At 54.8% G+C, this 57,671-nt stretch carries 49 protein-coding genes (2 of these 49 cut by a window edge); 28 read left to right on the top strand and 21 right to left on the bottom strand.

Annotated elements, in window-relative coordinates:
- From petA to DBR44_RS03965, 5 genes are all read right to left on the bottom strand, one after another.
- On the bottom strand, window positions 1–523 hold the 5' portion of the coding sequence (gene petA / locus DBR44_RS03985; protein ID WP_124642297.1) for a ubiquinol-cytochrome c reductase iron-sulfur subunit. 62 nt of this gene lie to the left of the window's left edge; only the first 523 of its 585 coding nucleotides appear in the window; its start codon is at window positions 521–523; its stop codon lies beyond the left edge, outside the window.
- Between the two features lie 120 nt (window positions 524–643).
- Window positions 644–1,393 (bottom strand): Nif3-like dinuclear metal center hexameric protein, encoded by a 750-nt coding sequence (locus tag DBR44_RS03980; protein ID WP_199730964.1) that lies wholly within the window; start codon window positions 1,391–1,393, stop codon window positions 644–646.
- Window positions 1,394–1,518: 125 nt separating this feature from the next.
- On the bottom strand, window positions 1,519–3,162 hold the full coding sequence (groL, locus tag DBR44_RS03975) for a chaperonin GroEL (RefSeq protein WP_124642295.1): 1,644 nt from the start codon (window positions 3,160–3,162) through the stop codon (window positions 1,519–1,521).
- Between the two features lie 52 nt (window positions 3,163–3,214).
- Window positions 3,215–3,502 carry a co-chaperone GroES gene (gene groES / locus DBR44_RS03970; RefSeq protein ID WP_124642293.1) on the bottom strand — a complete coding sequence of 96 codons (288 nt, stop codon included), beginning with the start codon at window positions 3,500–3,502 and terminating at the stop codon, window positions 3,215–3,217.
- Between the two features lie 177 nt (window positions 3,503–3,679).
- On the bottom strand, window positions 3,680–4,786 hold the full coding sequence (locus DBR44_RS03965) for a glycosyltransferase (RefSeq protein WP_124642291.1): 1,107 nt from the start codon (window positions 4,784–4,786) through the stop codon (window positions 3,680–3,682).
- Between the two features lie 206 nt (window positions 4,787–4,992).
- Here DBR44_RS03965 and rfbB point away from each other — a divergent pair, with 206 nt between their 5' ends.
- The 22 genes from rfbB (at window position 4,993) to wecC (ending at window position 27,749) form a co-directional block, all read left to right on the top strand.
- On the top strand, window positions 4,993–6,057 hold the full coding sequence (gene rfbB, locus DBR44_RS03960; RefSeq protein ID WP_124642289.1) for a dTDP-glucose 4,6-dehydratase: 1,065 nt from the start codon (window positions 4,993–4,995) through the stop codon (window positions 6,055–6,057).
- Window positions 6,054–6,947: a dTDP-4-dehydrorhamnose reductase gene (gene rfbD / locus DBR44_RS03955; RefSeq protein WP_124642288.1), complete on the top strand. Its 894-nt coding sequence runs from the start codon at window positions 6,054–6,056 to the stop codon at window positions 6,945–6,947. Before rfbB ends, rfbD begins: the two co-directional genes overlap by 4 nt.
- A gap of 16 nt (window positions 6,948–6,963) precedes the next feature.
- Window positions 6,964–7,833, top strand: a complete 870-nt coding sequence (rfbA, locus tag DBR44_RS03950; protein ID WP_124642286.1) for a glucose-1-phosphate thymidylyltransferase RfbA — start codon at window positions 6,964–6,966, stop codon at window positions 7,831–7,833.
- A gap of 31 nt (window positions 7,834–7,864) precedes the next feature.
- Window positions 7,865–8,395 (top strand): dTDP-4-dehydrorhamnose 3,5-epimerase, encoded by a 531-nt coding sequence (rfbC, locus tag DBR44_RS03945; protein ID WP_124642284.1) that lies wholly within the window; start codon window positions 7,865–7,867, stop codon window positions 8,393–8,395.
- A gap of 87 nt (window positions 8,396–8,482) precedes the next feature.
- Window positions 8,483–9,463 (top strand): NAD-dependent 4,6-dehydratase LegB, encoded by a 981-nt coding sequence (locus tag DBR44_RS03940; protein ID WP_124642282.1) that lies wholly within the window; start codon window positions 8,483–8,485, stop codon window positions 9,461–9,463.
- 4 nt (window positions 9,464–9,467) lie between these two features.
- Window positions 9,468–10,625 (top strand): LegC family aminotransferase, encoded by a 1,158-nt coding sequence (locus tag DBR44_RS03935; protein ID WP_124642280.1) that lies wholly within the window; start codon window positions 9,468–9,470, stop codon window positions 10,623–10,625.
- Window positions 10,540–11,775 (top strand): UDP-N-acetylglucosamine 2-epimerase, encoded by a 1,236-nt coding sequence (gene neuC / locus DBR44_RS03930; RefSeq protein ID WP_233578351.1) that lies wholly within the window; start codon window positions 10,540–10,542, stop codon window positions 11,773–11,775. Before DBR44_RS03935 ends, neuC begins: the two co-directional genes overlap by 86 nt.
- The gene (locus tag DBR44_RS03925; protein WP_124642278.1) at window positions 11,765–12,835 is read left to right on the top strand and encodes a DegT/DnrJ/EryC1/StrS aminotransferase family protein; all 1,071 of its coding nucleotides are present in this window, start codon (window positions 11,765–11,767) and stop codon (window positions 12,833–12,835) included. The genes neuC and DBR44_RS03925 overlap by 11 nt, the downstream gene beginning before the upstream one ends.
- On the top strand, window positions 12,828–13,913 hold the full coding sequence (neuB, locus tag DBR44_RS03920; protein ID WP_124642276.1) for an N-acetylneuraminate synthase: 1,086 nt from the start codon (window positions 12,828–12,830) through the stop codon (window positions 13,911–13,913). Before DBR44_RS03925 ends, neuB begins: the two co-directional genes overlap by 8 nt.
- A gap of 4 nt (window positions 13,914–13,917) precedes the next feature.
- The gene (locus DBR44_RS03915) at window positions 13,918–14,964 is read left to right on the top strand and encodes a nucleotidyltransferase family protein (protein ID WP_124642274.1); all 1,047 of its coding nucleotides are present in this window, start codon (window positions 13,918–13,920) and stop codon (window positions 14,962–14,964) included.
- A 26-nt stretch (window positions 14,965–14,990) separates the two neighbouring features.
- Window positions 14,991–15,965, top strand: coding sequence for a GNAT family N-acetyltransferase (locus DBR44_RS03910; RefSeq protein ID WP_233578350.1), 975 nt, complete (start codon window positions 14,991–14,993; stop codon window positions 15,963–15,965).
- Window positions 15,966–15,967: 2 nt separating this feature from the next.
- The gene (locus DBR44_RS03905) at window positions 15,968–16,657 is read left to right on the top strand and encodes a cytidylyltransferase domain-containing protein (RefSeq protein WP_124642270.1); all 690 of its coding nucleotides are present in this window, start codon (window positions 15,968–15,970) and stop codon (window positions 16,655–16,657) included.
- On the top strand, window positions 16,587–17,759 hold the full coding sequence (locus tag DBR44_RS03900) for an O-antigen ligase (RefSeq protein WP_124642268.1): 1,173 nt from the start codon (window positions 16,587–16,589) through the stop codon (window positions 17,757–17,759). Before DBR44_RS03905 ends, DBR44_RS03900 begins: the two co-directional genes overlap by 71 nt.
- On the top strand, window positions 17,756–18,943 hold the full coding sequence (locus tag DBR44_RS03895) for a hypothetical protein (protein WP_124642266.1): 1,188 nt from the start codon (window positions 17,756–17,758) through the stop codon (window positions 18,941–18,943). Before DBR44_RS03900 ends, DBR44_RS03895 begins: the two co-directional genes overlap by 4 nt.
- Window positions 18,940–20,187, top strand: a complete 1,248-nt coding sequence (locus tag DBR44_RS03890; protein ID WP_124642264.1) for a lipopolysaccharide biosynthesis protein — start codon at window positions 18,940–18,942, stop codon at window positions 20,185–20,187. Before DBR44_RS03895 ends, DBR44_RS03890 begins: the two co-directional genes overlap by 4 nt.
- The gene (locus DBR44_RS03885; protein ID WP_124642262.1) at window positions 20,184–21,530 is read left to right on the top strand and encodes a hypothetical protein; all 1,347 of its coding nucleotides are present in this window, start codon (window positions 20,184–20,186) and stop codon (window positions 21,528–21,530) included. The genes DBR44_RS03890 and DBR44_RS03885 overlap by 4 nt, the downstream gene beginning before the upstream one ends.
- Entirely contained in the window at window positions 21,520–22,188 is a 669-nt protein-coding gene (locus tag DBR44_RS03880; RefSeq protein WP_124642260.1) for a CatB-related O-acetyltransferase, read from the top strand. Before DBR44_RS03885 ends, DBR44_RS03880 begins: the two co-directional genes overlap by 11 nt.
- On the top strand, window positions 22,185–23,171 hold the full coding sequence (locus DBR44_RS03875) for a GNAT family N-acetyltransferase (RefSeq protein ID WP_124642258.1): 987 nt from the start codon (window positions 22,185–22,187) through the stop codon (window positions 23,169–23,171). Before DBR44_RS03880 ends, DBR44_RS03875 begins: the two co-directional genes overlap by 4 nt.
- Window positions 23,164–24,144 (top strand): hypothetical protein, encoded by a 981-nt coding sequence (locus tag DBR44_RS03870; RefSeq protein WP_124642256.1) that lies wholly within the window; start codon window positions 23,164–23,166, stop codon window positions 24,142–24,144. The genes DBR44_RS03875 and DBR44_RS03870 overlap by 8 nt, the downstream gene beginning before the upstream one ends.
- 14 nt (window positions 24,145–24,158) lie before the next feature.
- On the top strand, window positions 24,159–25,394 hold the full coding sequence (locus DBR44_RS03865) for a glycosyltransferase family 4 protein (RefSeq protein ID WP_124642254.1): 1,236 nt from the start codon (window positions 24,159–24,161) through the stop codon (window positions 25,392–25,394).
- Window positions 25,387–26,532 (top strand): non-hydrolyzing UDP-N-acetylglucosamine 2-epimerase, encoded by a 1,146-nt coding sequence (wecB, locus tag DBR44_RS03860; protein ID WP_124642252.1) that lies wholly within the window; start codon window positions 25,387–25,389, stop codon window positions 26,530–26,532. The genes DBR44_RS03865 and wecB overlap by 8 nt, the downstream gene beginning before the upstream one ends.
- A gap of 2 nt (window positions 26,533–26,534) precedes the next feature.
- Window positions 26,535–27,749, top strand: coding sequence for a UDP-N-acetyl-D-mannosamine dehydrogenase (gene wecC / locus DBR44_RS03855; protein ID WP_124642250.1), 1,215 nt, complete (start codon window positions 26,535–26,537; stop codon window positions 27,747–27,749).
- Between the two features lie 170 nt (window positions 27,750–27,919).
- Here wecC and DBR44_RS03850 read toward each other — a convergent pair whose 3' ends face one another.
- The 3 genes from DBR44_RS03850 to gltB form a co-directional block, all read right to left on the bottom strand.
- Window positions 27,920–29,338, bottom strand: a complete 1,419-nt coding sequence (locus DBR44_RS03850; protein WP_124642248.1) for an FAD-dependent oxidoreductase — start codon at window positions 29,336–29,338, stop codon at window positions 27,920–27,922.
- Window positions 29,339–29,403: 65 nt separating this feature from the next.
- Entirely contained in the window at window positions 29,404–29,766 is a 363-nt protein-coding gene (locus tag DBR44_RS03845) for a four helix bundle protein (protein ID WP_124642246.1), read from the bottom strand.
- Window positions 29,767–29,806: 40 nt separating this feature from the next.
- Window positions 29,807–34,255, bottom strand: a complete 4,449-nt coding sequence (gene gltB / locus DBR44_RS03840) for a glutamate synthase large subunit (RefSeq protein ID WP_124642244.1) — start codon at window positions 34,253–34,255, stop codon at window positions 29,807–29,809.
- A gap of 296 nt (window positions 34,256–34,551) precedes the next feature.
- Between gltB and DBR44_RS03835 the strand changes: the two genes are divergently transcribed.
- Together DBR44_RS03835 and DBR44_RS03830 are read left to right on the top strand one after the other, a co-directional pair.
- Window positions 34,552–36,069, top strand: coding sequence for a phosphatidylserine/phosphatidylglycerophosphate/cardiolipin synthase family protein (locus tag DBR44_RS03835; RefSeq protein ID WP_124642242.1), 1,518 nt, complete (start codon window positions 34,552–34,554; stop codon window positions 36,067–36,069).
- Between the two features lie 511 nt (window positions 36,070–36,580).
- Window positions 36,581–38,836 carry an arginine/lysine/ornithine decarboxylase gene (locus DBR44_RS03830; RefSeq protein WP_124642240.1) on the top strand — a complete coding sequence of 752 codons (2,256 nt, stop codon included), beginning with the start codon at window positions 36,581–36,583 and terminating at the stop codon, window positions 38,834–38,836.
- A 145-nt stretch (window positions 38,837–38,981) separates the two neighbouring features.
- Here DBR44_RS03830 and DBR44_RS03825 read toward each other — a convergent pair whose 3' ends face one another.
- Window positions 38,982–39,896 (bottom strand): sensor domain-containing diguanylate cyclase, encoded by a 915-nt coding sequence (locus DBR44_RS03825; protein WP_199730963.1) that lies wholly within the window; start codon window positions 39,894–39,896, stop codon window positions 38,982–38,984.
- Window positions 39,897–40,170: 274 nt separating this feature from the next.
- Here DBR44_RS03825 and DBR44_RS03820 point away from each other — a divergent pair, with 274 nt between their 5' ends.
- The gene (locus DBR44_RS03820; protein ID WP_124642238.1) at window positions 40,171–41,754 is read left to right on the top strand and encodes a GMC family oxidoreductase; all 1,584 of its coding nucleotides are present in this window, start codon (window positions 40,171–40,173) and stop codon (window positions 41,752–41,754) included.
- A 47-nt stretch (window positions 41,755–41,801) separates the two neighbouring features.
- On the opposite strand, the gene DBR44_RS03815 is transcribed toward DBR44_RS03820, so the two are convergent.
- From DBR44_RS03815 to DBR44_RS03795, 5 genes are all read right to left on the bottom strand, one after another.
- Window positions 41,802–42,704: a transporter gene (locus DBR44_RS03815; protein WP_124642236.1), complete on the bottom strand. Its 903-nt coding sequence runs from the start codon at window positions 42,702–42,704 to the stop codon at window positions 41,802–41,804.
- A gap of 68 nt (window positions 42,705–42,772) precedes the next feature.
- A complete protein-coding gene (locus DBR44_RS03810) occupies window positions 42,773–44,017 on the bottom strand; it encodes an MFS transporter (RefSeq protein ID WP_124642234.1) in 1,245 nt (414 codons plus the stop codon).
- 224 nt (window positions 44,018–44,241) lie between these two features.
- Entirely contained in the window at window positions 44,242–45,222 is a 981-nt protein-coding gene (locus tag DBR44_RS03805) for a helix-turn-helix domain-containing protein (protein ID WP_124642232.1), read from the bottom strand.
- 250 nt (window positions 45,223–45,472) lie between these two features.
- Window positions 45,473–46,252 carry a ferredoxin--NADP reductase gene (locus tag DBR44_RS03800; protein WP_124642230.1) on the bottom strand — a complete coding sequence of 260 codons (780 nt, stop codon included), beginning with the start codon at window positions 46,250–46,252 and terminating at the stop codon, window positions 45,473–45,475.
- Between the two features lie 102 nt (window positions 46,253–46,354).
- On the bottom strand, window positions 46,355–47,500 hold the full coding sequence (locus tag DBR44_RS03795) for a PLP-dependent aspartate aminotransferase family protein (RefSeq protein WP_124642228.1): 1,146 nt from the start codon (window positions 47,498–47,500) through the stop codon (window positions 46,355–46,357).
- Window positions 47,501–47,720: 220 nt separating this feature from the next.
- Here DBR44_RS03795 and DBR44_RS03790 point away from each other — a divergent pair, with 220 nt between their 5' ends.
- Both DBR44_RS03790 and DBR44_RS03785 read left to right on the top strand, forming a co-directional pair.
- Window positions 47,721–49,475: a long-chain fatty acid--CoA ligase gene (locus tag DBR44_RS03790; protein ID WP_124642226.1), complete on the top strand. Its 1,755-nt coding sequence runs from the start codon at window positions 47,721–47,723 to the stop codon at window positions 49,473–49,475.
- Window positions 49,476–49,531: 56 nt separating this feature from the next.
- Complete coding sequence (locus tag DBR44_RS03785; protein WP_124642225.1) at window positions 49,532–49,927, top strand: VOC family protein; 396 nt, start codon at window positions 49,532–49,534, stop codon at window positions 49,925–49,927.
- Window positions 49,928–49,949: 22 nt separating this feature from the next.
- On the opposite strand, the gene DBR44_RS03780 is transcribed toward DBR44_RS03785, so the two are convergent.
- The 3 genes from DBR44_RS03780 to DBR44_RS03770 form a co-directional block, all read right to left on the bottom strand.
- Window positions 49,950–50,609, bottom strand: coding sequence for an amino acid ABC transporter permease (locus DBR44_RS03780; protein ID WP_124642223.1), 660 nt, complete (start codon window positions 50,607–50,609; stop codon window positions 49,950–49,952).
- A 113-nt stretch (window positions 50,610–50,722) separates the two neighbouring features.
- Entirely contained in the window at window positions 50,723–51,505 is a 783-nt protein-coding gene (locus DBR44_RS03775; protein ID WP_124642221.1) for a transporter substrate-binding domain-containing protein, read from the bottom strand.
- A gap of 106 nt (window positions 51,506–51,611) precedes the next feature.
- The gene (locus DBR44_RS03770) at window positions 51,612–52,382 is read right to left on the bottom strand and encodes a sulfite exporter TauE/SafE family protein (protein WP_124642219.1); all 771 of its coding nucleotides are present in this window, start codon (window positions 52,380–52,382) and stop codon (window positions 51,612–51,614) included.
- A gap of 313 nt (window positions 52,383–52,695) precedes the next feature.
- On the opposite strand from DBR44_RS03770, the gene DBR44_RS03765 reads away from it, so the two are divergent.
- Window positions 52,696–54,381 carry a DUF945 family protein gene (locus DBR44_RS03765; RefSeq protein WP_124642217.1) on the top strand — a complete coding sequence of 562 codons (1,686 nt, stop codon included), beginning with the start codon at window positions 52,696–52,698 and terminating at the stop codon, window positions 54,379–54,381.
- A gap of 148 nt (window positions 54,382–54,529) precedes the next feature.
- Here DBR44_RS03765 and DBR44_RS03760 read toward each other — a convergent pair whose 3' ends face one another.
- From DBR44_RS03760 to DBR44_RS03745, 4 genes are all read right to left on the bottom strand, one after another.
- On the bottom strand, window positions 54,530–55,522 hold the full coding sequence (locus DBR44_RS03760; protein WP_124642215.1) for a hypothetical protein: 993 nt from the start codon (window positions 55,520–55,522) through the stop codon (window positions 54,530–54,532).
- Window positions 55,523–55,795: 273 nt separating this feature from the next.
- Window positions 55,796–56,887: a redox-regulated ATPase YchF gene (gene ychF / locus DBR44_RS03755; RefSeq protein ID WP_124642213.1), complete on the bottom strand. Its 1,092-nt coding sequence runs from the start codon at window positions 56,885–56,887 to the stop codon at window positions 55,796–55,798.
- Window positions 56,888–56,946: 59 nt separating this feature from the next.
- The gene (pth, locus tag DBR44_RS03750; protein WP_199730975.1) at window positions 56,947–57,531 is read right to left on the bottom strand and encodes an aminoacyl-tRNA hydrolase; all 585 of its coding nucleotides are present in this window, start codon (window positions 57,529–57,531) and stop codon (window positions 56,947–56,949) included.
- Window positions 57,532–57,605: 74 nt separating this feature from the next.
- Window positions 57,606–57,671 carry the end of a 50S ribosomal protein L25/general stress protein Ctc gene (locus DBR44_RS03745; RefSeq protein ID WP_124642209.1) on the bottom strand. Its footprint extends 495 nt past the window's final position, so only the last 66 of its 561 coding nucleotides appear in the window; the start codon falls outside the window, past its right edge; its stop codon occupies window positions 57,606–57,608.

The raw sequence follows: 57,671 nt of genomic DNA, 5'->3' as shown, positions 1-57,671 counted from the left end.
GGTTCTTTGGAGCCGGAACACCCTTGAATACGCGGGCAGCCAGGTCGAACTTGGAACCATGACACGGGCAGTAGAAGCCACCCAGCCATTCCGGGCCAAGATCGGCAGGTGCCAGATCAGGACGGAAGGTCGGCGAACAGCCCAGATGGGTACAGATACCCACGGCCACCAGCAGCTCAGGCTTGATGGAGCGGCCTTCGTTCTGGCAGTACTTGGGTTGTTGCTCTACTTCGGACTTGGGGTCCGCCAGCTTGGGGTCGTTCTTGGGCAGGTCAGCAATCTGCTGCTTGGTACGGGACAACAGCCATACCGGTTTGCCGCGCCACTCGACGTTGATCTTCTGGCCCGGCTCCAGCTTGCTGATATCCACCTCAACCGGTGCACCAGCCGCCTTTGCCCGTTCAGACGGGAAGAAACTCATCAGAAACGGCGTTGCCACCCCGGCAACGGCCACACCCCCAACAGCGCTGGTTGCTACCGTCAGAAACCGACGGCGCCCCGTATCGACTTGTTGTTCACTCATTACAGTCATCCTCAAACGTGGAAACCGAGCTCAAACTTCAAACCAGACGATTTTACCTGATTACCAGTAGGGACATGAAGCGCCTATGCAAATAAATTGAGCCCGGTTGGGTAGATTTGTCTAAACCGGATTGAAAAGATCGACAAATTCAACAGTTATGCCGGGTAAATGAGAAACCTTCTCGCCCAGTGCCTGTACGCCGTAGCGCTCTGTTACATGATGTCCGGCCGCAATGAAAGCCACACCATACTCCTCGGCCAAATGGAAACATTGCTCCGAGACCTCGCCCGTGACAAAGGCATCAACCCCGAGCCGGATGGCCTCTTGAAAGAAAGACTGCGCCCCACCGGTACACCAGGCCAGCCGGCGTACTGGCCGCTCGGCCGGCCCCAGCAGCATCGCTTGCCGGCCCAGGCTGACGGAAATTTCCTCAGCCAGTTGCGCTGCAGTCGCGGCAGCCGGCCACCGGCCATGCCATAACAAGCCCTGCTCACCGGTCTGTCCCTCGGCCTGCCAACCCAGCCGTCTGGCCAGGGTGGCGTTATTGCCCAATTCCAGATGCCCGTCCAGCGGCAAGTGATAAGCAATCAGGCTGATGTCATGCTGCAACAGTTTGGCCACTCGCGCACGCTTCATGCCAATCAGCCGGGCGTCTTCACCCTTCCAGAAATAACCATGATGCACCAGAATGGCATCCGCCCGGCGGGCAATCGCCACATCAATCAGTGCTTGTGAGGCGGTCACACCCGTGATGATGTGCCGCACCTCTGCCCTGCCCTCGATTTGCAAACCATTGGGCGCGTAGTCCTGGTAGCGCCATGGCTCCAGCCATTCATCCATGCTGGCAAGCAGCTGCTGTAATTGCATCATGCATCCTTGCGAAATAGGCTGCTGCCTATTGTGCCAGAGAAGTCGGTCGCCCCCACCGTCGCACAGAAAAACAAAAAACCCCGCACACGTGCGGGGTTTTTAGATTCAGCGAGGGCTGAAGCAGCTTACATCATGCCGCCCATGCCACCCATGCCACCCATATCCGGCATGCCGCCAGCAGCCGGCTTGTCTTCCGGCAGTTCTGCGATCATGCAATCGGTAGTCAGCATCAGGCCGGCAACAGAAGCAGCGTGTTGCAGAGCAGAGCGGGTTACCTTGGCCGGATCCAGCACGCCCATTTCCAGCATGTCGCCGTATTCGCCGGTGGCTGCGTTGTAACCGAAGTTACCCTTGCCTTCCAGCACCTTGTTCACCACAACAGACGGCTCGTCGCCAGCGTTCTTGACGATCTGACGCAGCGGGGCTTCGATGGCCTTCAGTACGATCTTCACACCAGCATCCTGATCGACGTTGTCGGTCTTCAGGCTGTCCAGAGTGGAACGGGCACGCAGCAGAGCTACGCCACCACCAGCCACAACGCCTTCTTCTACAGCGGCGCGGGTAGCGTGCAGTGCGTCTTCAACGCGAGCCTTCTTCTCTTTCATTTCCACTTCGGTAGCGGCACCAACCTTGATCACGGCAACACCGCCGGCCAGTTTGGCCACGCGCTCTTGCAGTTTTTCGCGGTCGTAATCAGAAGAAGCTTCTTCGATCTGGCGACGGATCTCACCAACGCGAGCCTGGATGGCCTCAGCCTGACCAGCGCCGTCGATGATGATGGTGTTTTCCTTGCCCACTTCGATACGCTTGGCTTGGCCCAGCATGTCCAGAGTGGCCTTTTCCAGAGTCAGACCCAGTTCTTCGGCAATCACGGTACCGCCGGTCAGGATGGCGATATCCTGCAGCATGGCCTTGCGACGGTCGCCAAAGCCCGGAGCCTTGACTGCAACCACCTTCAGGATGCCACGAATGGTGTTGACCACCAGGGTAGCCAGCGCTTCGCCTTCAACATCTTCAGCGATGATCAGCAGCGGACGGCCGGACTTGGCTACTTGTTCCAGTACCGGCAGCAGGTCGCGGATATTGGAAACCTTCTTGTCGAACAGCAGAACAAACGGATTGTCCAGAGCGGCAATCTGCTTTTCCTGGTTGTTGATGAAGTACGGGGACAGGTAGCCGCGGTCGAACTGCATGCCTTCCACCACATCGAGCTCGTTATTCAGGCTCTTGCCGTCCTCAACGGTGATCACGCCTTCCTTGCCCACTTTTTCCATGGCGGTAGCGATGATTTCACCGATATCGGAATCGGAGTTGGCGGAGATGGAGCCAACCTGAGCGATTTCCTTGGTGGTGGCACACGGCTTGGCGATCTTGGCGATTTCACCAACCAGGGAGATCACCGCCTTGTCGATACCACGCTTCAGATCCATCGGATTCATGCCGGCAGCAACGTACTTCATGCCTTCCTGAACAATAGCCTGAGCCAGTACGGTCGCAGTGGTGGTACCGTCGCCGGCCACGTCGGAAGTCTTGGAAGCCACTTCCTTCACCATCTGTGCGCCCATGTTTTCGAACTTGTCTTTCAGTTCGATTTCCTTGGCAACGGAAACGCCGTCCTTGGTGATGGTCGGCGCGCCAAAGGAGCGGTCCAGCACCACGTTGCGGCCTTTCGGGCCCAGGGTCACCTTGACAGCGTCAGCCAGAATATTGACGCCAATTACCATCTTGGCACGAGCGGAATCACCAAACTTTACGTCTTTTGCAGCCATTCTCAAATCTCCAGAATTCTATAGGGTCGTTTGAAGTCGGTATGGGTCGGAATTACTCGACGATGCCCATTACATCTTCCTCGCGCATCACGAGGACTTCATCACCGTCAACCTTGACGGACTGACCGGAGTACTTGCCGAAAATCACTTTATCGCCAACTTTCAGCTCCAGCGGACGGCGCTCGCCATTGTCCAGAACCTTGCCGTTACCGACAGCCAGCACCTCACCCATGTCGGGCTTTTCAGCGGCGGCACCCGGCAAAACGATGCCGGAAGCAGTCTTTTCTTCAGCCTCAAGGCGCTTGATAACAACACGATCGTGCAGCGGACGAATTGCCATTGATCTCTCCTAAATACAAAGTGGCTGTTGAATGCAATGTGTACTGCCAGGATGGCAGCGCGGGGCAGGCTTTAGCACTCACCCCTGACGAGTGCTAATAATAGGGACGGGGTCGGGATGTTTCAAGAGGGGGGCCGGCAAAAACTTGCCAGCCCCCTGCTAACATCAGCTGAAAGTTCAGCGAGAGGAGTCGTCGCGCCGCAACACCATCCAGCGCGGGGTCTTGAAGCGAACGATCATGCGGTACAGACGAAGATAGACCAGCACAAACAGCAAGGTCAGCAGCATCAGTATCCAGGTGCGATTCCAGAACAGCATGGCCGGCACCACCGAAAAAGAAGCCAGCACCCACAAATATGGTGAGGTCATGCTGTTGCGCTGGGTCAGATGACGGGCCTCTTTCGAGCCGACCATCCACAGCACCATGCGCTTATATATCATTTGATGCAGATGCAAGGCATCTGGATAGCCCACCGCCCGCCCCTGCAAAAACTTACGCCGATAAATGGAAAAAATGGTTTCAAAAACAGGATAGATTACACATAACAAGGGAAACCACGGTGACACGGCTGGATTACGCGCCACCAGCAGTACAGAAAGTTCAGCGATCATGAAGCCAATCAGATAAGCACCGCCATCCCCGGCAAAAATCAACCCACGTGGAAAATTCCAGAATAAAAAGCCCAGAATGGCTCCTACCATGGCAAAACACACGCTCATCAACACAATGTCTTGCACCTTGAAGCAGACATAGGCGATGGCGAGAAAAATGAACACTGCCACCACACCCGATAGCCCGTTATAGCCGTCGATGATGTTAACAGCATGAGCCACTCCACCCACCGCCACCATGGTGAGCAGCAATGACAACCACCAGTAATGGGTCAGCAAGCTATCCACCAGCGGAATATCCAACCTTAGCAAGCCGGCACCTAGCAGAAAATAACCCAACGCAGCCGCGATGAAAGTTGCCAAAAGGCGTGGCAATGGTCCTATTTTCTTAGTCAGATCTTCGATAAATCCTGCTGTAAAAGCAGGAAAAGCAGACAGCAACAGCAACAAGACCCAAGCCGTTGTATTCAAAAAACCTGACAACGCGCACCCGGCCACCAATCCAAGCATGATGGGCAAGCCACCGATGCGCGGCACAGGGGTAGCATGAAATTTCTGCACGCCACTGACATCGTGATCCGTCGAAAAATGCGCGTGCAAGTGGTTATAACGAATCAGAAGCAGTCCCATCACAAATGAGACTACCAATGCAAGCAAGAGAATCTGCAACATATTGAGTAATGGCCTGCGTGGGCATTGAAATTTAAAATTGTCCGCTCACATCCCAACTCTGAAATGAGAACAGAAAGGCTGCCTGATTTTGCCTTATAATATTCGACACTCCCCAACCCAGCTAATTAAATCGGTTGGTTGGTAGGCATACACTTTAACATGCCAGCAATCAGAGCAGAAATTACTCACCTATTTGGAATCGTCCAATGATTTTGGTTACTGGCGGTGCCGGCTTCATCGGAGCCAACTTTGTTCTCGACTGGCTCGGCCACCACACAGAACCAGTCATCAACCTTGACAAGCTGACTTACGCCGGCAACCTACAAAACCTATCCAGCCTGGAAAACGACCCACGTCACCTGTTCCTCCATGGCGATATCGGCGATAGGGAACTAGTCAGCCGTCTGCTGCAAGAGCATAAGGTCCGCGCCGTTATCAACTTCGCGGCGGAAAGCCATGTCGATCGTTCCATCCACGGCCCAGGTGACTTCATCCAGACCAATGTCGTGGGCACCTTCAACCTGCTGGAGGCAGTACGGGCTTACTGGGGCGCACTGGAAGGCGAAGCCAAGGCAGCTTTCCGCTTCCTGCACGTATCCACTGACGAGGTGTACGGTACGCTGTCAGATAGCGATGCCCCGTTCAGCGAAACCAACCGCTACGAACCCAACAGCCCCTACTCCGCCAGCAAGGCTGCATCGGACCACCTGGTACGCGCCTGGCACCACACTTACGGCCTGCCAGTACTCACCACCAACTGCAGCAACAACTACGGCCCTTATCACTTCCCGGAAAAACTGATTCCGCTAGTCATCCTGAATGCCCTAGCCGGCAAACCGCTGCCGATTTATGGTGACGGCCAGCAGATCCGCGACTGGCTGTATGTCAAAGACCACTGCGGCGCCATCCGCACCGTACTAGCCCATGGCCGCCTGGGTGAAACCTATAATGTTGGCGGCTGGAATGAAAAAGCCAATCTGGATGTAGTCAACAGCATCTGCAGCATTCTGGATGAACTGCGGCCCAAAACAGATGGCCGTGGCTACGCCGCGCAAATCACCTACGTCCAGGATCGTCCCGGCCATGATCGTCGCTACGCTATCGACGCGCGTAAGCTGGAACAGGAGCTGGGCTGGAAACCGGCGGAAACGTTTGAAAGCGGCATCCGCAAAACCGTACAGTGGTATCTGGACAACCAAGACTGGGTCGGCAATGTCACCAGCGGCAACTATCGCCAATGGCTGGAACAACATTACGGGAACAAGGCATGAGCCGCATCCTGATTACCGGCAGCAACGGCCAAGTCGGCTTCGAGCTACAACGCTCTCTGGCCATGCTGGGCGAGTGCATCTGCCTGAACCGCCAGCAGCTGGATCTGGCTAATACCGCACAGATTGCCAGCGTGCTGGATCACTACCAGCCGAACATCATCGTCAACCCGGCTGCCTATACCGCTGTGGACAAAGCCGAAAGCGAGACTGATCTGGCGCACCGCATCAATACCGCGGCCCCGGCGGCCATGGCAGAGTGGGCAGCGCAACACCATGCCCTGCTGCTGCACTATTCCACCGACTATGTATTTGATGGCAACAAGGTCGATAGCTATAAGGAAGACGATGCGACCAACCCACAGTCGGTCTATGGCTTGAGCAAATGGCAGGGCGAACAGGCCATCCGCGCCAGTGCAGCAAACCACATCATCCTGCGCACCAGCTGGGTGGTCGGTGCGCATGGCAATAACTTCCTTAAGACCATCATGCGCCTGGCTCACGAGCGGGACAGCCTGAATGTGGTGGCCGATCAGATTGGTGCCCCCACCCCTGCTGCCCTGATCGCCGACGTCAGCGCCCACATCATCAAACAGTGGCAAGGCCAACAAGACAGCACCTTACTCGGCACCTACCACCTCAGCAGCAATGGCAACACCAGTTGGCATGGCTATGCCCAATACCTGCTGACACTGGCAGAGCGTTATGGCCTGACACTACAACTTCAGCCAGAAAACCTGCATGACATTTCGTCTTCAGCCTACCCCACGCCCGCAAAGCGCCCCAGCAACTCCAGGCTGAATTGCAGTAAAATCGAACAAAATTTTGGCTTAGCAATGCCAACATGGCAGAGCGGCGTGGAACACGTGTTCCAGCAAATCTTCAATTCTTGATGCAGGACACATGCAGATGAAACGTAAAGGCATCATTCTGGCCGGGGGGAGTGGCACACGGCTGTACCCCGCCACGCTGGCAGTCAGCAAGCAACTGCTCCCCATCTACGACAAGCCAATGATCTACTACCCTCTCAGCACACTGATGCTAGCCGGTATTCGCGACATCCTGATCATATCCACACCACAAGACACCCCGCGCTTCGAGCAGTTGCTGGGCGATGGTAGCCAGTGGGGCATCAGCCTGCAGTACGCAGTACAACCCAGTCCGGATGGCCTCGCACAGGCCTTCATTATTGGCGAAGCATTCTTGGCTGGTGCGCCATCAGCTTTAGTACTGGGCGACAATATCTTCCACGGCCATGACTTCCCCAAACTGCTGAAAGCAGCCAACGCCAAAGAGCAAGGTGCCAGCGTGTTTGCCTACCATGTGCAAGACCCGGAGCGCTACGGCGTGGTGGAATTCGACCCCCAGGGCAAAGCTTTGTCCATTGAAGAAAAACCGGTCGTACCGAAATCCAACTATGCCGTCACCGGCCTGTACTTCTACGACAATCAGGTTGTCGACATTGCCAAGTCCATCCGTCCCTCGCCGCGCGGCGAGCTGGAAATCACCGATGTCAACAATCGCTACTTACAGCAAGGCCAACTTGATGTACAGACGATGGGGCGTGGCTACGCTTGGCTGGACACTGGCACCCATGAATCCATGCTAGAAGCCAGCCAGTTTATTGCTACCGTAGAAAACCGCCAGGGCCTGAAAGTAGCCTGCCTGGAAGAGATTGCCTATACCCAAAAATGGATCAACGCCGAACAACTGAATACCTTGGCGCAGCCATTGAAAAAGAATGGTTACGGTCAATATATTCTCAGTCTTATCAAATAAAAAGACTCACAACTATTACCGGGCCAGCGAAATGAAAATTGTTGACACCGAAATTCCTGACATAAAAATAATCGAACCGACCATATTCGGCGACGAACGCGGCTTTTTCTACGAAAGCTACAATCAAGACGTATTCAACGCATTGACAGGGCAAGAAATCGACTTCGTACAGGACAATCACAGCCGCTCCGGCAAAGACGTTTTGCGGGGACTGCACTTTCAGCATGCCCCCTATGCACAGGCCAAACTAGTGAGATGTTCAGTTGGCGAGATTTTTGATGTTGCCGTAGACATCCGCCCGGCATCACCGACACGTGGAAAATGGTTAGGCGTATACCTGTCTGCAGAAAACAAGAAACAACTATGGATACCCGAAGGTTTTGCTCATGGATTCCTAGTTGTCAGTAGTTTTGCTGAAGTCCAGTACAAAACCAACAATTACTACCACCCGCCAAGCGAAGGGAGCCTGATGTGGAATGACCCGACACTGGTCATTGACTGGCCATTGGCAGGCCATCCTATCCTGTCGGAGAAAGATAGCAAAGCCCCCCCGTTCAAGTAGGCAATACCCGTAGCATTTACGGCCTCAGCTTGATTGAAGCTTGCACGTAACCCTTTCATATTTTTAATATATTTTTTAATGAATAAAATGCAAACAGTTCTCGTCACCGGCGCAGATGGTTTTATTGGCTCCCACCTAACTGAGCTTCTTGTTCGCGAAGGCTACAAGGTAAAAGCCCTTTCACAGTACAACTCTTTCAATTACTGGGGTTGGCTGGAAGATATTGACTGCCTATCTGAAATAGAAGTTCTGAATGGAGATATTCGAGATCCACATTACTGCAAGCACATCACTAAAAATGTAGATATCGTTTTCCACCTAGCCGCTCTGATTGCCATTCCGTATTCCTATCTGGCCCCTGACAGCTACGTTGATACCAACGTAAAAGGAACTCTGAATATTTGCCAGGCTGCACTCGAAAATGGCGTTGGCCGCATCATTCACACTTCGACAAGCGAAGTGTATGGCACAGCTCTCTATGTGCCGATTGATGAAAAACATCCGTTGCAACCCCAGTCACCATATAGCGCTTCCAAAATTGGCGCAGATGCCATGGCCATGAGCTTTTTCAATGCATTTGACTTGCCGCTGACCATCGCCCGCCCGTTCAACACATACGGCCCTCGCCAATCAGCCCGCGCCGTGATTCCGACCATCATTGGCCAGATTGCCAATGGCAAAAAGCAAATCAAACTTGGCGATGTTACGCCGACTCGTGATTTCAATTATGTTGCCGACACCTGCGCAGGCTTTCTTGCTCTGGCACGCTGTGACAAGGCTATTGGTGAAACCATCAATATTGGCTCCAACTTTGAAATATCGGTTGGCGACACCTTGAATCTCATCAAGGAAATCATGAACAATGATGTGGAATTCCTGACTGACGAACTACGCCTGCGCCCGGAAAAGTCCGAAGTGTTCCGCCTGTGGTGTGACAATACCAAAATCCAGCAACTGACTGGATTCAAGCCCGAACACGATATCCGCTCTGGCCTGACGAAAACGATTGAGTGGTTTACCAATCCACAAAATCTCTCCAAGTACAAATCTGACATTTACAACGTGTGATGCCATGAGCTTTGAAAACCTGATTGGCTTTATCCGCGAACAATTCCAGACAAACGAGTTCATTCCACTGCATGCGCCGGTTTTCAAAGGCAATGAGAAACGCTATGTAGCAGAAACCATTGACTCTACGTTTGTCTCCAGTGTCGGCCCCTTTGTTGACCGTTTTGAAAATGACATGGCCAGCTATACGGGCAGTCCGAGAGCTGTTGCTACCGTAAATGGAACGGCGGCACTGCATATCGCGCTGAAGCTGGCAGGCGTGGCAGAAGGCCATCTGGTACTGACACAGCCGCTCAGCTTCATTGCCACCTGCAATGCCATCAGCTATTGCCACGCCACACCGGTTTTCATCGATGTCAGCCTGGTCAACCTGGGGCTGTGTCCGGTGGCGCTGGAAGCGTGGCTGACCGAACACGCCAGGATCGACGACGACGGAGTCTGCCGTTCCAAAGCGGAAAACAAAATCATCAGTGCCTGCGTCCCGATGCACACCTTTGGCCATCCTGCTGACATTGATGGACTGCTTGACGTATGCCAGCGCTGGCATATTGCACTCGTTGAAGATGCCGCCGAGTCACTTGGCAGCTTCTACAAAGGAAAACATACCGGCACATACGGGCTGGTCGGTGCCATAAGCTTCAATGGCAACAAGATCATGACTACCGGCGGCGGCGGCATGATTCTGACCAATCAGGCACTGGGTCAGAAAGCAAAGCACCTGACCACAACGGCCAAAGTCCCCCATCCGTATGAATATGTGCACGATGAGGTTGGCTACAATTACCGCTTGCCCAATATCAATGCTGCTCTGGGTTGTGCCCAACTGGAACAGATTGAGACGTTTATTGCGGCAAAACGTCAATTGGCAGATCGGTATGATGCCGTCCTATCGGGCAGCAACCTGCGCTTTGTGAAAGAAGGCGAGCATTGCCGTGCCAATTACTGGCTTAATGCCGTGATTTGCGAAAACCGTCAGGAGCGCGATGCCTTGCTGAAAACCAGCAATGAACAAGGGGTGATGACGCGCCCGGTATGGGAGCTGATGAGTAATCTGCCCCTGTACCAGCATTGCCTGCATGGCCAGCTTGAAAATGCGCAATGGCTGGCTGATCGCATTGTCAACCTTCCCAGCAGCGTCCCGGAATCCTTTCATGAGCAATAGAAAGATCTGCATTGTTACTGGCAGCCGGGCCGAATACGGATTGTTACGGTGGCTGGCAACTGACTTGCGGGCAGACCCCGACGTCCACTTGCAGTTTCTGGTCACCGGCATGCACCTGGCGCATGAGTATGGATTCACTATCAAGGAAATCCATGCTGATGGCTTTCACGTGGATGAAACCATCGAATCCCAATTGGCTAGTGACTCCAATATCGGCATGGTGAAGTCCATGGGCTTGGGCATGATCGGCTGTGCCGATGCCTTTCGTCGCCTGCAGCCGGATGTTGTGGTGTTACTGGGGGATCGCTACGAGATTCTTGCAGCAGCACAAGCCTCCGCTTTGATGGGCATACCTGTTGCACACATATCAGGCGGGGAAGTCACCGAAGGTGCGGTGGATGACTGGATTCGTCACGCCATTACCAAATGTGCCTGGTGGCACTTTGCCGCTACCGAACAATACTGCCAGCGCATCATCCAGCTAGGCGAAACCCCTGACAGGGTATTCAATACCGGTGATCCGGGTCTTGATTCGATATCCCGCCTGTCGTTGCTCACCAGGGAACAACTCGAAGCCGAGATTGGGCTGAGCCTGCAAGATCCCTTGTTCATGGTGACCTACCATCCGGCCACGCTGGGTGACGAGTCCCCGGCCCTGTCTTTTGGCAAGGTTCTCAATGCGCTGGATCGCTTCCCGCAAGCTACCGTCATCATGACCAAGCCCAATGCCGATGCCGGCGGAAGAGAACTGGCAGACATGGCTGAACGCTGGGTACAAAAAAACCAGCATCGAGCCCGCTGCTTTGTCTCAATGGGACAATTGCGCTACCTCAGCACCATGCGTCTGGCCAATGTCGTGATCGGTAACTCATCCAGCGGTATTGTGGAAGCGCCGGCAGCCAAGGTAGCCACCGTCAATATTGGCCCACGCCAGGATGGCCGTCTGAAGGCAAGCTCCATCATGGATTGCCCGGACGACGAATCTGCCATCGTAGCAACGATTAACCTGGCCCTGTCGGAAACAACGCGGGCGGCACTGCCAGCAACCGTATCCTTATATGGAGAATGTGGCGCATCGGAAAGAATGAAACACTTACTGACCAGCCTGCCGCTACCAGCCAGGATCAAGAAGAAGTTTCATGACATCTGAACGCACAATTGGCGGTGAGATGGAAATCACCTTCGCCATGCTGGCCGAAGGTGATGATCCATTGGTCTGGCCTGATTTCGGCAAGCCCCATCACATACGTTGCGATACTGGTCGCTCAGCGTTGAAACTGGCACTACAAGACTGGAAAAGCAGAACGGGCAGCAACAGCAAGACCGTCTGGATTCCTTACTATCTTTGCCATAGCGTGCTGAATGCGATCTGCCAATCCGACTGCGAAGTAAAGTTCTATGACGACTATCCCGGCCAGCACGCATGGGAAAAACCTCCTGCGCCCCGTGCTGACGATCTACTGTTGATCGTGCACTACTTTGGCTTGCGCAATCAGGCCGCCCTGGACTGGCTGGCGGCCAGGCAGACCAGAGCTTTCTACGTACTGGAAGATTGCGTGCAAGCACCTTATACCCATGGCATAGGGCAAATGGGAGACTACACCATCACCAGCTTGCGCAAATGGTGGCCCACGCCGGATGGCGCCACGATGGCAAGCAACAAGCCATTGCCGGCTACAAAACTGGAATGCAGCAACGAGACTTTTGTCTCACAACGCGCCATGGCCAAAATGGTACGTGCGCAAGCTCACGACCAAGCGCAATACCTGCGATGGGTTGAAAACTCGGAATCCTGCCTTGAGGATGCACCACCACGTCACCCATCATGGTTATCATGCAGGCTCATGGCCAATGCCGACCCAGCGACAGCCTCCAGCAGACGCAGGCAGAACTGGCAGTTGCTGGCGACTGCGCTGGACAGCATTGCGACAGTAACGCCGGTGTACAGCGATCTAGGTGAAGGAGAAGTACCACTGGCTTTTCCTATCACGGTTTCAGTTACAGTCAGGTCGGCACTGCGTAATTACCTGCGTGAAAACAGGGTATTTTGTCCGGTTCACTGGCCTTTGCATCATCAGGTACCAGAGAAAGCACAAAATCTGTCCAGCACACTGCTTTCCATACCCATTGACCAACGATATGACGTATCAGACATGCAGCACATTGCACATCTGATCAACAAGTTTTTCCAAAGGATTACAAGTGAATAACGTATTTATTATTGCGGAAGCCGGTGTAAACCATAATGGGTCTCTGGACATGGCACTGCGACTGATCGACGCAGCAAAAGAAGCCGGCGCCGATGCTGTCAAGTTCCAGACCTTCAAATCGGAAGCCGTCATCAGCCTTGACGCGCCCAAGGCCGAATATCAAAAAACAACGACGGGCACCAGTGAAAGCCAACTGGACATGGTTCGCAAGCTCGAACTGTCGGCACAAGACCATGAAAAACTATTGCAGTATTGCAAAGATAAAGACATCCTGTTTCTCTCAACACCATTCGATGAACAGAGCGCAGACCTGCTGGTACACCAACTGAAAGTACCGCAGTTGAAAGTACCCTCTGGCGAACTGACCAACGCCCCATTCCTGCTGAAAATTGCCAGCTATGGCCTACCGGTTATCGTGTCCTCAGGCATGAGTACTCTGGGAGAAATTGAGCTGGCACTGGGTGTGTTGGCGTTTGGATTCCTCAAGCTGCAGCACAAGCCGGATGAAAATGCCTTCCGCGACGCTTTTGCCAGCGATGCTGGCCAGGCCATCCTGAAAGAAAAGATCACGCTACTGCAGTGCACTACCGAATACCCGGCAGCATTTTCACAGGTCAACCTCAAGGTCATGGACACACTGCAGGCAGCTTTTGAGTTGCCGATAGGCCTGTCCGACCATACACCAGGCTACGCCATCCCGCTGGCCGCCGTTGCGCGGGGTGCCGTGCTGATCGAAAAGCATTTCACGCTTGATCGCAACCTGCCCGGCCCCGATCACATGGCCTCGCTGGAACCCCATGAACTCAAAGCCATGGTTGAGGGAATCCGCCAGGTATCCGTAGCCATCGGCTCAGGCTGCAAACGACCAGCCCAGGACGAAATTGGCAATCGCACCATTGCCCGCCGCAGTCTAGTTGCCAAACAAGCCATGAAAAAAGGCGAAATCTGGAACGAAAACAATCTGGCCTGCAAACGTCCAGGCGATGGTGTATCACCGTATCGCTACTGGGACTTCATTGGCCAGCCGGCAAACCGCGATTACCGCATCGATGAAAAGCTGGATGCCAGACAGGAGTAACAACATGGTCACTGACTGGAAAAAGATTCTGCTCCCACCGCATGTCAATGCAGAAAAGGCATTGCAAGTGCTTGATGAGGGTGGACTGCGCCTGGTCATGGTTGTTGATGACACGTTAAAATTACTGGGAACCCTAACCGATGGCGACATTCGTCGTGCCCTGCTGCGCCATGTCGACATCAGCAAGTCCAGCGTAGCAGACATCATGCACAGCACGCCTCGCACGGCTTTCGTCGGCAGCAGTCGTGAGCAGATTCGCCGCCAAATGGAAATGCACTCCTTGCTGCACATCCCACTGATCGATAGCGAGGGGACGCTGCAAGGACTGGAAATCTATCAGGAACCCACTGCGCAAAGACTACGGGATAACTGGGTATTCCTGATGGCAGGCGGCTTTGGCAAACGGCTCAAACCACTAACGGACCACTGCCCAAAGCCGATGCTGCAAGTAGGTGGCAAGCCGATGCTGCAGACGATTCTGGAAGGATTCATCGCCGCAGGTTTCCATCGATTCTGCATTTCCGTGCACTACTTGCCAGAAACAATCAAAAACCATTTTGGCGATGGCAGCAAATGGGACGTCACCATTGTGTATGTGGAAGAAGATCAGCCGCTTGGCACCGGGGGGGCACTGGGTCTGCTACCAGATACCGGCTCACTGCCGGTTATCATGATGAATGGCGACATTCTGACCAAGCTTGATTTCAATGCCTTACTGGACTTTCACGAATCACAGCAAGCTGAATTGACGCTGTGCGTACGCGAATATGACATGCAGGTTCCGTTTGGCGTGGTTGAAGGCAATGGCTCTACGGTATTGGGCATTACAGAAAAACCACAACACCGTTTCTTTGTTAACGCCGGTATCTATGTCGTCACACAAGCAGCCATCGCCAGGACTATCCCGGCCAGACGCGTTGACATGCCGGACCTGATCAAGGAAATCATTGCCGACCAACGTCAGGTTTCCATGTTCCCGATCCGGGAGTACTGGCTGGATATTGGCCGACCAGAAGATTTCGATACTGCGCAGCAGAGCATACATAATTGATCCGAATTCTCAATCTGGATGAGGCAATGCAATGGTATGAGTCATTGCCCATCCAACAACGCATTGCGACAACCTCTCCATACTACGTATTTGCAGATGCTCAGCGTGATCAGCAACTGCAACCGTGTTTTGTCGGCTATCAGGAAGATGGACATATCTGGCTGCATGGTTTTCATCTGTCATCCGTAGCAGAATTTGACATAGTGGATTGTCAGGCACCCTATGGCTATGGCTGCCTGAATAGCAATTGCAGTGAAGAAGGCTTTATCCAGCGCGCCTGGTCAGCCTATCGGGCCTTGGCCAGCACAAACGGCTGGCTTGCTGAGTTTACCCGCCTGCATCCGATGGATCGCATGCCGCAGCTATTTCAGTCCGCACAAATTGCTGACAGGCAAACAATAGCCATCAACACCAGTAAAGATATCGATATCCCTTCCAATTACAGTACGCGCTGTCGTACTGCTGTCAGGAAGGCAATCAAGAACGGTGTAAGCAGTAGACTGGGCACTGCAGACGAAATCAGGAGAATATTCCCAGCCTTCTACCGGGAAGGCATGCAGCAGATTGGTGCCGATACGTTCTATCTATTCAATGACGCGTATTTCGAGGCTTTCGCCAATTGGGGAAAAGCAGAGTTAGTCATTTGCGAAAAAGATGAGCAATGGTTATCTGCTGGCCTTTTCCTCAGCGATGGCGAGATCATGGAGTATCACCTTTCGGCGACATCACCAGCGGGGCGAACAATGGGCGCAACCAATCTGCTGCTGGATTCAGCAGCACACATCGCGCAACAGGAAAATCTGAAATGGTTATATCTTGGAGGTGGCACCAATAACGATAAAGAAAATCCGCTCTACTTTTTCAAAAAAGGGTTTTCCGAACAAGAGTTCACCTTCAAAATCGGCTTTGTAGCTTTTGATGTAGAGCGCTATGCGCGGCTTAAACAGAGATTTACGCAAGCAGGCAAACTCACCAATAGATTTTTGTTCTACCGAAACTGAAAATGAAATTACTCGCTCTCGTCCCTGCCAGAGGCGGCTCGAAAAGACTCCCCGGGAAAAACATCAAACCGCTAGCGGGCAAACCACTGATACAGTGGACCATTCAACCGGCACTGGAAAGCCAGCTGTTTTGTGACGTTCTTCTATCCACTGATGATCAGCAGATAGCAGAAACGGGTAAATCATTGGGTTGTCTTGTTCCCTGGCTCAGACCGGCCTCGCTCTCCAGTGATACGGCGACTTCAATTGATGTGGCATTGCATGCATTGGACTGGTACGAAACCGAACATGGCAAAGTTGATGGTCTGGTACTTTTGCAACCTACATCACCATTCCGCAGCATTGATACCTTGCAGGAAACAACCAGGCTATTTGCCAGCGACATGTCAAAGCCCGTCGTAACCGTTTCGCCGGTGCAGCAACACCCAGCATGGTGTTTTTTTCAGGACGAAGCCGGCATCTCACCCTGTCTGGGCTGGGAAGAATCCAATAAAAGATCACAAGATCTGAAGCCCGCCTACGCATTGAATGGCGTTGTCTATATAACACCGCCAGAAGTCATTCGAAAAGAAAATAATTTCTTAAATAATAAAACACGTGCGCATATTGTAAACAATATCGATGAAATCATTGATATCGACACCGAAGATGATTGGAAACATGCAGAAATCACCTCAAGAAAATTTAATTAAATACTATGGATTACCATTCAGTCTTTGGCTAACCACAGTATATGGATGCCCACAGTGGGGTTTCATATTTGTTGCAATCATTTCACTACTCTCACCAACATCAACACCAAAAGAAAGTAACTTTTACAGGAAGGAGCTTTTTTGGCTTGCAGCCATAACAGTAGCATGCTCACTTAACTTCACAATTGGATTATATTTTGGATCTCCACAATCAATTAACCGCTCACCATATTTTATAGGACTCATAGTAACATTTTTGATAGCGAGCAAGCTTGAAAAAAAACAATTAATAGCTATTTCATGGCTTACAGCAATTGAATGCCTCATTCTATTTATAGAATTTATTCTTAAAATAAATACCGTCTTCACATACCATCCCGAATACAAATCAGGAATAGATTACAGTTACATATACTGGGGAAGGCCATTTGGATTAAGTGATGGCAGCAATAGCTTCGCAATCAAGTTAGTCATTGCTTTAGGTATAGTAAACTACCTGATGGAAACTCAATGGAAAAAGCATCTCCTACAAGGAATAATAATATCAGCACTTATTATAAATTTTAGCAGAAGCGCATTTATCGCAATAATATTTCATTATATCTTCTTGTACAACTTCCACCACAACAATAAGAATTTATATAGAAAACTATCAGCAGCGATTATTGCCATAATTAGCACCATCATAATAACAAACCCATTCAATATTGCATCAAAAATAGCCTTCCATTTAAACCATGGAAAAAAAACAATAGATTACTCATACAGAGACGAAATTTGGAAATCGTGCATTAACTTCATAACAAATAACCCAATACTAGGAAACAATTCATCACGGTTTTACATTTGGAATGCTGATTACAAACAGTGGGAACATGCTCACAATTCATTTTTACATCTTATCACATCAAACGGAATATTAATAACAGGCCTAATATCATTCTGGATATTAAAACACGTATCAAAACACAATTTTGGATTACTACTACCATTAATTATTTTTTCAATGGGGCAATACGGGATATTCTGGAGCATATCCATACAGGATGTTTTATTCATTAATTTACTAATATTTTCCAAAAACTATCGCACTCAAAAATGAAGATAATTTATATATCCTTAATAATATTAACCACACTTCCATACTTAGGGTTATATACTTTCAATATTGGAAATGAGGCGCAAATGTATGGTAACACAGATGCGATTATTTTACCGTATACAATCTACATTATCATATATTTATTAATTACATTTCTTATAATGTCAGTAAAGAATACAAAAATAAAAAATGGTATAAAAATAACAGGCAAAGAGCTAAACATCCTACAAATTAAATGCTTTATAGCCATTTCACTCCTGCTTATTATAAATTTATTAGCAGGAGGCTACGAAATCCTCAACCAAGAAATTGACAGGGGAACTTTCAGAGCTAATGTTGATACCATTGGTATGGTATACAACTTGGTAACAACATTTCTACCGTCTTCACTACTAGCCGTTACCGTCTGTGCATACTTACACCACGACGGAAATAAGAATAAATCAACGCGTTCACTTCAGTACTTAGTAATTTTATTAGCAATGCTATGCGGCATAACTACAGGATTCAAATCAACAGCCTTATTTATCATACTGCCAGCTTTATTTATTTACTCAGAAAAACTTGAATTAAAATCCATACTTATAATTTCTATTGTTATTTTCATTGGAATGGCCATATCAACAGCGTACTTCATGAAGTATCCTCTAGACGGGATCGCTAAATACCTTTTTACAAGATCAACAGCCATTGCCGTTTCTGGGTCTGTTTCGGTTTGGCACCACTTCCCAAACGGCGGCGAAGATTCTTCTTACACGCTACTTTATTCATTAGGGAACAACTTAAGCTCACTAATAACAGGAATAGCAAAAAATACACCTGAATTTTTAAAAATAAACCTGACAAGATATATTGCATATATTGCCGACCCGCGATACGACGAAGCACTTTCTGGAGCATTTAATTTAACGGTAACAAATTTTGGGGAAGGTGTATACTTCTTTGGCCGAGACTATGTATATATATATTCCATTATATCAGCTGCAATCACAGGCATAGTATTGCTTAAATTTAAAAGGCATACTGGAAATTCGATGCTATGGCAGGTCACAACGGCTGTCTATATCGCTCATGTACTATTCCCTTGGCTCCTGAATTCAATGATAGGAAATTTATTTGGCATCCCAACAATATTTAACATGGTCGTCTCAATATTAGCCATAATAGCCGTATCAAAAATATGAAATTATTTAAAATACTTTCTGCTTTTTTTTCAATAAATATCATAAGAGCTATCTCACCATTTTTACTATTACCTGTCCTGACCAGCTACCTGAGCACCAGTGACTATGGCACATTATCGCTTATTGAAGCCTGCATCCTGGTATTAACACCACTTGCCATGCTAAATTCAAGCGGCCTTGTTAGCACCCGCTATTATAAAGAAAATCATGATTACATATCACGACTAAATTATAATGTGATATTAGTCATAATGCTCGCTAGCGTAGCATTGGCCATTTTCGAAATCATCGCAATACCGTTTTTAAACATATCACAAATACATAGCAACACCATACTGTACGCCATACCAGTTTTTATATTACTGCGCGCACTTAATACCTTTATTTTGAACCTTTGGCAAACACAGCACAAAGTTCGTCTTTATGCAACGTTTTCCATTCTTATACTATTTACTGATCTTGGACTATCCATTTTATTTGTCACACACCATGGAATGGGATACATCGGCCGGATCTTCGGCACCAATATCTCATATTTGATATTTACATCAGCCGGACTGTATCTGATTTACCAGCAACGATATATAAGCGCGAGCTTTGACAAGCGCATTTTGAAGGACATTATCAAGTATGGCACACCGCTAATCCCACATGCAATTGGTGGTGTTAGCTTGGCTGTTGCCAATAGATATATTATTGCCTACTATCTTGACCAGCATGCTGTCGGTATCTATTCCTTGGCTTATCAAATAAGTTCAGTCATGTTGCTTTTGGGGACATCCATCAATCAGGCCTGGTCAGTCACCCTGTTCAAATGGCTTGGCGACGGAGTGCAAAAAAACAGCAAAACCATTATCAAGACTATAAAGTATCTATGCTGCACGATTATCATTGCCAGCACAGCCATCATTATCTTTAAGGATCTGCTGTTTTTGATACTTTCCAACAAAAACTATGAACACGCCAAACCAATATTACCTTTCATGGTTATTGGCTTCATGTTTCAATCTCTTTATTTTATTTTTGTCAATTTTGATTTTTATGAAGAAAAAGTAAAATCAATTGGCAGCACAACTATAATCACATCGATTATTGGCATTCTGATTAGTTGCATTTTGACTGCCAACTATGGGCTAAATGGTGCCGCCATTGGATACATGCTGACCATGGCATTCTACTTCATTATTGTATTTGCCAGAGTATTCAAATTTAACAAAACGTTTCAAATGGTTATCAAGCAATGAGCAAACACACTGACAAATGCACGGAATTACTTTTTGAAATTGAAAAAGACCCTGCAATCATTGAAGGGTTTAATCATGACTCGACAAACAGCTGGGTAACAGTAAAAAATTTTATTTATGAAAGATCACTGACACATCTCGGCATAGAAAAACAAAGCATCAGCATTTATGAAATATTTTTCTCACTCATCATCATTGCAACATCACTGATAAATTACATCAGATCATTAAAAAAAGGCAACATTCCCATTTTCATTGGCGCAGGATCCGGACTGATAAGGCTGCAGAACAAAGTTGTTGACACATACATGTCATCATCTTTGAAATCGCATTTATGCAATCAGAAATTTCTTTATCTCACCAGCGCGGACAAACCAGCGAAACTAATAAAATTACTACCATTCATCATCAAGAAGAAAGTAATTGTTTACAGTTACATTGTAGCCCCACTACGCCTATTGTTAAAAAAGAAAATTTACAAAAATGAAAGTCAGAACAATCCAAAATTAGCATCCAGTGCTAATGAAATAGTCAGGCTATTTCATGCTGCCAATATTAACATAAAATACAATGATATTATTCAACTACATGCCAGATTCATTGCTGGCTATAGAATATTTTCCGTTCTACTGAGGCCATTCTCATTTTCAGATTGCCATATCGTTTCCGCATACAGCAATGCCGAAATATGTGCCGTACTAAAATTAAAAGGAACACATATTACCGAGGTACAACATGGTATTATTGGCCCGACGCACCGTGGTTACAATTATCATCACACCATTAAAAACATACCAACACCCGATGTTATAGAAGTGTATGATAACTTCTGGAAAAACCAGCTTTTACAGGCTAATTATTTTCGAGAAAATCAGATAAAAATACAACCAAGATACAAATATGAGACCGCAAAAAAAATTAGCAACATCACCAACAAATCTATAATCATAACAGGTCAATCTCTCAGACGTGATAACGTATTAAAATTAATACAGGACATTCTTGATTCGGATTCAAAAATTCAAATTATTTATGCCCCCCATCCGAATGAGAGCAAAGAATATATTGCATCATTTCTGGCCCTAGAACAGAAATATCCACAACTTATACTGACATCGCATTTTGACCACTCTACCGAATCATGGATAATGAGTTGCTCTGCCCATGTCTCCATATACTCATCTTGCCATTTTGATTCAGTTCATTACCATGGCAAGACTTATGTTTATGATGTAATACCGAACAATGTGATGTATTACTATTGTGACAACCAACCAGATAGCTTTATCAAGTTTACAAATGCTATCGATTTACTCAAAATGATCAATAAAAATGATGAATAAATTATTCAAATTAATCTATCAGATCTATTTCAGCATTTATAAATTGATCAAGTATCCAACATGCACGATTAGCACCAACTTTATCTTACCCGGCGTCGCACTGGGCCAGGGCGTCATTATTAAAGAACATGTTAAAATATACAGGAATGTGGCGATTGGTAACCATACCTTCATCAATGAGGGTACACAAATTGATGCCAATACCAGATCAATCGGGAAATATTGCTCCATTTCTCATGGTGTAAAGATTGGAATGGGCCCCCATCCTCTAGATTTTTTTTCAACAAGCCCACTTTTTTATCAAAAATATCGCGGCATGGTAAATGAAGACTTCTATGATGAATATCAGGACAAGGGTTATACGGTCATAGGCCATGATGTGTTTATCGCGGCGAATGCAATCGTTGTGGCAGGCGTTACGGTAGGGGACGGTGCCGTTATTGCTGCAGGCGCAGTCGTTACCAAGGATATTCCTCCCTATGCAGTAGCTGCGGGGGTGCCAGCAAAGATTATCAAATATCGCTTCGATGAAAAAACCAGAGATAAACTGCTAGAATCAAAATGGTGGGATCTGGATCCCAAGCTTGTCGCACGCAGTGCTAAGCATGGCTTTGAAATTGATACATTTCTGAGCGCCATTGAGAAAGATAAAAAGTGACTATTAAAATAATTTTCGACCCTGCACAAGTACCCCTTGATTTTTCAAATCATGTATTTGCACAATCATCCTATCTGAAAGCCTCCAGCGAAGACTATGGCTGGTTTGTCGGCGCAGGTTATGTTCTGCCTTTTTATATTGATAAAATACTTTTTTTTAAAAGATTGATATTTACAATGGCACCACTTGAATACAACTCAACTGCCGAGCGTTCTAGCGTTCACCAGTTTCTGGATGCCGTTATTGATTTATGTAAAAACAATAATCTGTGCGATTTCATATCCAAGCCGCAATCTAATGCAGTATTCCCTATTGCCCCTAGCCAATCCGTACACTGTGAATGGGGTAGTTATGTAACAAATATTGACTGCAGCGATGAGGATTTGTTGAAGTCATTTCACAGCAAACATCGCAATGTCATTATCAAAGCTATTAAGGACGGTATTACCGTCTCGCAAACTGCTGATTATGCACTAGTACAAGCCTGTATCAAGGAAACCGTTTCTCGTCAGAATGTCCCTTATTTCCCTTCATTGGAATTTGTACAAACACTTTGCAGGACTATGGAAAGCAATGTTCTGATGATGGCTGCTCATTACAATGGAGAACTTCAAGGCGTTGCACTGGTTCTACATGACATGGATACCGGCTATTACTTGTACGGTGGTTCGACACCCAAACCACATGGCGGCTCACTTAATTTGCTGCAATACGAAGTCATGCGACATTTAAAAGGCAAAGGCCTCAAGCGCTATGATTTTGTTGGCGCACGTCTTTTTGTTAAAGCCGGTAGCAAATATGAAGGAATTCAGCGCTTCAAATCTCGATTCGGTGCTGAATTACAACAAGGCTACTCATTCAGGGTGGTATTTTCGCCTTTCAAATATCACCTTTTCAATCTGATGGCCAAAACTTATTGTCTCTTGAAAGGATGGCAGTTTGAGGATTCGATAGATCAACTCCGGAACAAGACAAGTGAATAAACCTTCAGTGTATGTCACCTTTGATTACGAGCTTTTCTTTGGGCCGCATGCCGGTTCTGTCGAAGCCTGTATTTTGTCACCGACAACAAGATTGATAAGCCTGGGTGAACAATATGGTGTCCGGTTTACCTTTTTTGTAGATGCGGGCATGTTGTGTGCCATGCGTGCCAATCTGCACCGCTCGGACGCGCTCAAGGCTCAGTACCAGGCAATTACCTCCCAGATCACCGAACTGGACAGACTGGGTCACGTGGTACAACTTCACATCCATCCTCATTGGGAAGATGCAGTGCTGGAGGGAAATAGCTGGCGGTTTGATGTCACACGCTATCGTATAGATCATTTTTCTGAAGCTGATGCTGACGGCCTGATACGACGCTACCATGCAGAGCTTCAATCTCATATCAACAAACCTCTGACTGCTTTTCGTGCTGGCGGCTGGTGTATTCAACCTTTTGTAAATTTCCGTTCTGCCTTTGAAGCACTGGGTATCACCACTGATAGTTCGCTTTATGCCAATGGCTATATGAATACTTATAGCCATCAATTTGATTTTAGAGGTATGCCGACTGATCAAATATGGAGATTTTCCATCGACCCGATGATGAAAGATGCAGCGGGTACGTTTATTGAAATTCCCATTGCTGCAACAGCCTACTCTCAGTTTTTTTACGCAAAGATGTTGCTGAACAGGCTTTTTAAAAACTCCAAATACGCCGTGTTGGGGGATGGCCGCGCTATTGGAGGAGGTAGAAAACGCCAACTGCAATCCATCTTGCGGGGTGATCATGGCGTAGTGTCACTGGATTCTTTCCGCTGCACTCAGGTGGAAAATGCGCTGAGGCGTTACGAATCCAGACATTCGGATGGACACTTTGTTATAATCGCTCATCCTAAAGCTCTATCTCAAGGCTCGTTCGAAGTATTAGCGCGCCTAGCCAAAAATCATAAATTGCAGTTTAACGTACTGTAAGTATCGAGATTGTCGTGCATATCTTATTTATTACTGATAATTTCCCTCCCGAAGTCAATGCACCGGCAAGCCGAACTTTTGAGCACTGCCGGGAATGGGTAAAAATGGGAGCGCAAGTTACCGTTATTACCTGCGCGCCCAACTTTCCCAAGGGAAAGGTTTTTCCCGGCTATAAAAATTCTCTCTATTCTACTGAGATCATTTCAGGCATACGCGTGGTACGTGTCTGGTCTTATATTTCAGCTAATGAAGGTTTTGCAAAACGTACTGCTGACTACCTGAGCTTCATGTTTTCCAGCATTATCGCTGCTATTTTTATCAAAAATGTTGACATTATCATAGGCACGTCACCCCAGTTTTTTACTGCCTGTGCCGCTGCAGTGGCTAGCAGGCTGAAACGAGCTCCCTGGGTCTTTGAGTTACGGGACATCTGGCCAGAGTCGATCAAGGCCGTTGGTGCAATGAAAGACTCTTTCCTGATTCGTGCACTGGAAAAGCTGGAGCTATTTTTGTACCGGGATTGTAACCATGTCATTGCCGTCACCCATGCATTCAAACAGGCACTGGCTCACCGGGGCATTTCCCCGGATAAAATCAGCGTCATTACCAATGGGGTTGATCTGAGTAACTATTTCCCAAGGGAAAAAGACCAGACCTTGATGTCACAATTCCAGCTACATAATAAATTTGTTGCAGGCTATATTGGCACTCATGGAATGGCACATGGACTGGACACACTGCTTGATGCCGCTGACAGTCTGCAGCATTCAGAGCAAGGCAAAGATATTATCATCTTGCTGCTAGGGGATGGTGCCAGAAAAGATCACTTGGTACAGGAAGCCAAGCGCCGCAAACTGGAAAATGTCATTTTTGTTGATAGTGTAAGCAAATCAGAAGTTTCGCGTTACTGGTCGATACTAGATACCTCTATTATACATTTGAAAAGGACTGATTTATTTAACAGCGTAATTCCCTCCAAACTTTTTGAATGTATGGGCATGGGCATTCCTGTGCTTCATGGCGTCCCGGGGGAATCAGCGGAAATCGTACGCACTGAAAATGTAGGACTGGTATTTGAATCTGATAATGCTGCCGAACTGACTGCATCCTTATTGAAATTAAAAAATGATGCTGTACTATACGGTACGTTACAAAATGACTGCCTGATCAGTGCACAAAAATATGATCGGAAAAATCTTGCACTTGATATGTATAAAATCCTGATCGAATTGAGACAGCAGAATGATTAATCGGAAAAAAATCATGCTGGCTTTTGGCACACGCCCGGAAGCCATTAAAATGGCCCCGTTGTACCATAAACTCCGTGCGCAAGCCGATCAGTTTGATACCATCGTGTGCTTGACCGGACAGCACCGGCAAATGCTCGATCAGGTTATGGATGTGTTCAATATCGAGGCGGATATTGATCTTGATCTGATGAAACCTGGCCAGGATTTGTATGACGTCACCTCTGCCGTACTGCTGGGCATGCGTGAGGTGTTACGCCAATACCAGCCAGATGCCTTGCTGGTACATGGCGATACCACAACATCGTTAGCGGCCGGCATGGCCGGGTTCTATCATGGAACCCGTATTGGCCATGTAGAGGCCGGTTTGCGCACCTATGATGTCAAGGCCCCCTTTCCCGAAGAGTTCAATCGTCAGGTAGTGTCTAGAATTGCAGACTGGCACTTCGCACCCACCACGGTGAGCCGTCAGAACCTGCTGAATGAAATGACGCCTGCTGAGCGCATTTTTGTTACTGGCAATACGGTCATTGACTCGCTGTTCTGGATCAAGGATCGCCTTGCCACTGACCCGGTACGGCAACAGCGTCTGATAGACAAGATCAGCCCGATGCTACCCTTTGACTGGCAACATCAGAGATTTGTACTGATTACTGGGCACAGGCGTGAGAATTTTGGTACGGGCTTCCTGTCCATCTGCGAAGCACTGAAGGTGCTGTCCTTGCGTTACCCGGATGTGCAGTTCGTATACCCTGTGCATTTGAATCCCAATGTGCAGGCACCCGTCAACACCATACTTAGCGGTTGCGGTAATATCCATCTCATTCCCCCACAAGACTACGAACCGTTTGTCATGCTTCTGATGCACGCCTACCTTGTGCTGACCGATAGTGGTGGCATTCAGGAAGAAGCGCCGAGTCTTGGTAAACCTGTACTGGTCATGCGCGACGTTACCGAGCGGCCAGAGGCCGTTGCAGCAGGTACGGTCAAGCTTGTCGGGGCTGACAAAGCAAAAATTATTGATAATGTCAGCCTATTACTCGAAGACCCAGCCCTTTACGCCAGCATGGCCAAGGCTCACAATCCGTATGGCGATGGCAAAGCCTGCGACAAGATTATTTCGGTTTTAAGGACTATTTAGGTATGGAAAAGAAGGTTATCTGTGTTGTTGGCTTGGGGTATATCGGCCTTCCCACAGCCGCACTGCTTGCCAGCAACGGTTATACCGTACTCGGTGTTGATGTGAATACACATGCTGTAGAGACAATCAATCAGGGGAACATTCATATTGTCGAGCCTGATCTTGATGCTTATGTCCGTTCTGCCGTCAGTGCCAAACGTTTGAGCGCTTCCACTACGCCTTCTGCTGCTGATGTGTTTATGATTTGTGTTCCCACCCCGTTCCATGAGGGTGATGGCATACCGCAACCGAATATTGATTACGTCCTTTCGGCCACGCGCAGCATTTCTCCCTTTGTCAAATCCGGTGACCTTATTATCCTTGAGTCTACCTCGCCGGTCGGTACGACTGAAAAAATGGCTGAGGTATTAACTGATTGCGGCGTTGATATTTCCAATGTCCATATGGCGTACTGCCCGGAGCGTGTTTTGCCCGGCAAAATCATGGCTGAACTGGTTGAAAATGACCGGGTTATTGGTGGCTTAACTCCTTCTTCTACTAAGGCTGTTGCCGATTTTTACCGGACATTTGTTCGCGGTACGGTTCTGGAAACAGACGTTCGTACTGCTGAAATGTGCAAATTGACGGAAAACAGCTTCCGAGATGTCAACATCGCTTTTGCCAATGAACTTTCACTTATTTGCGACAAGGAAGGTATTGATGTCTGGGAGTTGATAAAGCTGGCAAACCGCCATCCTCGCGTCAACATCCTTACGCCGGGAGCGGGAGTCGGTGGGCACTGCATTGCTGTCGATCCATGGTTCATTGTTGCCAGAGATCCTGAAAACGCCCGTATTATTCGCACGGCCCGTGAGGTGAACAATAGCAAAACCGAATGGGCGATTGACAAGGTCAAGTCCGCGATTGCCGATTTTCATGCAAAGCATGGCCGCAAACCAGTTGTGGCTTGTCTTGGCCTTGCGTTCAAACCGGACATAGATGATCTGCGCGAATCACCAGCATTGTTTATTGCCAAAAATCTGCATGATAGAGAACACGATATTATTGCAGTTGAGCCAAACATCGAGAGTCACGGTGTTTTAAGTATTGTATCTTTGGAAGATGCCGTGGAATGTGCTGATATTTTTGTAGGGCTGGTTAAGCATAAAGAATTTATGCAAGCCAACATCATAGAGTCATTAAAGCAGAAGTCATTTATTGATTTCATCGGTCTATAAGGCCACAGACTGTTAATACCTATACCACAATGGCCCCGCAATTATTTACGTGGCCATTTTTGGTATCGACGCCCCCCCAGTATTGAGTAGCACGTGACATTAGCATCAAATAGCGCAGTAAGAAAAAGCCCACCTTATGGTGGGCTTTTCATATCAGCGTACTACTTGGGTTACCACACCTGCAAATAACTTAGCATTCCTTCCGCCGCCTGGCGGCCTTCGAACACGGCACGCACGACGAGGTCGGCTCCGCGTACTTGGTCGCCGCCAGCGAAGATCTTGGCGTGGCTGGTTTGGTACTTGAACTTGGACTTTTCCGAGGCGATGGTGCGGCCGTTGGGCTGGCTGCTGATGCCGGCGCGTTCAAACCAGCTGGCGGCTTCTACCTGGAAGCCGAAGGCGATGATGACGTGGTCGCACTCGATGCGCTCTTCGCTGCCCGATACGATTTCGGCATTACGACGGCCACGGGCATCCGGCTCACCCAGGCGGGTTTCGGCCAGAATCACCGCCAGCGCGCCATTGGGCAGTTGTTCGATGCCCACTGGCTGGCTGTTCCAGCGGAATTCCACACCCTCTTCCTTGGCATTGGCCACTTCGCGCTTGGAGCCCGGCATATTGGCTTCGTCACGGCGGTAGGCGCAGGTCACGCGCTTGGCACCCTGACGGATGGCGGTGCGGTTGCAGTCCATGGCGGTGTCGCCACCACCCAGTACCACCACACGCTTGCCGGCCATGGAAACGGCGGCTTCGCCTGCCGGCAGGCTTTCCATGCACTGGCGCACGTTGTTGACCAGGTAGGGCAGCGCTTCCAGCACACCCGGCAGATCTTCACCGGCAAAGCCACCCTTCATGTACTTGTAGGCTCCCATGCCCATGAACACGGCGTCGTACTGTTCCAGCAGGGCTTCGATTTCGATGTCCTTGCCGATTTCGGTATTCAGCACGAATTCCACGCCCATGCCTTGCATGATTTCGCGGCGGCGCTGGACGACGGCTTTTTCCAGCTTGAATTCCGGTATACCAAAGGTGAGCAGGCCGCCGATTTCTTCGTAGCGGTCGTACACCACCGGCTTCACGCCATTGCGTACCAGCACGTCGGCACAGGCGAGGCCAGCCGGGCCGGCACCGATCACGGCGACTTTCTTGTCGCTCCAGATCACCTTGGACATGTCTGGACGCCAGCCGGCTTTATAGGCTTCGTCAGTGATGTATTTTTCGATGCTGCCGATGGTAACCGCACCAAAGCCGCCCTGATTCAGGGTACACGCACCTTCGCACAGACGGTCTTGCGGGCAGACGCGGCCACAGATTTCCGGCAGGCTGTTGGTCTTGTGCGACATTTCGGCCGCTTCGAACAACTTGCCTTCGTCCACCAGCTTCAGCCAGTTGGGGATGTAATTGTGTACTGGGCATTCCCATTCGCAATAGGGGTTGCCACAGGACAGGCAGCGCCCGGCCTGTTCGGCTGCATCCACCTGGTGCAGCGGCTGGTAGATTTCCTTGAACTCAATCTTGCGCACCGCAGCTTCGACTTTTTCGCCGGGGTTGCGGGAGAGCTTCATGAACTGAAAAACATCACCTGACATCGTTTTCTCCCTGTTGGGGAGTGGGGAGTAGGGAGTAGGGAGTAACCCCGGCCCGACCAGCCCACTTAATCTTTCAATTTGTTTCGCAAACTGCTGATCAATGCAGAAAGCAGCTTTCCGGTTTTGTTGAGTGCCGGGATTCCTGAATGTTGCTGTGGGAGATAGCCAAGGCGGACTGCCAATTCCAGCTGTGTATCCATCTCACTGAGTGAGCCACGCGCCACAACCAGAAAATGGACATAGTCTCTGGTGGTACTGCGTGCGGCCCCTTCAGCAATATTGGAGGGAATAGACACTGCTGCGCGCCTAAGCTGGGCTGTCAGGCCGAACTTTTCTTCGGCAGGAAAGCTGGCGGTCAATTGATAAATCAACTGTGCCAAATTCATGCTTTCCTGCCAGGCGTGTAGCTGCTTGTGCGGCTTGTCCACTCCCTACTCCCTACTCCCTATTCACTACTCCCGGCTCACCTCAATCCTTGAGCAGGCTGTCCAGCGTGGCGGCCTTCGGCTTCACCAGCCAGAAGTAGTCCACGTAGTCGTCGAAGTTCTGCAGCATGGCGCGGCCGGTTTCGGAGCCGGTCAGCTCGACATGCTTGGCAATCTTCTCCAGCAGGAAGGCACGGTACATGCCCATTGCTTCGCCGTTGATCAGGTGAATGTCGACCAGTTCATTGTTGTAGCGGTAGGCAAAGCGTTCGCCCGGGTCGTAGACGAAGGCAAAGCCACCGGTCATGCCGGCACCGAAGTTGTAGCCGGTTTCGCCCAGTACGATGACAGTACCGCCAGTCATGTATTCGCAGCAGTGGTCGCCCGCACCTTCGATAACAGCCAGCGCGCCAGAGTTACGCACGCCGAAACGCTCGCCGGCCACACCAGCGGCAAACAGCTGGCCACCTGTGGCGCCGTACAGGCAGGTGTTACCGATGATGATGGCTTCGCCGCTTTCATACACCGCATTCTTCGGCGGGTAGATGGTGACGCGACCACCCGCCATGCCCTTGCCGACGTAGTCGTTGGCATCGCCTTCCAGCTCCAGGTGCAAGCCCGAGGCGTTCCACACGCCAAAGCTCTGACCAGCGCTGCCGTTGAACTTGACCTTGAGGCAGCCAAACGGCAAACCAGCCGCACCATGCACACGGGCAATTTCGCCGGACAGGCGGGCACCGATGGAGCGATGGATGTTCTCGATCGGGTAGGACAGTTCCAGCATCTGCTTGTTATGGATGGCAGGCAGGGCGTCAACCAGGATCTGTTCAGCCAGCTCGCCCTTGTCAAAGGACGGGTTGCTATCGCTGATGCAGAAGCGCGGCACATCGTCCGGCACCGTGCCTTGCGACAACAGCGGCGACAAATCGAGCTTGTTCTGCTTGGCGGTTTCACCTTCCAGCAGCTCCAACAGGTCCATGCGGCCGATCAGCTCCTCCATGCTGCGCACGCCCAGCTTGGCCATCCATTCGCGGGTTTCGCGGGCAATGAACAGGAAGTAGTTCATCACCATTTCCGGCAGGCCAAGGAAGTACTTGGAGCGCAGCTTGATTTCCTGGGTGGCTACGCCAGTGGCGCAGTTGTTCAGGTGGCAGATCCGCAGGTATTTACAGCCCAGAGCGACCATCGGGCCGGTACCGAAGCCGAAGCTTTCTGCACCGAGAATGGCAGCCTTGATCACGTCCAGGCCGGTTTTCAGGCCACCGTCGGTCTGTACCCGTACCCGGCCACGCAAGCCGTTGGCACGCAGCACTTGCTGGGCTTCAGACAGGCCCAGCTCCCACGGCGAGCCGGCGTATTTCACCGAAGTCAGCGGCGAGGCACCAGTACCACCGTCGTAACCGGAGATGGTGATCAGGTCGGCATAGGCCTTGGCCACGCCGGCAGCAATGGTGCCCACGCCCGGCTCGGCCACCAGCTTCACCGACACCAGCGCGGTCGGGTTGACCTGTTTCAAGTCGAAGATCAGCTGTGCCAGGTCTTCGATGGAGTAAATATCGTGGTGCGGCGGCGGCGAAATCAGGCTGATGCCTTCCTTGGCGTGACGCAGGCGGGCAATCAGGCCGGTGACCTTGTCGCCCGGCAGCTGGCCGCCTTCGCCCGGCTTGGCGCCCTGGGCTACCTTGATCTGCAGCACTTCCGCATTCACCAGGTAATGCGGAGTGACACCAAAGCGGCCAGAGGCCACCTGCTTGATCTTGGACATGCGCTCGGTGCCATAGCGCGAAGCATCTTCGCCACCTTCACCGGAGTTGGAACGGCCACCCAGACGGTTCATGGCGGTCGCCAGTGCCTCGTGGGCTTCCGGCGACAGCGCCCCCAGCGACATGCCGGCAGAGTCGAAACGCTTGAGAATGGCTTCGATCGGCTCGACTTCGTCGACGGAGATCGGCTGCTCGGCCAGTTTTACCTTCATCAGGTCGCGCAGCATGGACACCGGACGGGTGTTCACCGTGTCGGCGTATTGCTGGTAGGTCTGGTAGTCGTCGTTTTGTACCGCTTTTTGCAGCAGCTGCACCACGTCCGGGTTGTAAGCGTGGTATTCCTCGCCGTGCACATACTTGAGCAAGCCGCCCTGCGAAATCTGGCGCATCGGGTTGAAGGCGAAGCGCAGCAGCTGTTGCTGGTCGTCTTCGAAGTCCTCGAAGCTGGCTCCGGACACGCGCGACACGGTGCCCTTCAGGCAGAGATCCACCACATCCTTGTGAATGCCGACGGCTTCAAACAGTTGGGCACCGCGATAGGAGGCGATGGTGGAAATACCCATCTTGGACAACACTTTCAGCAGGCCCTTGTTGATGCCCTTGCGATAGTGCTGCAGTGCTTCGTTGATCTTGCAGTTGACCACGCCACTGTTCACCAGATCGATAATGCTCTGGTAAGCGAGGTAAGGATAAACCGCAGTGGCACCGTAACCGATGACACAGGCCATCTGGTGCGCGTCACGCACGGTACCGGTTTCCAGCAGGATGTTGGTCTTGCAGCGCAGGCCGGTTTCGATCAGCGCATGGTGTACCGCACCGGTGGCAAACAAGGCATGAATCGGCAGACGGCCCTGGGTGATGATGCGGTCGGACAGCACCACGATCACCGTGCCTTCGTTGACGGCTTCGATCACGTACTGGCACAGCTTTTCGATGGCTTGCTGCAGCGAGCCTTCGCTCGGGTCGTAACACAGGTCGAACGTGGTGGCCTTCAGATAGGTTTCCGGCCGGGTGGTCACGCGCACGAATTTTTCATGCGACAGCACCGGCGAGCGCACTTCCAGCCGCTTGGCGTGTTCGGCGCTCTCTTCAAACATATTGCGCTCGGGGCCAAACACGCTGTTGAGCGACATCACCACGGCTTCGCGGATGGGGTCGATCGGCGGGTTGGTCACCTGGGCAAACTGCTGACGCAGGTAGTCGAAGGGCGAACGGACTTTCTGGCTCAATACCGCCATCGGGGTATCGTCGCCCATGGAGCCCACGGCTTCCTGGCCGTCTTCGGCCAGCACGCGCAAGATCTGGTCGCGCTCTTCATAGCTGAAGTTGTACAGCTTCTGCAGGCGGGTCAGCTCTTCCTTGCCCATGGCTTCGATGCCGGCATCGTCCTCGATCGACAGTTCCAGATACTTGGCGCTGTCCTTGATCCACTGACGATAGGGCTTGGCGCTCTTGAGCATGGCGTCGATGTCTTCCGGCATCAGTAGCTCGCCGGTGGCCAGGTCGGCGGCAAACAGCTGGCCTGGCTTCACCCGGCCCTTGCGCACCACGTCTTCCGGCTTGTAGTCCCACACGCCCACTTCCGAGGCGATGGTCAGGATATTGTCGCGGGTCAGTACCCAGCGTGCCGGGCGCAGGCCATTACGGTCCAGCATACAGGCGGCGTAGCGGCCATCGGTCAGCACGATGCCAGCAGGGCCATCCCATGGCTCCATGTGCATGGAGTTGTATTCGTAGAAGGCGCGCAGATCCTTGTCGGTGGAATCCACGTTCTGCCAGGCCGGCGGCACCAAGAGGCGCAGCGCGCGGAACAGCGGAATGCCGCCCATCAGCAGGCCTTCCAGCATATTGTCCAGGCTCATCGAGTCCGAACCGTCGGTCTGGACTATCGGGCGCACGGCGTCCATGTCCAGGTGCGGCGAGGCCATGATGCGCTCGCGGGCCCGCGCCCAGTAGCGGTTGCCCTGCACGGTGTTGATTTCACCGTTGTGCGCCAGGAAACGGAAGGGCTGCGCCAGCTTCCATTGCGGCCAGGTATTGGTGGAAAAGCGCTGGTGGAATACCGCCAGGCTGGACTCGAAACGTGGGTCGTTCAGGTCCAGGAAGAACTTGGGCAGGTTTTCCGGTGTCACCAGGCCCTTATAGGACAGGGTGTGTGGCGACAGCGTGGGCAGGTAAAAGGCCGGGTCGTCCACCTTGTTGGCTTTTTCAGCCTGGCGACGGCCCATGTACAGGCGGCGCTGGAAGGTGAGTTCGTCCATCCCGAAGGGACAGTTGACGAATACCTGCGAAATAGCCGGCAGGCTGGCCAGTGCGGCTTCGCCACAGGCGCTGATATCGGTGGGAACCACACGGAAACCGGCCACTTCCAGTTGCTGGGCTTCCAGGAACTCCTTCAGCCGGCGCAGGCTACGCGCGCCGATTTCACTGTCGGGGTGGTGGAATACCAGACCGGCGGCGTACACTGCCTTGAGCGCGATATCGGCCTCGGCGGCCACTTCGCGCAAAAAGCCATCCGGCTTGCGAAACAACAGGCCACAGCCATCACCCGATTTGCCGTCTGCCGCCACCGCTCCACGGTGGGTCAGTTTGGCCAGCGAGGAGATGGCGGTTTCCACCAGCCAGTGACTGGGTTTGTCGTCCAGCTGGGTGATGAGGCCGAAGCCACAGCTGTCCTGCTCGAAATCCGGGTGGTACAGGGTACCCTGCAACCAGCGCTGTCTGTCCATTGCTTTGTCCTGCTTATAATTGTGAATCGAATGAATTGATTCTAAGGGCAACTTGCTTGACCTTGCAACCAGTTATTGCCGCATTTTCCGCAGCGCAATAACTGTTTTAATTCAATGACTTGATAGAAATTTTCTGAAAAAAAATCAGGGAAAACCCGCAAAACTGGCATATTTTTCTTCCATTTTTGTGACGCCCATATTCATATTTACGACTTTCCCCGTCGTGCGCAGCCCTTATCCAAAACCGGAAAAAATACCTTGTTTTGAATATTGTCTGACAACATTCACGAGGCAATATGCGTAGCGATGCCACTACACCGGCAACACAGGATTTCGTCCGCAAGCTGGCCGACCAGGCCTTCTCGCGTTCGGCTGGCGCGCCGCTGATTGCCGGCAATAGTGTGCAACTGCTGTATGACAGCAGCGATAACTTTCCGGCCTGGAAACAGGCGATTGCCGCTGCGGAAGATTCGGTATTCATTGAAATGTACATCGTGGCCAACGACCGTTTTGGCCGCGAGATTCGCCAGTTGCTGATGGACAAGGCCACGGCCGGCATCAAGGTATGTCTGCTATACGACTGGCTGGGCTGCTGGAAACCCAGCCTGGGCGGTTTTTTCCGGCCACTGCTCGCGGCCGGTGCCGCCGTGCGCGCCTATAACCCCCCTACTCTGACCGGTGGGCTCAGCCTGCTGGGACGCAATCATCGCAAGCTGATCGTGGTAGACCGCCACACCGCGTTTATCTCCGGCCTGTGCATCAGTTCCAGCTGGGAAGGCCAGCCGGATGCCGGCATCGCCCCCTGGCGTGATACCGGACTGGCGCTGCGCGGCCCGCTGGTGGCCGAGGCGCTGGCCGCGTTTGCCGATAGCTGGGCCAGTTGCGGCACCGCGCTGCCTGATGTCTGGCAACAGCCACCCGGCCCGCAAGCAGAGGCCGGTGCGATTGCCGCCCGGCTGATTGCCACCACTCCGTCCACGGCCCACATGATGCGGCTGGACATGCTGATTGCCAGCTTTGCCCGCCGCACGCTGTGGCTGACCGATGCCTACTTCATGGGCACCAGCACTTATCTGTCAGCCCTGAAGCAAGCGGCACTGGATGGTGTTGACGTGCGCCTGCTGGTGCCACGCTCCAGTGACATCCGCTGGATCGCCACCGTCTCGCGCACCATGTACCGGCCGCTGCTGGAATCTGGCGTCAGGGTGTTCGAGTGGAACGGCTCGATGATTCACGCCAAGACCGCAGTCGCCGACGGCCGCTGGGCGCGTATCGGCTCCACCAATCTGAATATCTCCAGCTGGCTGGCCAACCGGGAAATCGACGTCGCCATCGAAGATGAAACGGTAGCCGGCGAACTGGCCGCACGCTTTCTGCAGGATCTGGAGCAGTCCACCGAAGTGGTACTCAGCGGCCACAAGCGCACGCCGGTACTGACCCACCCGCGCCAGCGCCAGCCGCCATCTTTCCTGTTTCCGGCGGCCAGCCATGCCGCCCGCAGCAGTGCCAGCGCCGCCGCGCGCCAGGCAGCACGGATTGGCGATGCGCTGGGTGCGGTGGTGCGTGGCACCCGCAGCATCGACACCAGCGAGGCTGCCGCATTTCTCACCATTGGCCTGGCCTTGCTGGCGCTGGCGCTGCTGGTGGTGCTGTTTCCCTGGATGGTGGCCGGGCCGCTGGCCTTCCTGCTGCTGGTCAGCGGCGCGGCCATCGTTCTCAAGGCGCTGGGGCTGTACCGCCGCCGTAATGAAAAAAAACAACAGTTGGCCGCGACAAAAAATAATCTCAAACCGCCAGCCCCACCTACTGGCTAATGTGCCTTAAAACAACCCTTTAACTGCCGAAAATCCAACGCAAAGCCTTGTCCGACAAGGCTTTGCGCTGGATATTTGATCAAACTTGCAGAATATTTTCATCCACTGATATTGCCTTGCAACACAAGCACGGTAAAAGGTCTACAATGCGCGCTTTCTTGGGATGTTCTCCAAGCCGGCCGACGTGAAGGACGCATGATCATCGTGCTCCCTAAGGAAGCCGGGGATCTGCGGCCACTCCACGTCAGCCTGCAGGACTCACCCCGGACTTCCGTGCGCACCGCGGCGCAAAGCGCCCCGTTTTTACGCGCCTCAAGGCCAGCCTTGACCTGCCGTCAGTCAGACGGCGACAAGGCCTGCGCCCCAACGCGCACCGAGTGACACTGCAGCAAGCTGCGGGCCGACAGGCGTTACAGGTGCACGGTATTGTCTTTGCCCACGGCAAAGGCTGCCTTCCTGAACGGCCATCCCCGGCTGTGGTGTCCGAGTTTTGACCGACAAGGACTCAGGTATGCGTTTTCACTTTCCCATCGTCATCATCGACGAGGACTTCCGCTCGGAAAACACCAGCGGCTCCGGCATCCGCGAACTGGCAGCAGCCATGGAGGCCGAAGGCATGAGCGTGATCGGTTACACCAGCTATGGTGACCTCACCTCTTTCGCCCAACAGCAAAGCCGGGCAGCCGGTTTCATCCTGTCCATCGACGACGAAGAATTCCAGACCGACGACGCCTCGGAAAACGCCCTGGGACAGCTGTACAGCTTCGTGGCGGAAATCCGCCGGCGCAACCCGGACATTCCGGTGTACCTGTACGGCGAAACCCGCACGGCGCGCCACATTCCCAACGACATCCTGCGTGAACTGCATGGCTTCATCCACATGCACGAGGACACGCCGGAATTCGTGGCCCGCCACATCATCCGCGAATCCAAGAGCTATCTGGACAGCCTGGCCCCGCCGTTTTTCCGCGCGCTGGTGGACTACGCCCACGATGGCTCCTACTCCTGGCACTGCCCCGGCCACTCCGGCGGCGTCGCCTTCCTGAAGAGCCCGGTGGGCCAGATGTTCCACCAGTTCTTTGGCGAAAACATGCTGCGCGCCGATGTGTGCAATGCCGTGGACGAGCTGGGCCAGCTGCTGGACCACACCGGCCCGATTGCCGCCTCCGAACGCAATGCGGCACGCATCTTCAATGCCGACCATCTGTTCTTTGTCACCAACGGCACCTCGACTTCCAACAAGATCGTCTGGCACAGCTGCGTGGCCGCCGGCGACATCGTGCTGGTGGACCGCAACTGCCACAAGTCCAACCTGCACGCCATCATGATGACCGGTGCCATTCCGGTCTTCCTGATGCCCACGCGCAACCACTACGGCATCATCGGCCCGATTCCGAAGTCGGAATTCCAGCTGGACAACATCAAGAAAAAGATTCTGGCCAACCCCTTCGCCCGCGAAGCGCTGGAAAAGAATCCCAAGCTCAAGCCGCGCATCCTCACCATCACCCAATCCACCTACGATGGCATTCTGTACAACGTGGAAGAGATCAAGGGCATTCTGGATGGCGAAGTGGACACGCTGCACTTTGACGAAGCCTGGCTGCCGCACGCCAGCTTCCACGACTTCTATGGCGATTTCCACGCCATTGGCGAAGGCCGTCCGCGTTGCAAGGACAGTCTGATCTTCTCCACCCAGTCCACCCACAAGTTGCTGGCCGGCATCAGCCAGGCCTCGCAGATTCTGGTGCAGGACCCGCAAAACCGTCAGCTGGATACCGCCTGGTTCAACGAGGCTTATCTGATGCACACCTCCACCAGCCCGCAATATTCCATTATTGCCAGCTGCGACGTGGCGGCCGCCATGATGGAACAGCCGGGCGGCCAGGCACTGGTGGAAGAGTCGCTGGTAGAAGCACTGGATTTCCGCCGCGCCATGCGCAAGGTGGACGAGGAATACGGCAACGACTGGTGGTTCAGCGTATGGGGCCCGGACGAGCTGTCCGACGACGGCATCTGCGACCCGGTGGACTGGGAACTGAAACCGGGCGCGCACTGGCACGGTTTTGCCGGCATCGAAGAAGGCTTCAACCTACTGGACCCGATCAAGGCCACCGTATTGACGCCGGGCCTGGATGTGGACGGCAGCTTCGAAGAGATGGGCATTCCGGCCGCCATCGTCACCAAGTACCTGACCGAACACGGCGTGGTGGTGGAAAAGACCGGCCTGTACAGCTTCTTCATCATGTTCACCATCGGCATCACCAAGGGCCGCTGGAACACGCTGATTTCGCTGCTGCAGCAGTTCAAGGACGATTTCGACAAGAACCAGCCGCTGTGGCGCGCCATGCCGGACTTTGTCGCCCGCTACCCGCAGTACGAACGCGTGGGTCTGCAGGACCTGTGCCAGCGCATTCACGCGCTGTACACCAAGCACGACATCGCCCGCCTGACCACCGAGATCTATCTGTCCGAGATGGAACCGGCCATGCGCCCGGCCGATGCCTTTGCCAAGATGGCCCACCGCGAGATCGAACGCGTGCCGGTAGACCAGCTGGAAGGCCGCGTCACCGCCGTGCTGCTGACGCCATATCCGCCGGGCATCCCGCTGCTGATTCCGGGCGAGCGCTTCAACAAGACCATTGTTGACTATCTGCGCTTTGCCCAGGCCTTCAACCGCGAACTGCCGGGCTTCGAAACCGACGTGCACGGTCTGGTGGCCACCGAAGTGGAAGGCCGCAAGGTCTACTGCGTGGACTGCGTCAAGTAAGCCGCACGCAGCGCTCCATGCCAACAGCCGCAGGCTCTGTCCTGCGGCTTTTTTTGCGTGCTACGGCCAGTTGCTGGCCAAGCCTCGCACTGGAAGTACAAGGAGTACGGCAAGGCAGCGCAACGCTGGAATGGGGGGCGTGGGTCTAGTGGTGGCACAAGCTGTTGCGCCCGGTCGCCTTAGCCTGATACAGCGCAACATCGGCACGCGAATAGATCTGGGCCAGGTCATCACCGGGCCGCCACATGGTGAGTCCGGCCGAGCAGGTATAAGCAAAGCCCGGTTGCTCGGCCAGCGGCCGCGACACCTCCACCGCAGCCAGCATGGCGCGCAAGGACAGCTCGGCCTCGGACTGGCGGTAGCCAGGCAACAGCAACAGAAACTCCTCGCCGCCCAGCCGGCCAAAGCCGTCGTGCGGCCGCAGCATCGGCTGGATGCGCTGCACAAAGTCGATGATGACGCGGTCCCCTGCCGGATGGCCCAGCCGGTCGTTGATCTGCTTGAAATGGTCGAGATCGACAATCGCCACCGCCAGCTGCGAGCCAGTCGCCTCGGCCCTGCTCAGCAACTGGGCAAACTGCTGCATGATGAAGGAGCGGTTGCAAATGCTGGTCAGCGAATCGGTCTGCGCCGCCCGCTGTGCCAAATCACGCGCCTGGCGCAACTCGCGCTCTGACACTTTCAGTTCGCTCATGTCGGTGGCCACGCACATCATGCTGCCATCCGGCTGCATCGCCTCGGTCATCCAGATCCAGCGGCCATCGGTCAGGTCGGCCTCGAAGGCGCGATACGGCTGCTTGCCACGGCGCGAGCGCGCCGACACCAGCCAGGCTTCGAAATCATGGGTATAGATCAGTGCACCGATGCAGCGCTGATAATTGCGCCGCATCAGCTCCGACCAGCTAAGCGTTTCGTCCGGTGCCACATCATAAGCCTGACAAAACGCCGCATTGGCGTAACACAATCGGTCATGGCGATCAAACAGCGCCAACAGCACCGGCGAATCATGCAGCGCCGCCTGTAGCCTGCCGGCCATGGAGTCTTGTTCTTGTAAGGACATCCGCTGGTTTCCCGCCTGTTTTGTCATTGGCCGTCAGCGTGCTCTCACCTTCACGCTGGCGTACCGGTCGGCAATGCCGACACTCTGTTTAAAGATATTTAAAGATAGTGGCCAACTCTTAATACAGCTAATGATTTCTCCCTGAGCCTCTGCATTCTGCCGAGCGCTGGCAAGCCCAGTCAAAGCCCACGGCCATGGCAGTCAACTTGCCTTTTCCCCAGCCCGTAAGCTGAAGTCCCGCCCGGTACGGGCGCAGGAGAACAAGGAGAAGGCAATGCAACAATATGACTATATCGTGGTGGGCGGCGGCTCGGCGGGCTGCACCATCACCTGCCGGCTGGTCGAAGCCGGCAAGCGGGTTCTACTGCTGGAGGATGGCCCGCCCGACAACAGCCCCTTCATCCACATGCCGGCCACCTTCATCAAGGTCATCGGCAGCGAGCGCAGCGTGATCTACCACAGCGAGCCGCAGGCCAGCGCCGCCGGCCGCCGCATGCATGTGCCACAAGGCCGCACCCTGGGCGGCGGCAGCTCGATCAATGCCATGGTGTATATCCGTGGCAGCGCCGCTGACTACGACGACTGGGTCGCCCAAGGCTGCAGCGGCTGGGGGTGGGAGCAGGTACTCCCAGCGTTCAAGAAAGCCGAAAACCATATGCGTCTGTCCGGCCCCTATCATGGCACTGACGGGCCGCTGCACGTCAGCGATACCCGCTACCGCCACCCGCTGAGCCTGGCCTTTGTCAAGGCGGCACAGGAGTGCGGCCTGCCTTATAACGATGATTTCAACGGGCCGCACCAGCAAGGCAGCGGCTTTTTCCATACCACCACCTTCAATGGCCAGCGTGGCAGCACGGCGGCGACCTATCTGGCCGCCGTGCGGCAGCGCGACAATCTGCAAGTGCGTACCGGCTGCTATGTGGAAAAACTGCTATGGCAAGACAAGCGCGCCAGCGGCGTGCAATGGCGTACTGCCGATGGCCAACGCCACGAGGCCCACGCCCAGGCCGAAGTCATCCTGTGCGCCGGAGCGCTGTCCACCCCCAAGATTCTGCTGCTGTCCGGCATTGGCCCGGCCGCGCAGCTGCGTGAACAAGGCATAGCCGTGCTACATGACGCGCCGGAAGTCGGCCAGAATTATCAGGATCACCTGGAGGTATCGGTGTATGGCCGCTGCCGCGAACCGATCAGCCTGCTGGGGCAGGAACGCGGTTTCAAGGCCTTGCGCAATGGCTTGCAGTGGCAGCTGCTGCGCAGCGGGCTGCTCACCTCCAATGTGGTGGAAAGCGGCGGTTTTGCCTGCACCGACGGCGGCAGCCGGCCAGACATCCAGTTTCACGTATTGCCGGTGCTGGTGGGCGATGTGGAACGCGAACCGCTGCCCGGCCACGGCATCTCGATCAACCCCTGCCTGCTGCGGCCCAAATCACGCGGCGCAGTCAGCCTGAGCAGCGCCGATGCCCGTGCCCCGCTGCGCTTTGTCAGCGGGGCACTCAGCCACGAAGACGATGTGGCCGGCCTGCTGCGCGGGGTCAAGCTGGCGCGACGCATCCTGCGGGCACCCTCGCTGCAGCAGGTCATCAGCGAGGAGCTGCTGCCCTCGCCCGCCGCACAGACCAGTGATGCACTGCTGATCGAGCACATCCGCAGCCATGCCAAGACCGTCTACCACCCGGTGGGTACTTGCCGCATGGGCGGCGATGCCGCTGCCGTGGTCAACCCGCGGCTACAGGTCAATGGCGTGGAGGGCCTGCGCATCTGCGACGCGTCCATCATGCCCAGCATCATTTCCGGCAATACCAATGCGCCGGTCATCATGATTGCCGAGCGCTGCGCCGACTTCATCCTGCAAGCCTGAGCCCGCTGCCGCAAGGCAACGGGCTTGTGCTTTTTAACCCGAAGCAATCAGAAGGGCAGCACCAGCTTGGCCCACAGCGAACTGCCCTCTGGCCGGTTGCGCACGGCAAACTCCTTGAGCAGCCTCACTTCCAGCCCCGCCTTGCCCAATTGCACCCGCGCGGCCGGGCCGATGGCAAAAGCTTGGCCACGGAAACCATCGCCATTCACCACCTGGCCATGCTGGGTGTCGTCGGTAGTCTGCTTGACGAAATAGCCATTCAGCCCCAGCCGCCAGTCCGGGCTGACGGCATAGCTGAGTGCATAGTCAAAGTGAAACAGCTGGCCTGACTGATAGTCAGTGGCGCGGTTTTTGCTGTTGAAGGTGTAGGTGATCTTGGCCGAAGCCTCCCAGCCACTGGCCGGCAGCCAGGACAAGGCCAGCACCGGGCGCAGCGAATAATAGTTATTGCCCAGATTGAGCATGCTGTGCTGGTCGTAGCTGCCGGTGGGCAGCGAGATATCCAGTGCCAGCACGCTATGCAATGGCCCCTCATCCCCCCACGCCAGCAGCGGCCCAACCACACTGTCCCCCAGCCCGCTGCGGCTGGCATGTTGCCCACCGGCATCCAGACTGAGCGTGGGCAGGGCGGTGAGTACAAAGCCACCCAGTCGCCCACCCCATAGCTGGCTATCCGACATATACAGCAGCCGGGGCACCAGCACATCGGCAGTCAGGCCGAAACCCGGTACTGAAGACTCTCCCGCCCCATTATTGAACTGGCTGGCGTGATAGTGGTTGTAGTAGAACACGCCATACCAGCCGGCCGGCGGCAAGGCTCCGGCCAGAAAGCCTTCGGCCCCGACGCCGATGGTATCGGCACCAGACTGGGTGGCCTGCGCCGGAGAGGACAGCAGTACGCCAGCCAGCAGGGTAACTGCCAGCAGCGGCATGGATTGTTTGATTCGCATGATGATTGACCTCGATGGCCGCAGCAGGGGCCTGCCCTGCCCGGCGAAATGGGAAGGTACAGCAGGGTTTAGCGGGTAGCGGCATCGCTGCTGCACAAGGCGGCAGCGGACAGCACACGACGCGGCGCGGTTTCACGCAGGCCCAGCGACAGCAAGGCCGGTAGCAGCGCGGCCACCATGGCAATCCACATCACCACGGGCAGGCCGTAGCGGTCGGCGGCCATGCCGGCTGCAGTCGGGGCGACAAAACCGCCCACCAGTTCCCCCACGCCCATGATCATGCCCAGCGCCGTGGCAATGACGGTGGGTGACACGGTTTCGGCCGGAATGGTGGCCATGAACAGGGTGAAACAGCCCAGCCCGGTATAGGTGAGAAACACCAGCAGCAGCAGGGTGGTGAAGTCGTTTACCTGTAACAACACCAGCGGGCAGCAGGCGGCGATCAGCGAAAACAGCACCATGGCTGGCTTGCGGCCGATACGGTCGGAAATGGCCGGCACCAGCGCGCCCCACACCACCCAGGCCACGCCCAGGCTGCTCATCACCGCGCCCATGCTGGCAGGGGTCAGCCCCTTTACCTGCACCAGGAAGGTGGGCGTAAAGGAGATCAGGATGATGAACCAGGTGATATAGCTGCAGGCAATCAGCACGCACAGCAGGATATTGCGATGGCCCAATAGCTGCGCCATGCCCTGTACTGGCAAGCTGTGGCGCACGGTCAGCGCGGCGGACGAGGCATGCGGAGCCCGCTCGCTGACATGACGCCAGATCAGCCAGGCAATCAGCAGACCGGGGATGCAGGACAGGTAAAACGCCGTGCGCCAGCCATAAGCCGTGGCCAACGCAATCAATAGCGGCGGTCCGATCACCGCACCGAGCAAGCCGGGGGCCGAGCCATTGACGATGCCCATATTGAAGCCACGGCGCGCCGGGGTAGAGGCCTCGGCCAACATGGACTGGGCAATCGGCAGCACCGGCCCTTCAGCCACGCCCATCAGCGCCCGGAACAACAGCAGGCTGACAAAGCCGCCAACCAGCCCGGAGGCCGCCGAAAACAGCGAAAACGCCAGCACCGCCAGCAGCAGCATGGGTTTGCGTGCCTGCAAGCGGTCGGACAAGGCCCCCAGTCCCACGCCGGACAAGGACCAGGTCAGCGCCAGGGCCGAGGCCAGCATGCCCAGCTGGGCATTGTCCAGATGCAGTTCGGCGGCGATGAAGGGGAACAGGAAGGATAGCGCCAGCCGGTCGAAAAACACGAAACCGAAACTGAGCGCCAGAATGCCCAGCAGCTTGTTTTCATAGGAGAGTCGCATGCTGGTGCCCTCCCCTGGTGACTGGCTGGCGGATACGCGCCAGCAAAATGGCGAATGGCATGACTAAGTCTCCTCTTTATTGTGATGAACACGACGGCCTGTTGCGACCGTGAGGACACTGTAGCCACTGCCCGAACGCCATCCTTGCCTGAGCCGGACGCCGCCGTTATCCGCAGCAGACATGGCGCGGGCAGGCGGCCATCAGGCTGCGGGTATGGTCGGGTCTAGCGCGGGCCGGACTGGGCGCGGCCTTGCAGGCGGGTATGGCTGGGCGTTTCGCCAAAACGCTGTTTGTAGCTGCGGCAGAAATGGGCGATGTGATTGAAGCCCCAGCGGAAGGCCAGCTCGCTCACTGACAAGTGGCGCAGCGCCGGGTCTTGCAGATCGATGCGGCAACGCTCCAGTCGCCGCCCCCACAGATAGCGGCTGACCGACAGGCCTTCCTGCTCGAAAATGCGTGCCAGCTGGCGGGCAGACAGCCCCAGCGCGCGGCTGATGCGCTCACCGTCCAGCTCGTCTTCGGTCAGGTGCTGCTCGATATAGGCCTTGGCGCGCCACAGGCTGCACAGGGTGGATTTGCCGGCCAGCGCCTGGCCGCACTGCACGGCCCACAAGGAATGCAGCCATTCCAGTAGCTGGCTGGCCTGATGCTCGCGTGCAGCCGCCTGTGCCTGTACTCCTTCAGCCAGCAACTGGCGTACCGCCTGCGGCCCCCAGCCGGCAATACCGACACTGTGATCTATCTTGACCAGCCCCTTCCCCTGCCAGCTGCCCACCTGCTGCTCGAACAGCTGGCGCGGGATATCCAGCACCGCCATTTCCATCTGGTCGGGAAAGCCATGGCCATAGGGCTGGGCGGTGTCATACAACACCACATCACCCGGCACATGCAGCGCGCAGTCCACCCCCTGATGGCTGAAACCACGCCCCTGCAGCATCAGGCAGGCAAAGATGCTGTCGCGGCCATCATGGCGGATGCTGTGGCCGCTGCGGGCCACGGCATGGGCATTGGCCTGAATGGTGGCCATGCGGAACAGGCCGAAGTCCTGATAGCGCAGGCTGGCGTCCAGCTCCTGTTCTGGCTGACGCTGGCACTCCACATCAATCAGCAGCTGCCCTACTTGTTCGCGCCAGAAATCCACCCGTTCGCTGCGGCTGACTGCACGGGTGGAAATGCTGACATCCGTCAGCGCGCGGGCCGTCATCGGCAGCTCCCGGCAGACAGCGAACAAGGTGCAGGACAGCACATGGCAGGCGGCCACGCAGGCCGGCCAGCGCGGCGGGTAATGGTGTTCATGGTTTCTCCTCCGGGTGGCCCTCTTGCGCGGGGCCGTACAGCCGGCGGTGTCATCACCACTCGGCCTGGCCAGACACGGAAATGGCCCGTGCCTGACATTGCTCCATATTATTAACATGTTAAGCAAAGTCAAGACCGGCCATCAGCCAGCCACAGGCTTACCAGCCGTTTTCCAGCACCAGATGCCCCGGAGCGCTCAGCCGGCTCAGGCGAAAGCCCATTTTCATCAGTTGGCGGTGGGTATCCTCCACCATGGCTGGATTACCACAGATCATGAAACGCGAGCGTTCCACCGTCAGTGGCAGGCCGGCGGCCTCCGCCAGTTCGCCACTAGCCAGCAAGGCCGGAATGCGCTGCTGCAACATGCCGGGCTCAGCCTGACGCGTCACCACCGGCAGATACTGCAGCCGCTCGCCCCACTCCGCCCACAAGGGATGCTGGCGCAAGGCGGCGATTTCTTCGCGATAGGCCAGCTCGCCGGCATCGCGCACGCAATGCACCAGCACGATATGGGCAAAGCGCTGCCACACTTCCGGCTGCTGCAGAATGGACAGATAGGGAGCCAGGCCGGTGCCGGTGGCCAGCAGCCACAGGTCTTCGCCGTCCGGCAGGCGGTCTACCGTGAAAAAGCCATTTGCCTTGTTGTCCAGCAGCACTTCATCGCCGGGCTGCAAGCGGGCCAGGCGTGAGGTGAACAGTCCATCCGGCACCACGATGGAGAAGAATTCCAGATGCTCGTCCCAGTTGGCCGAGCACATGGAATAAGCACGCCACACCATGCCGCCGTTTTCCAGCGGCAGGCCGAGCCGGGCAAACTGGCCGGGCGCAAAGCGCCAGGATTCCGGGCGACTCAGGCGGAAGCTAAGCAGCTTGTCGTGCCAGTGCTTGATCGAAAGGATGGGCTGACGGGTGAATTTCTCTGCGGCAGGGGCGCTCATGGCAAATACCTGATTAATTTACTCGGGTAATTTAGCGCAAAGGGCTGGCAGCGGCAAGCCGCACACGGCTTGCCGCCATAAGCGGTTTATCCTGCCAGCCGCTTAATCGGCCAAGGCCTGGGCCAGATCCGCCAGAATGTCTTCGATGTCTTCCACGCCGATGGACAGGCGCAGCCCGCCCTCGCGGATACCCAGTGCGGCCTTCTGCTCTGGTGGCATGCCGCCGTGCGACATGGTGTAGCTGTGATTGACCAGTGACTCCACCCCGCCCAGCGATTCGGCCAGGGCAAACAGCTGCAGCTTGCTGGCGACACGGCTGGCTTCGGCGCGGCTGTCTTCCTTCAGCCAGATGGTGATGATGCCGCCAAAACGGCGCATCTGCTGCTTGGCAATCGCATGGCCGGGATGGTCGGCAAAGCCGGGGAAGAACACCTTTTCCACCTTGGGATGGCCCTGCAAGAAAGCCGCCACTTGCTCGGCATTGTCGCAGTGGCGATCCATGCGCAGATGCAGGGTCTTGATGCCGCGCAGGGTGAGGAAGCAATCCTGTGGCCCCGGCACGCCGCCGGCCGAGTTCTGGATGAACTTGATGTCGGTAAACAGCTGCTCGTCATTAACCGCCACCAGCCCCAGCAGCACATCAGAATGGCCGCCCAGATATTTGGTGGCCGAATGCACCACGATGTCGGCCCCCAGATCGAGCGGGTTTTGCAGATAAGGGGTGGCAAAGGTGCTGTCCACTGCCACCTTGGTGCCATGCTGATGGGCAATGGCCGACAGCGCGCTGATATCCACCAGATTCAGCAAGGGGTTGGTGGGCGATTCCAGCCACAGCAGCTTGGTGCGTTCGCTGATGATGCCGGCCAGATTGGCGGCGTCAGTCAGGTCGGCAAAGGTCACGGTGATGCCGGCCGGCTCCATCACCTTGGTCAGCAGACGGTAGGCACCGCCGTACAGGTCGGCCACGGCAATGACTTCATCACCCGGCTTCAGCGTGGCACGCAGCACGGCATCAACGGCGGCCATGCCGCTGGCAAAGGCCAGACCATGCTTGGCGTTTTCCAGGCTGGCCAGGCAGCTTTCCAGCGCGGCGCGGGTGGGGGTGCCGGTACGGGCATAGGCAAAGGGCAGTTGCTCGCCGATTTCGGCAAACTCGAACACCGAGGTCTGGTAGATCGGCGGCATTACCGCGCGGCTGTGCTGGCTGCTGTCATGGCCGGAGTGGATGGTCTTGGTGGCAAATTTCATGATGTATTCCTGATTTTTCGCTGCTGCAGCCCACCGCCAGCGAGTTGAATAGCCCCGGAGGGCACACCATACCGCTGGCATGAGCAAAAGCACGATCACTGCAAAACCCGGCAGCTTGCCGGCATTTTCTTGATTATTCCCAATAATCCGCCGCAATTTTCTTTACAGCGCCATCGATTGGGGCTATTTTTCGCCGTTTCAGATTCAAACGGCTGTACGAATGAAGCTAGAACGCGCTTTTGACATTCTCTTTCACCAACTGGAAACCCTGCCGCGCGCAGATTGCCTGTCTGCCAAAACCGGCAAGCAATGGCAGTCGCTCAGCAGCGCCGACGTGATGGAGGCGGTCAATGCCGTCAGCCTGGGCCTGCTGCAACTGGGCATGGTACGCGGCGACAAGGTCGCCATCGCCGCCGACAACTGCCCGGCCTGGACCATCGTCGATCTCGCCCTGCAACAGATCGGGGCCATCAGTGTACCGCTCTACCCCACCTGCACGCTGGATGATGCACGCTATATCCTGGCTCATGCCGAGGTCAAGCTGGCCTTCGTCGGCAGCGCTGCCCTGCACAAAAAACTGTCGCAGGCGCTGGATGGACGCAGCTGCCCGCTATACGCACTGAGTCCGCTGGCCGGGCTACCCACCTGGACCGAGCTGCGCGAGGCCGGCCGCCATGGCGACCTGCGCCAGCTGGCTGCACTGCGCAACAGCATCCAGGCCGATGAGGTGTTCACCATCATCTACACCTCGGGCACCACCGGCCGCGCCAAGGGTGTGATGCTGTCGCACCGCAATGTGGTCAGCACCGTCATTGCCACCGCCGAGCACACCCGCCTGCCGCCTGGTCAATGCCGGGCGCTGAGTTTTCTGCCGCTGTCGCACATCTTCGAGCGCGCCGGCGTGTTGTACTACCTGCTCACCGGCACCGGCGTGTATTTTGCCAGCGTCGACAGCCTGTCCACCAGCCTGAGCGAAGTGCGCCCGCATACTTTCAGCGCGGTGCCGCGCGTGCTGGAAAAAGTGCATGAAAAACTGGTGGGCAAAGCCAAGGAACTGTCTGGCTGGCGTCGCCGCCTCTACCTGTGGGCGATTAGCCGTGCCGAAGCCTATCAGCCGGATCAGCCGCCACGCGGCTTGGCTGCACTGCAACACGCGATTGCCGACCGGCTGGTCTACCGCAAGTGGCGTGCCGCCATGGGTGGCGAGCTGCGCTGGGTGAATGTCGGCTCGGCGGCGCTGCAGCCACGGCTGGCGCGCCTGCTGTGGGCCAGCGGCATCGCGGTGGCCGAAGGCTATGGCATGAGCGAAACCGCGCCGGTGATCAGCGCCAATCCCTTTGCTGCAAAAGATGTGCGCATCGGCAGCGTGGGCATCCCGCTCCAGGGCGTGGAGCTGAAACTGGCCACCGATGGTGAAATCCTGGTGCGCGGGCCAAATGTCATGGTGGGCTATTACAAGGAGCCGGCACTCACCGCCGAAACCTTGCAAGACGGCTGGCTGCATACCGGTGATATCGGCGTGCTGGAGCAGGGTTATCTGCGCATTACCGACCGCAAGAAGGAAATGTTCAAGACCAGCAACGGCAAATACATCGCCCCACAATTGCTGGAAAACAAGCTGAAGGAATCCGCCTTCATCGATCAGATCATGGTGGTGGGCGACGGACAGAAATTCGCTGCGGCGCTGATCGTGCCACTGTATGAACGGCTGCAGGAATGGTGCCAGGAACATGGCATCGCTTACACTACCAATAGCGAGATGCGCCTGCATCCGCGCATCGTCGAGCTGATCGAGCGCGAAGTGAAACGCTTCAACCGTCACTTTGGCAGTTGGGAGCACATCAAGAAGTTTTCCCTGCTGGACAAGCCCTGGTGCGTGGACGCCGGTGAACTGGCCCCCACACTCAAGCTGCGGCGCAAGGTGATCAGCGAACGCTGCCGCGCCCTGATCGACAATATGTACCGCCACGCCTGAGCGCCGCGCCTGCTAGCGCGCCGGCCCCGGCTGGCGCCCAACACGCAGGAGCTTTCATGATTGCCGCGATTGACCACATTGTGCTGACCACCGCCCACCTGGATGAGTGCATCGCTTTTTATTGCGATGCGCTGGGCATGACGCTGGAGCGCTTCATCGGTGGTACGCCGCCAGTAGAACGGCTGGCACTGCGCTTTGGCCGGCAAAAGATCAATATCCACGTGCGGGGCAAGGAGTTCGAGCCCAAGGCTCACCTGCCCACGCCCGGCTCGCTTGATCTGTGCTTTGTTGCCGAGCTGCCGCTGACCGAGGTCATCCAGCAGCTGCAAGCTAGGCAGATTGCCATTGTCGAAGGCCCGGTGCAGCGTACCGGTGCCACGGGCAAGATCAACTCGGTCTATGTTCGCGACCCCGATCACAATCTGATCGAAATTTCCGAATACCTGTCCTAGCTCGGCCCTTACGGGCAGTGGCTCAACGCTGGTGCGCCAGCTCCAGCTTGCGCTCCACCCGCTTCTGCAGGCGCTCGAAGCTGGCACTCATCATCCAGTACAACGCAGCCGCGCCCAGGTAGAGCGGCAAGGGCTGGAAAGTCTGGGCAATCACTTCCTTGGTGGCCAGCATCAGCTCGGTGACGGTAATCACCGATACCAGCGAGGTGTCCTTGATCAGGCTGATCAGGGAGTTGGACAGGCTGGGCACCGACAGGCGCAGCGCTTGCGGCGCCACGATGTAGCGCATGGTCTGCCACCAGCTCAGGCCCAGCGACAGGCCGGCATCCCACTGGCCACGCTCCACCCCGGCAATACCGCCGCGCAGGCTTTCCGACAAATAAGCCGCCACATTCAGCGTCAGCGCCAGCACGCCGGCAGGTACCGGCTCCAGTTCGATGCCGATGCCAGGCAAGCCATAATAAATCACGAAAATCTGCACCAGCAGCGGCGTGCCGCGCATGGCGCTGACGTAAAAAGCCACCAGCTGCGACAGCACCGGCACCTTGCCCACCCGCAGCAAGGCCACGACAAAGCCCAGCAGCAAACCCAGCACCATGGCCACCACCGCAAACATCAGCGTATACAGCGCGCCCTTGAGCATCACCGGCAAGGCGGCCTCGATCAGTCCTGCCCATTCCATGCATTCATCCCCGTTCAGAAACACCTGCGCCCCTGACCGGCAGGGGCGCAGCAATCAGCACATTCTAATGGTACTGACGGTAAAACACGATGCCCGCAAAGGGCCAGACCAGCTTACTTGGCAGCGGTCGGTGCCTTGGACACGTCGATACCAAACCACTTGGCCGAAATCTTCTTGAAGCTGCCGTCGGCCTTCATGTCATTCAGCGCCTTGTCCACCGCCTGCTTGAACTTGGGGTTGTTCTTGGCAAACGGAATGCCCATGGTGGTGATGTCACCCACCGGATGGCCTGCCTTCAAGGGCAGCTTGGCTTGCTTGATGGCAAAAGGAATCAGCAGGCTGTCGTTGAGTGCAGCGTCGATACGGCCGGTAGCCAGGTCCTGCAGGTTTTCCGGAGCCGACGGATACACCTTCACCTCGATGCCATTCACCGCCTTGACCATGTCGGCATAGTTGCTGCCCTGGCCCACGCCTACCTTCTTGCCTTTCAGATCATCCAGCGACTTGAACACGCGGCTCTCGTTCTTGCGCACGATCAGCTGGGCGCTGGAATAGGTATAAGGCTGGGAAAAATCGAAGGTTTCCTTGCGCTTGTCGGTAATGCCCACCTGGTTTACCACCACGTCAAACTTGCCAGCTTGCAGGCCGGCCAAGAGGCCACTCCACTCGCCCGTGGTGAACTCCGGCTTTACCTTCAGGCGCTTGGCCACTTCGGCAGCCACTTCCACGTCAAAGCCGGTGAGCTGTTGATTGGCATCCTTGAAGGTGAAGGGCGGATAAGTCCCTTCCACGGCGATTTTCAGCGTACCGCGCTGTTTGACGGTGTCGAGCAGGTCAGCAGCCATGGCGTGGCCAGCACAGGCGGCGATAAGGGTAGCCAGCAGAATCTTTTTCATATCAAAATAACCCTGAGTTATTTTAAACAAACAATTTAATCAAAGACGGAATATATCAATACTCGCGCCGGCAAGCCAGCAACTTCTGCATCAGCATACTCCAGCCTCAGCGCACAAACAGCCACACGGTCAGCAAGCTGCCCACCACCACCACAAAACCGCGCAACTGACGCTCCGGCAGGCGGTGCATCAGCCAGCCGCCGACCACCCCACCGGCAATACCACCTGCGCCCAGCGCCAGCACCGCCGACCAGTTGATCAGCGGCGAAAAGGCAAAGATCGCCACGGCCGAGGCATTCATGGTCATGGCCAATGCATTCTTGGTGGCCGTGGCCATCCGCACCTGCTGGCCGGCAATGGTCAGCGCTGCCAGCATCAGAAAACCAATGCCACCACCAAAATACCCCCCATACACGGCAATCGCCCCCTGAATCAGCAACAGCAAGGGCGTAGGCAGATGACGTGGCGCGGCATCCGCCCCCGCCACCGGTTTGCGGCGAAAGCTGCCCCAGGCAAACACCAAGGTGGCAAACAATACCAGCCAGGGCACCAGCCGGGTAAAGATGCTCACCGGCGTCGACAGCAATAGCATCGCGCCCAGCACGCCACCAATCAGGCTAACCACAAACAGCTGCCGAAACGGCACCGGCCCGACTCCGCCCACCAGCTTGCGCCCGGCCAGCGCCGAGGTGATCTGGCTGGGAAACAGCGCGATGGTGCTGCTCATATTGGCCGCCAGCGGATTCAGCCCGGCCAGCAGCAAGGCGGGAAAGGTAATGAAAGAACCGCCACCAGCCAGTGCATTCTGAATACCTGCATACAAGCCTGCAGCGGCAATCAGCGCCAGCAGGGGGAGTGGCAGGGACAAGGTAGACATAAACAGCTCCGCAGGAAATCGGCGACACGCCAGCCGCCATTCTGCCTTGGATACCAAAGAAAAACACTCGGGTTTCCCCGCGCGGGCAACCACTGGGAGCGCAGCATACCAAAAGCAGCTAACAACATAGCGTGGCATCCCTGGGGCGAGGCGCGCCGACGCAGACAGTAGCAGTAGTACGGCAAGCAGGCGCAACGCAACAGCAGGTTTTTTGTTAGCGGCCCCGAGCAGACTGGCCGCCAGCCAGCGGCCCTGTTAGGCTGTCGGCATAAGCCGACAAGGCCGCCAGCATCCACTGCTGCAGGGAGACAACATGAAGCTGATCAAAGGAGCCGCCGCCATCCTGGCGCTGGCCGTAGCAGGATGGTGCGGCATTGCCCCGGGCATTGTCGGCATGCGTACCGAAGACAAGATGCGCAGCGACTTTGCCGCGCTGGGCAACAGCAGCGCCGGGTCATTGCTCAGCCTGCAGCAGTTTGACCGCGGCTGGTTCAGTTCCAGTGCCCGCGCCCAGCTGAAATTGCCGCTGGGCGGCCAGCAGCAAGTGTTCCAGCTCGACTACCACATCAACCAGTTTCCCCTGCCCTTCGTGCGCTGGTCGCGCACCGATACCACCATCACCCCGCTGGATGCCCAGGGCCAGGCCGGCCAGCCACTGCCGCTGCAGCTTTACACCATCCGCGCCACCGATGGCAGCAGCACCAGCCACCTTTCCGGGCAGGACATCACCCTGGGCGGCCCGGCCGGCTCGCTGACCTTCAGCATCAACGGCACCACCCGCACCCAACAGGGCCAGCCCATCAGCTACGACCTGACCCTGCCCAGCATCAACTACCGTGCCGCCGCCTCGACGGCTGGCGGCATCACCCTGAGCATGGCCAATCTCAAGCTCAATGGCAGCCTGGCTGCATTCAGCACACCGGATGAGCCATGGGCCTCGCAACTGACACAGCAATTCGACAGCACCAGCCTGCAGAGCGACAGCATGCCACTGGCCCAGCTTGGCCCCGCCCATCTGGATATTGCCGTACAGGACAAGGCCGGCAATGTCGATGTCAGCTATCGCACCCACCTGTCCAGCCTCAAGCTGACACCGCCTGGACTACCGCCCATCCAGCAGGACAATATCGATGCCGATTTCAGCTACAACAATCTGCACAAACAGACGCTGACCGCCTGGCAAACCGAAGCGCTGGCATTGAACAACCGCGCCGACCTGCGCGCCAACCCGGCCGCCATGCATCAGGCATCAATGGCACTGGTCTACAAATACATGGGCGGCTTCCTGGCCCAATCACCCAATTTCAAGCTGGACCGCCTGTCCTTCCACATGCCGCAGGGCAGCTTCAAGGCCAATTTCGCCATCAGTTTCGATGGCTCGGGGGTCAAACCGGCCGACATCACCCAGGCGTGGCTGGCAACACAAGGGCCGCGTCGTAGCACCCTGCAAGCCGGCATGACTGTAGAACGCAGCCTGCTCGACGGTCTGCTACCCCGTAGCGGTGGCCCGGGACAAACCGCCCAGGCACGGGCCAGTGCCGATGCCATGCTTGCGCAATGGCAAGCACAGGGGCTGATCAAGGACGATGGCAAATTCATCAGCAGCAGCCTGCAGATCGACAGCAGCGGCATCAAGGCCAATGGCCAGCCACTGAGCCTGCCTGCAGCCATGGCCGGCATGAGCGGAGCGCCGGCCCAAGCCGCTCCCGCCACGCCCATCACACAGGCCCCAGCAGCCACACCCGCCCCGGCAGCCGCTCCAACCATTGCGCCGGCCCCGCCGCTGGCACCGCCTCCCGGCCAAACCGTCCACACCGCTCCGGCAGGCGCCAACATCAACCCTGCACCAGCCGAAGCCGCCGCACCAGCAACCACCAGCCAGGCCGCACCGGCCAAACCGGCCCCAGTCCACCATGCCCTGCCCGGCCCGCAGCGCGACCTCAGACACTGCCTGAGCCTGCCCAGCGACCGCGCCATCATGCGCTGCGCCGAGGGTTAAGCCAGCCTCACTCCGCACCAAGCAAAACGCCCCTGGGATTGACTATCCAGGGGCGTTTCACATGCGGCAGCGGCAAAACCTGCAGCCTAGCTGCCTGGCACGCTAACGTACCTCATGGCAGGCCACAAATATGCACGCTTGGCTGCACTCATTTCTCAAGACGACACCGCAACTCAGCCTGAAGTGTCGGCCACAGCTCACGTACCAAGCCAATCAGCAGCGCCAGAATCAGCCCGGCAAACACACTCATGATCAAATACTGTGACTTCTTGCCACTGGTGGCCGGCGAAGCCGCTTTGGCCAATGCAGCAATCTGTACGTCGTGCTCGACCTGAGGACGAATCAGCATGATGCGCTTTTGCAGCACATCGATAAGAACTGTATCAAAGTAATAATTGCGTAGCAGCTTCCATTGCTCGGGACTGAAATGCTTGGCCGACGTGGTTTGACCATTGTCATTCGGCAGGGATGGCAACTCGACAGTGGAGGCCTGGGCACCATCGCCTTGTGCATAGACAAACTGTACATCGTGCCAAGCCATCGCTTGCAACTGTCGCCGTGTTGATTCATCCAGAGTAGCCAAGCCTCCCGGGATCAACTGTGCTAGCTGCACCTGATTACGCTCCTGCTCAGCCTGAACCATTGCCAACTGCCCGCGCATTTGCGACCACTGCCGGGAGAATGGCGTCAGTCCCTGCTCCAGCACCAACTCCTTGCCAACACGTACGGCAGTATTAGCCAAGCGCACAGCCTTAGCCGCATCGGGAGATTCCGCCTTGATTTCGAGGCTGCCATCCTTACCCACGGTAGCATTAACCGTACCGATATCTTTTGCTGGCTCTAGCTGCTTTGCAACACGCTTCATCACCTCATCTCCTTGCAGAGTAGATGCAATTAATGCGGTAGACGTTGGCCCATTATTAGCTACCCCACTCGGAGTAATCAGCATGATTGCAGAGGCTTGAAAGCGCTCAGGCAAGCGCGACATGACAAGTATTACCAGCAAAGCACCAAACAAGGGGAGCGCTACCAGGATTTTCCAATATTTTCGGCAAAACAATATGACATCAACTAACCCAATTTCTACTTCATCTTGATTTGATTTCAAAGAAAACCCCTCAAATATGATTAAATAATTCAACGCCGATAATGCACAATAATGCCGAAATCTTTTACATTTTCCAGCAGAAATAATACGTCAAACAACGTGAGTAGCACTAAATTATTCGTCGGCAATATCTATCTAGCAAACATCGCAGACTACTCTCTGTACCACAAAATTAATTCACCCAAATTATTCATTAAGCATGAGCCGACATATCCAGTACCTGTAATGAATTTAAAACAGCCCGTAGACACAAAGTCCACGGGCTGCTAGTCGAACTGAATAAAATCAGATGGCCGCTTTTGCTGGTCAGACGTTGAACAGGAAGTTCATCACGTCACCATCCTGCACCACGTACTCCTTGCCTTCCGAGCGCATCTTGCCAGCTTCCTTGGCCTTGGCTTCGCCACCCAAGGTGATGAAGTCGTTGTAGGCAATGGTCTGGGCGCGGATGAAGCCACGTTCGAAGTCGGTGTGGATCACACCGGCGGCCTGCGGGGCGGTGTCGCCCACGTGGATGGTCCAGGCGCGTACTTCCTTCACCCCGGCGGTAAAGTAGGTTTGCAGGCCCAGCAGCGTGTAGCCGGCACGGATCAGGCGGTCCAGACCTGGCTCTTCCAGGCCCATTTCGGCCAGGAATTCAGCTTTGTCAGCGTCTTCCAGATCGGCAATTTCGCTTTCGATGGCGGCACACAGTGCCACCACCGGCGCGCCTTCGCGCTCGCCCAGTGCCTGCAGCTTGTCCAGGTAGGCATTGTTCTTGAAGCCGTCTTCAGACACGTTGGCTACATACATAGCCGGCTTGATGGTGAGCAGGCACAAGGGTTTGATGATGGTGACTTCTTCATCGGACAGCTTGAGCGAGCGCACCGGCAGGCCCTGGTCCAGATGCGGCATCAGTTTTTCCAGCACGGCGATCAGCGCGCGCGCGTCCTTGTCGCCGGACTTGGCTTTCTTGCCTTCGCGCTGCATGGCTTTTTCGACCGAGGACAGGTCGGCCAGGGCCAGTTCGGTGCCGATGGTTTCGATGTCGGCAATCGGATCGACCTTGCCGGCCACGTGCACGATATTGTCGTCGTCAAAACAGCGCACTACGTTGACGATGGCGTCGGTTTCGCGGATGTTGGCCAGGAACTGGTTGCCCAGGCCTTCGCCCTTGGACGCGCCCGCTACCAGGCCGGCGATGTCGACGAATTCGACGATGGCCGGCTGGATTTTTTGCGGGTTGATGATCTTGGCCAGTTCAGCCAGACGCGGATCCGGCACTTCCACGATGCCCACGTTCGGCTCGATGGTGCAGAAGGGATAGTTGGCGGCTTCGATGCCGGCCTTGGTCAGCGCATTAAACAGGGTGGACTTGCCAACATTGGGCAGGCCAACAATACCGCACTTCAGACTCATGTCAGCATTCCTTGAAATCGGTTCACAATCAGGCGGGCCGTTTGCGCCGGCCCGGTTCATTACTTGGCTGCAGTATGCAGCTCTTTCATGGCCATCGCCATATTGCCGGCAATGGCCAGCGGCAGATAATTCAGTGATTTGAGCACAGCGTCATCAATGGCGCCTTGCTCTTCTGCGCGCGGCTTTTTCAGCACGAAATTGGCTACTTCATTGCGGTCGCCCGGATGGCCGATGCCCAGGCGCAGGCGCCAGAAAGCCGGCGAACTCAACCGTGCGGCGATGTCTTTCAGGCCGTTGTGGCCGCCATGGCCGCCGCCCTGCTTGAGACGGGCCGTGCCCGGTGGCAAGTCCAGCTCGTCATGCACCACCAGGATCTGGTCGGGCAGAATCTTGTAAAAATGTGCCAGCGCCAGCACGGCCTGACCGGACAGGTTCATGAAGGTCAGCGGCTTGAGCAGCCAGATATCCTGGCCTTCGATCTGGACGCGGGCAATATCACCGTGGAACTTGCCCTCGGTACGCCAGTTGCCCTTGTATTTCCAGCACAGCTCGTCCAACAGCCAGAAGCCGGCATTGTGACGGGTCTTTTCGTAATCCGGGCCGGGATTGCCCAGACCGACAATCATGCGAATGGCAGACATGATCGAGAATTCCAATAAAAAGGCTCGCTGCGGGCGGGTAGCCTCACAACGAGCCCTTGTCAAACAAGCACTAATGCTTAGGCGTTGGCCAGAGCAATGGCTGCGTCTTCGCCACGAACCAGGGCGGCGATTTCAACACCGGC

It is taken from the genome of Aquitalea sp. FJL05 (genome assembly GCF_003852595.1).
Lineage (GTDB): Bacteria > Pseudomonadota > Gammaproteobacteria > Burkholderiales > Chromobacteriaceae > Aquitalea > Aquitalea aquatilis.
This window is presented reverse-complemented; position numbering and strand designations above follow the sequence as displayed.

Excerpts from the sequence above, each read along its gene's own strand:
- DBR44_RS03880 (WP_124642260.1), top strand. The coding sequence starts at position 21,520 with ATGATGAATAAATTATTCAAATTAATCTATCAGATCTATTTCAGCATT.
- DBR44_RS03825 (WP_199730963.1), bottom strand. The coding sequence starts at position 39,896 with ATGTCCTTACAAGAACAAGACTCCATGGCCGGCAGGCTACAGGCGGCG.
- DBR44_RS03795 (WP_124642228.1), bottom strand. The coding sequence starts at position 47,500 with ATGAAATTTGCCACCAAGACCATCCACTCCGGCCATGACAGCAGCCAG.
- DBR44_RS03820 (WP_124642238.1), top strand. The coding sequence starts at position 40,171 with ATGCAACAATATGACTATATCGTGGTGGGCGGCGGCTCGGCGGGCTGC.
- DBR44_RS03800 (WP_124642230.1), bottom strand. The coding sequence starts at position 46,252 with ATGAGCGCCCCTGCCGCAGAGAAATTCACCCGTCAGCCCATCCTTTCG.
- rfbA (WP_124642286.1), top strand. The coding sequence starts at position 6,964 with ATGAAACGTAAAGGCATCATTCTGGCCGGGGGGAGTGGCACACGGCTG.
- rfbC (WP_124642284.1), top strand. The coding sequence starts at position 7,865 with ATGAAAATTGTTGACACCGAAATTCCTGACATAAAAATAATCGAACCG.
- DBR44_RS03940 (WP_124642282.1), top strand. The coding sequence starts at position 8,483 with ATGCAAACAGTTCTCGTCACCGGCGCAGATGGTTTTATTGGCTCCCAC.
- DBR44_RS03770 (WP_124642219.1), bottom strand. The coding sequence starts at position 52,382 with ATGTCTACCTTGTCCCTGCCACTCCCCCTGCTGGCGCTGATTGCCGCT.
- DBR44_RS03785 (WP_124642225.1), top strand. The coding sequence starts at position 49,532 with ATGATTGCCGCGATTGACCACATTGTGCTGACCACCGCCCACCTGGAT.
- DBR44_RS03780 (WP_124642223.1), bottom strand. The coding sequence starts at position 50,609 with ATGGAATGGGCAGGACTGATCGAGGCCGCCTTGCCGGTGATGCTCAAG.
- DBR44_RS03965 (WP_124642291.1), bottom strand. The coding sequence starts at position 4,786 with ATGTTGCAGATTCTCTTGCTTGCATTGGTAGTCTCATTTGTGATGGGA.
- DBR44_RS03905 (WP_124642270.1), top strand. The coding sequence starts at position 15,968 with ATGAAATTACTCGCTCTCGTCCCTGCCAGAGGCGGCTCGAAAAGACTC.
- DBR44_RS03815 (WP_124642236.1), bottom strand. The coding sequence starts at position 42,704 with ATGCGAATCAAACAATCCATGCCGCTGCTGGCAGTTACCCTGCTGGCT.
- gltB (WP_124642244.1), bottom strand. The coding sequence starts at position 34,255 with ATGGACAGACAGCGCTGGTTGCAGGGTACCCTGTACCACCCGGATTTC.
- DBR44_RS03910 (WP_233578350.1), top strand. The coding sequence starts at position 14,991 with ATGCAATGGTATGAGTCATTGCCCATCCAACAACGCATTGCGACAACC.
- DBR44_RS03915 (WP_124642274.1), top strand. The coding sequence starts at position 13,918 with ATGGTCACTGACTGGAAAAAGATTCTGCTCCCACCGCATGTCAATGCA.
- DBR44_RS03790 (WP_124642226.1), top strand. The coding sequence starts at position 47,721 with ATGAAGCTAGAACGCGCTTTTGACATTCTCTTTCACCAACTGGAAACC.
- DBR44_RS03805 (WP_124642232.1), bottom strand. The coding sequence starts at position 45,222 with ATGACGGCCCGCGCGCTGACGGATGTCAGCATTTCCACCCGTGCAGTC.
- ychF (WP_124642213.1), bottom strand. The coding sequence starts at position 56,887 with ATGAGTCTGAAGTGCGGTATTGTTGGCCTGCCCAATGTTGGCAAGTCC.
- DBR44_RS03775 (WP_124642221.1), bottom strand. The coding sequence starts at position 51,505 with ATGAAAAAGATTCTGCTGGCTACCCTTATCGCCGCCTGTGCTGGCCAC.
- rfbB (WP_124642289.1), top strand. The coding sequence starts at position 4,993 with ATGATTTTGGTTACTGGCGGTGCCGGCTTCATCGGAGCCAACTTTGTT.
- wecC (WP_124642250.1), top strand. The coding sequence starts at position 26,535 with ATGGAAAAGAAGGTTATCTGTGTTGTTGGCTTGGGGTATATCGGCCTT.
- wecB (WP_124642252.1), top strand. The coding sequence starts at position 25,387 with ATGATTAATCGGAAAAAAATCATGCTGGCTTTTGGCACACGCCCGGAA.
- DBR44_RS03765 (WP_124642217.1), top strand. The coding sequence starts at position 52,696 with ATGAAGCTGATCAAAGGAGCCGCCGCCATCCTGGCGCTGGCCGTAGCA.
- DBR44_RS03925 (WP_124642278.1), top strand. The coding sequence starts at position 11,765 with ATGACATCTGAACGCACAATTGGCGGTGAGATGGAAATCACCTTCGCC.
- DBR44_RS03830 (WP_124642240.1), top strand. The coding sequence starts at position 36,581 with ATGCGTTTTCACTTTCCCATCGTCATCATCGACGAGGACTTCCGCTCG.
- DBR44_RS03885 (WP_124642262.1), top strand. The coding sequence starts at position 20,184 with ATGAGCAAACACACTGACAAATGCACGGAATTACTTTTTGAAATTGAA.
- DBR44_RS03890 (WP_124642264.1), top strand. The coding sequence starts at position 18,940 with ATGAAATTATTTAAAATACTTTCTGCTTTTTTTTCAATAAATATCATA.
- DBR44_RS03835 (WP_124642242.1), top strand. The coding sequence starts at position 34,552 with ATGCGTAGCGATGCCACTACACCGGCAACACAGGATTTCGTCCGCAAG.
- neuC (WP_233578351.1), top strand. The coding sequence starts at position 10,540 with ATGGCCAGCTTGAAAATGCGCAATGGCTGGCTGATCGCATTGTCAACC.
- DBR44_RS03935 (WP_124642280.1), top strand. The coding sequence starts at position 9,468 with ATGAGCTTTGAAAACCTGATTGGCTTTATCCGCGAACAATTCCAGACA.
- rfbD (WP_124642288.1), top strand. The coding sequence starts at position 6,054 with ATGAGCCGCATCCTGATTACCGGCAGCAACGGCCAAGTCGGCTTCGAG.
- DBR44_RS03810 (WP_124642234.1), bottom strand. The coding sequence starts at position 44,017 with ATGCGACTCTCCTATGAAAACAAGCTGCTGGGCATTCTGGCGCTCAGT.
- groES (WP_124642293.1), bottom strand. The coding sequence starts at position 3,502 with ATGGCAATTCGTCCGCTGCACGATCGTGTTGTTATCAAGCGCCTTGAG.
- DBR44_RS03900 (WP_124642268.1), top strand. The coding sequence starts at position 16,587 with ATGAAATCATTGATATCGACACCGAAGATGATTGGAAACATGCAGAAA.
- DBR44_RS03895 (WP_124642266.1), top strand. The coding sequence starts at position 17,756 with ATGAAGATAATTTATATATCCTTAATAATATTAACCACACTTCCATAC.
- groL (WP_124642295.1), bottom strand. The coding sequence starts at position 3,162 with ATGGCTGCAAAAGACGTAAAGTTTGGTGATTCCGCTCGTGCCAAGATG.
- DBR44_RS03980 (WP_199730964.1), bottom strand. The coding sequence starts at position 1,393 with ATGATGCAATTACAGCAGCTGCTTGCCAGCATGGATGAATGGCTGGAG.
- DBR44_RS03850 (WP_124642248.1), bottom strand. The coding sequence starts at position 29,338 with ATGTCAGGTGATGTTTTTCAGTTCATGAAGCTCTCCCGCAACCCCGGC.